General features: G+C 64.8%; 58 protein-coding genes (2 of these 58 cut by a window edge). 41 read left to right on the forward strand and 17 right to left on the reverse strand.

The features are described from left to right. Window positions 1–600, forward strand: partial view of a D-amino-acid transaminase gene (locus GEU84_RS10335; RefSeq protein ID WP_152826126.1) — the 3' portion only. It extends 264 nt beyond the left edge of the window; the window shows 600 of its 864 coding nt (coding positions 265–864); the start codon falls outside the window, past its left edge; its stop codon occupies window positions 598–600. A 40-nt stretch (window positions 601–640) separates the two neighbouring features. Here the strand turns inward: GEU84_RS10335 and GEU84_RS10340 are convergent, their stop codons facing one another. The 5 genes from GEU84_RS10340 to GEU84_RS10360 all read right to left on the reverse strand — a co-directional run bounded on the left by GEU84_RS10340 (window position 641) and on the right by GEU84_RS10360 (window position 5,198). Further along, on the reverse strand, window positions 641–2,344 hold the full coding sequence (locus GEU84_RS10340; protein WP_152826128.1) for a calcium-binding protein: 1,704 nt from the start codon (window positions 2,342–2,344) through the stop codon (window positions 641–643). Window positions 2,345–2,378: 34 nt separating this feature from the next. Beyond that, on the reverse strand, window positions 2,379–2,978 hold the full coding sequence (locus GEU84_RS10345; protein ID WP_152826131.1) for a hypothetical protein: 600 nt from the start codon (window positions 2,976–2,978) through the stop codon (window positions 2,379–2,381). A 194-nt stretch (window positions 2,979–3,172) separates the two neighbouring features. Further along, window positions 3,173–4,063 (reverse strand): calcium-binding protein, encoded by an 891-nt coding sequence (locus GEU84_RS10350; RefSeq protein WP_152826133.1) that lies wholly within the window; start codon window positions 4,061–4,063, stop codon window positions 3,173–3,175. A gap of 86 nt (window positions 4,064–4,149) precedes the next feature. Continuing rightward, on the reverse strand, window positions 4,150–4,452 hold the full coding sequence (locus tag GEU84_RS10355) for a DUF1244 domain-containing protein (protein WP_152826135.1): 303 nt from the start codon (window positions 4,450–4,452) through the stop codon (window positions 4,150–4,152). Continuing rightward, window positions 4,452–5,198 (reverse strand): N-formylglutamate amidohydrolase, encoded by a 747-nt coding sequence (locus tag GEU84_RS10360; protein ID WP_174539760.1) that lies wholly within the window; start codon window positions 5,196–5,198, stop codon window positions 4,452–4,454. The genes GEU84_RS10355 and GEU84_RS10360 overlap by 1 nt, the downstream gene beginning before the upstream one ends. Window positions 5,199–5,338: 140 nt before the next feature. Here GEU84_RS10360 and pyk point away from each other — a divergent pair, with 140 nt between their 5' ends. The 5 genes from pyk to GEU84_RS10385 all read left to right on the forward strand — a co-directional run bounded on the left by pyk (window position 5,339) and on the right by GEU84_RS10385 (window position 8,167). Further along, window positions 5,339–6,787 (forward strand): pyruvate kinase, encoded by a 1,449-nt coding sequence (gene pyk, locus GEU84_RS10365; RefSeq protein ID WP_152826139.1) that lies wholly within the window; start codon window positions 5,339–5,341, stop codon window positions 6,785–6,787. A gap of 33 nt (window positions 6,788–6,820) precedes the next feature. Then, the gene (locus GEU84_RS10370) at window positions 6,821–7,045 is read left to right on the forward strand and encodes a hypothetical protein (RefSeq protein WP_152826141.1); all 225 of its coding nucleotides are present in this window, start codon (window positions 6,821–6,823) and stop codon (window positions 7,043–7,045) included. 135 nt (window positions 7,046–7,180) lie between these two features. Then, entirely contained in the window at window positions 7,181–7,381 is a 201-nt protein-coding gene (gene rpmI, locus GEU84_RS10375) for a 50S ribosomal protein L35 (protein WP_152826143.1), read from the forward strand. A 12-nt stretch (window positions 7,382–7,393) separates the two neighbouring features. Further along, window positions 7,394–7,774, forward strand: a complete 381-nt coding sequence (gene rplT / locus GEU84_RS10380; protein ID WP_152826144.1) for a 50S ribosomal protein L20 — start codon at window positions 7,394–7,396, stop codon at window positions 7,772–7,774. A gap of 72 nt (window positions 7,775–7,846) precedes the next feature. Further along, the gene (locus GEU84_RS10385; RefSeq protein WP_174539761.1) at window positions 7,847–8,167 is read left to right on the forward strand and encodes a phosphotyrosine protein phosphatase; all 321 of its coding nucleotides are present in this window, start codon (window positions 7,847–7,849) and stop codon (window positions 8,165–8,167) included. Here the strand turns inward: GEU84_RS10385 and GEU84_RS10390 are convergent. After that, window positions 8,164–8,754, reverse strand: a complete 591-nt coding sequence (locus GEU84_RS10390; protein WP_152826146.1) for a TetR/AcrR family transcriptional regulator — start codon at window positions 8,752–8,754, stop codon at window positions 8,164–8,166. The two genes, GEU84_RS10385 and GEU84_RS10390, sit on opposite strands and share 4 nt — an antisense overlap. Window positions 8,755–8,815: 61 nt before the next feature. Between GEU84_RS10390 and GEU84_RS10395 the strand changes: the two genes are divergently transcribed. The 4 genes from GEU84_RS10395 (at window position 8,816) to GEU84_RS10410 (ending at window position 12,527) form a co-directional block, all read left to right on the forward strand. Continuing rightward, on the forward strand, window positions 8,816–9,241 hold the full coding sequence (locus GEU84_RS10395; protein ID WP_152826148.1) for a VOC family protein: 426 nt from the start codon (window positions 8,816–8,818) through the stop codon (window positions 9,239–9,241). 209 nt (window positions 9,242–9,450) lie between these two features. After that, window positions 9,451–10,872, forward strand: coding sequence for an amino acid carrier protein (locus GEU84_RS10400; RefSeq protein ID WP_174539762.1), 1,422 nt, complete (start codon window positions 9,451–9,453; stop codon window positions 10,870–10,872). 102 nt (window positions 10,873–10,974) lie between these two features. Continuing rightward, window positions 10,975–12,057 carry a phenylalanine--tRNA ligase subunit alpha gene (gene pheS, locus GEU84_RS10405; protein WP_152826456.1) on the forward strand — a complete coding sequence of 361 codons (1,083 nt, stop codon included), beginning with the start codon at window positions 10,975–10,977 and terminating at the stop codon, window positions 12,055–12,057. Further along, complete coding sequence (locus GEU84_RS10410) at window positions 12,057–12,527, forward strand: hypothetical protein (protein WP_152826150.1); 471 nt, start codon at window positions 12,057–12,059, stop codon at window positions 12,525–12,527. Before pheS ends, GEU84_RS10410 begins: the two co-directional genes overlap by 1 nt. An 84-nt stretch (window positions 12,528–12,611) precedes the next feature. Here GEU84_RS10410 and GEU84_RS10415 read toward each other — a convergent pair whose 3' ends face one another. After that, window positions 12,612–13,499, reverse strand: a complete 888-nt coding sequence (locus GEU84_RS10415; RefSeq protein ID WP_152826152.1) for a LysR family transcriptional regulator — start codon at window positions 13,497–13,499, stop codon at window positions 12,612–12,614. Between the two features lie 268 nt (window positions 13,500–13,767). Between GEU84_RS10415 and ffh the strand changes: the two genes are divergently transcribed. From ffh to rpmE, 11 genes are all read left to right on the forward strand, one after another. Further along, on the forward strand, window positions 13,768–15,273 hold the full coding sequence (ffh, locus tag GEU84_RS10420) for a signal recognition particle protein (RefSeq protein WP_152826154.1): 1,506 nt from the start codon (window positions 13,768–13,770) through the stop codon (window positions 15,271–15,273). Continuing rightward, window positions 15,270–15,788, forward strand: coding sequence for a GNAT family N-acetyltransferase (locus GEU84_RS10425; protein WP_152826155.1), 519 nt, complete (start codon window positions 15,270–15,272; stop codon window positions 15,786–15,788). Before ffh ends, GEU84_RS10425 begins: the two co-directional genes overlap by 4 nt. After that, window positions 15,785–16,318, forward strand: a complete 534-nt coding sequence (locus GEU84_RS10430; RefSeq protein WP_152826157.1) for a GNAT family N-acetyltransferase — start codon at window positions 15,785–15,787, stop codon at window positions 16,316–16,318. Before GEU84_RS10425 ends, GEU84_RS10430 begins: the two co-directional genes overlap by 4 nt. Before the next feature lie 79 nt (window positions 16,319–16,397). Continuing rightward, window positions 16,398–16,694 (forward strand): chorismate mutase, encoded by a 297-nt coding sequence (locus tag GEU84_RS10435; RefSeq protein ID WP_152826159.1) that lies wholly within the window; start codon window positions 16,398–16,400, stop codon window positions 16,692–16,694. Between the two features lie 40 nt (window positions 16,695–16,734). Then, window positions 16,735–17,091 (forward strand): 30S ribosomal protein S16, encoded by a 357-nt coding sequence (gene rpsP / locus GEU84_RS10440; protein ID WP_152826161.1) that lies wholly within the window; start codon window positions 16,735–16,737, stop codon window positions 17,089–17,091. A 59-nt stretch (window positions 17,092–17,150) separates the two neighbouring features. Beyond that, on the forward strand, window positions 17,151–17,735 hold the full coding sequence (gene bluB / locus GEU84_RS10445; protein WP_241427653.1) for a 5,6-dimethylbenzimidazole synthase: 585 nt from the start codon (window positions 17,151–17,153) through the stop codon (window positions 17,733–17,735). Further along, complete coding sequence (gene rimM, locus GEU84_RS10450) at window positions 17,735–18,247, forward strand: ribosome maturation factor RimM (protein ID WP_152826165.1); 513 nt, start codon at window positions 17,735–17,737, stop codon at window positions 18,245–18,247. Before bluB ends, rimM begins: the two co-directional genes overlap by 1 nt. A gap of 60 nt (window positions 18,248–18,307) precedes the next feature. Continuing rightward, window positions 18,308–19,243 (forward strand): hypothetical protein, encoded by a 936-nt coding sequence (locus GEU84_RS10455; RefSeq protein ID WP_152826167.1) that lies wholly within the window; start codon window positions 18,308–18,310, stop codon window positions 19,241–19,243. 153 nt (window positions 19,244–19,396) lie between these two features. After that, window positions 19,397–20,233, forward strand: coding sequence for a tRNA (guanosine(37)-N1)-methyltransferase TrmD (gene trmD, locus GEU84_RS10460; protein ID WP_152826169.1), 837 nt, complete (start codon window positions 19,397–19,399; stop codon window positions 20,231–20,233). 48 nt (window positions 20,234–20,281) lie between these two features. Further along, window positions 20,282–20,671, forward strand: a complete 390-nt coding sequence (gene rplS, locus GEU84_RS10465) for a 50S ribosomal protein L19 (protein WP_152826171.1) — start codon at window positions 20,282–20,284, stop codon at window positions 20,669–20,671. A gap of 11 nt (window positions 20,672–20,682) precedes the next feature. After that, the gene (gene rpmE / locus GEU84_RS10470; protein WP_152826173.1) at window positions 20,683–20,904 is read left to right on the forward strand and encodes a 50S ribosomal protein L31; all 222 of its coding nucleotides are present in this window, start codon (window positions 20,683–20,685) and stop codon (window positions 20,902–20,904) included. A gap of 46 nt (window positions 20,905–20,950) precedes the next feature. On the opposite strand, the gene GEU84_RS10475 is transcribed toward rpmE, so the two are convergent. Continuing rightward, a complete protein-coding gene (locus GEU84_RS10475) occupies window positions 20,951–21,547 on the reverse strand; it encodes a rhomboid family intramembrane serine protease (RefSeq protein WP_174539763.1) in 597 nt (198 codons plus the stop codon). A gap of 136 nt (window positions 21,548–21,683) precedes the next feature. Between GEU84_RS10475 and GEU84_RS10480 the strand changes: the two genes are divergently transcribed. Together GEU84_RS10480 and GEU84_RS10485 are read left to right on the forward strand one after the other, a co-directional pair. Next, window positions 21,684–22,493, forward strand: coding sequence for a division plane positioning ATPase MipZ (locus tag GEU84_RS10480; RefSeq protein ID WP_152826177.1), 810 nt, complete (start codon window positions 21,684–21,686; stop codon window positions 22,491–22,493). A 67-nt stretch (window positions 22,494–22,560) separates the two neighbouring features. Beyond that, a complete protein-coding gene (locus GEU84_RS10485) occupies window positions 22,561–24,069 on the forward strand; it encodes a malonate--CoA ligase (protein ID WP_152826179.1) in 1,509 nt (502 codons plus the stop codon). Between the two features lie 76 nt (window positions 24,070–24,145). On the opposite strand, the gene GEU84_RS10490 is transcribed toward GEU84_RS10485, so the two are convergent. Further along, window positions 24,146–24,490 carry an ArsR/SmtB family transcription factor gene (locus tag GEU84_RS10490; RefSeq protein ID WP_152826181.1) on the reverse strand — a complete coding sequence of 115 codons (345 nt, stop codon included), beginning with the start codon at window positions 24,488–24,490 and terminating at the stop codon, window positions 24,146–24,148. A 216-nt stretch (window positions 24,491–24,706) separates the two neighbouring features. Here GEU84_RS10490 and GEU84_RS10495 point away from each other — a divergent pair, with 216 nt between their 5' ends. The 5 genes from GEU84_RS10495 to GEU84_RS10515 all read left to right on the forward strand — a co-directional run bounded on the left by GEU84_RS10495 (window position 24,707) and on the right by GEU84_RS10515 (window position 27,250). Further along, window positions 24,707–25,042, forward strand: a complete 336-nt coding sequence (locus GEU84_RS10495; RefSeq protein WP_152826183.1) for an AtpZ/AtpI family protein — start codon at window positions 24,707–24,709, stop codon at window positions 25,040–25,042. Between the two features lie 3 nt (window positions 25,043–25,045). Beyond that, a complete protein-coding gene (locus GEU84_RS10500) occupies window positions 25,046–25,798 on the forward strand; it encodes a F0F1 ATP synthase subunit A (RefSeq protein WP_174539764.1) in 753 nt (250 codons plus the stop codon). 47 nt (window positions 25,799–25,845) lie between these two features. Next, the gene (locus GEU84_RS10505; protein ID WP_152826185.1) at window positions 25,846–26,082 is read left to right on the forward strand and encodes a F0F1 ATP synthase subunit C; all 237 of its coding nucleotides are present in this window, start codon (window positions 25,846–25,848) and stop codon (window positions 26,080–26,082) included. Window positions 26,083–26,160: 78 nt separating this feature from the next. Then, the gene (locus GEU84_RS10510; protein ID WP_152826187.1) at window positions 26,161–26,691 is read left to right on the forward strand and encodes a F0F1 ATP synthase subunit B'; all 531 of its coding nucleotides are present in this window, start codon (window positions 26,161–26,163) and stop codon (window positions 26,689–26,691) included. Between the two features lie 4 nt (window positions 26,692–26,695). Then, window positions 26,696–27,250 carry a F0F1 ATP synthase subunit B gene (locus GEU84_RS10515; protein WP_152826189.1) on the forward strand — a complete coding sequence of 185 codons (555 nt, stop codon included), beginning with the start codon at window positions 26,696–26,698 and terminating at the stop codon, window positions 27,248–27,250. Between the two features lie 145 nt (window positions 27,251–27,395). Here GEU84_RS10515 and GEU84_RS10520 read toward each other — a convergent pair whose 3' ends face one another. The 3 genes from GEU84_RS10520 to GEU84_RS10530 form a co-directional block, all read right to left on the reverse strand. After that, complete coding sequence (locus GEU84_RS10520) at window positions 27,396–28,163, reverse strand: FadR/GntR family transcriptional regulator (protein ID WP_152826191.1); 768 nt, start codon at window positions 28,161–28,163, stop codon at window positions 27,396–27,398. A gap of 100 nt (window positions 28,164–28,263) precedes the next feature. Further along, a complete protein-coding gene (locus GEU84_RS10525; RefSeq protein WP_152826194.1) occupies window positions 28,264–28,917 on the reverse strand; it encodes a YiaD family glycine zipper/OmpA-like lipoprotein in 654 nt (217 codons plus the stop codon). A 122-nt stretch (window positions 28,918–29,039) separates the two neighbouring features. Beyond that, entirely contained in the window at window positions 29,040–29,906 is an 867-nt protein-coding gene (locus GEU84_RS10530; protein ID WP_152826195.1) for a methylated-DNA--[protein]-cysteine S-methyltransferase, read from the reverse strand. A gap of 105 nt (window positions 29,907–30,011) precedes the next feature. Between GEU84_RS10530 and nth the strand changes: the two genes are divergently transcribed. The 12 genes from nth (at window position 30,012) to GEU84_RS10590 (ending at window position 50,003) form a co-directional block, all read left to right on the forward strand. Then, the gene (gene nth, locus GEU84_RS10535) at window positions 30,012–30,656 is read left to right on the forward strand and encodes an endonuclease III (RefSeq protein WP_152826197.1); all 645 of its coding nucleotides are present in this window, start codon (window positions 30,012–30,014) and stop codon (window positions 30,654–30,656) included. Further along, window positions 30,653–31,645: an adenosine kinase gene (locus GEU84_RS10540; protein ID WP_152826199.1), complete on the forward strand. Its 993-nt coding sequence runs from the start codon at window positions 30,653–30,655 to the stop codon at window positions 31,643–31,645. Before nth ends, GEU84_RS10540 begins: the two co-directional genes overlap by 4 nt. A 304-nt stretch (window positions 31,646–31,949) precedes the next feature. Beyond that, window positions 31,950–36,455 (forward strand): PAS domain-containing protein, encoded by a 4,506-nt coding sequence (locus tag GEU84_RS10545; RefSeq protein ID WP_152826201.1) that lies wholly within the window; start codon window positions 31,950–31,952, stop codon window positions 36,453–36,455. A 237-nt stretch (window positions 36,456–36,692) separates the two neighbouring features. Continuing rightward, window positions 36,693–37,109 (forward strand): response regulator, encoded by a 417-nt coding sequence (locus tag GEU84_RS10550; protein ID WP_152826203.1) that lies wholly within the window; start codon window positions 36,693–36,695, stop codon window positions 37,107–37,109. A 141-nt stretch (window positions 37,110–37,250) separates the two neighbouring features. After that, window positions 37,251–38,213, forward strand: a complete 963-nt coding sequence (locus GEU84_RS10555; protein ID WP_152826205.1) for a response regulator — start codon at window positions 37,251–37,253, stop codon at window positions 38,211–38,213. A gap of 4 nt (window positions 38,214–38,217) precedes the next feature. Further along, a complete protein-coding gene (locus tag GEU84_RS10560) occupies window positions 38,218–38,589 on the forward strand; it encodes an Hpt domain-containing protein (protein ID WP_152826207.1) in 372 nt (123 codons plus the stop codon). A 193-nt stretch (window positions 38,590–38,782) separates the two neighbouring features. Then, entirely contained in the window at window positions 38,783–40,972 is a 2,190-nt protein-coding gene (locus tag GEU84_RS10565; protein ID WP_174539765.1) for a sensor histidine kinase, read from the forward strand. A gap of 142 nt (window positions 40,973–41,114) precedes the next feature. Further along, window positions 41,115–44,444, forward strand: a complete 3,330-nt coding sequence (locus GEU84_RS10570; protein ID WP_152826211.1) for a transglutaminase family protein — start codon at window positions 41,115–41,117, stop codon at window positions 44,442–44,444. 3 nt (window positions 44,445–44,447) lie between these two features. Further along, window positions 44,448–46,838, forward strand: a complete 2,391-nt coding sequence (locus GEU84_RS10575; protein ID WP_152826213.1) for a circularly permuted type 2 ATP-grasp protein — start codon at window positions 44,448–44,450, stop codon at window positions 46,836–46,838. Then, window positions 46,838–47,713: a transglutaminase family protein gene (locus tag GEU84_RS10580; protein WP_152826215.1), complete on the forward strand. Its 876-nt coding sequence runs from the start codon at window positions 46,838–46,840 to the stop codon at window positions 47,711–47,713. The genes GEU84_RS10575 and GEU84_RS10580 overlap by 1 nt, the downstream gene beginning before the upstream one ends. Before the next feature lie 83 nt (window positions 47,714–47,796). After that, the gene (gene accD / locus GEU84_RS10585) at window positions 47,797–48,735 is read left to right on the forward strand and encodes an acetyl-CoA carboxylase, carboxyltransferase subunit beta (RefSeq protein WP_152826216.1); all 939 of its coding nucleotides are present in this window, start codon (window positions 47,797–47,799) and stop codon (window positions 48,733–48,735) included. Continuing rightward, a complete protein-coding gene (locus tag GEU84_RS10590) occupies window positions 48,732–50,003 on the forward strand; it encodes a glutamate ligase domain-containing protein (RefSeq protein WP_174539766.1) in 1,272 nt (423 codons plus the stop codon). The genes accD and GEU84_RS10590 overlap by 4 nt, the downstream gene beginning before the upstream one ends. Before the next feature lie 126 nt (window positions 50,004–50,129). Here the strand turns inward: GEU84_RS10590 and GEU84_RS10595 are convergent, their stop codons facing one another. From GEU84_RS10595 to GEU84_RS10615, 5 genes are all read right to left on the reverse strand, one after another. After that, window positions 50,130–50,618, reverse strand: coding sequence for an RNA pyrophosphohydrolase (locus GEU84_RS10595; protein WP_152826218.1), 489 nt, complete (start codon window positions 50,616–50,618; stop codon window positions 50,130–50,132). A 70-nt stretch (window positions 50,619–50,688) separates the two neighbouring features. Next, entirely contained in the window at window positions 50,689–52,068 is a 1,380-nt protein-coding gene (locus GEU84_RS10600; RefSeq protein WP_152826220.1) for a S41 family peptidase, read from the reverse strand. 8 nt (window positions 52,069–52,076) lie between these two features. Continuing rightward, on the reverse strand, window positions 52,077–53,225 hold the full coding sequence (locus GEU84_RS10605; protein ID WP_152826222.1) for a murein hydrolase activator EnvC family protein: 1,149 nt from the start codon (window positions 53,223–53,225) through the stop codon (window positions 52,077–52,079). Further along, window positions 53,222–54,742: a 2,3-bisphosphoglycerate-independent phosphoglycerate mutase gene (gene gpmI, locus GEU84_RS10610; RefSeq protein ID WP_152826224.1), complete on the reverse strand. Its 1,521-nt coding sequence runs from the start codon at window positions 54,740–54,742 to the stop codon at window positions 53,222–53,224. The genes GEU84_RS10605 and gpmI overlap by 4 nt, the downstream gene beginning before the upstream one ends. A 95-nt stretch (window positions 54,743–54,837) precedes the next feature. Then, on the reverse strand, window positions 54,838–55,761 hold the full coding sequence (locus GEU84_RS10615; RefSeq protein ID WP_174539767.1) for a heparin lyase I family protein: 924 nt from the start codon (window positions 55,759–55,761) through the stop codon (window positions 54,838–54,840). A gap of 378 nt (window positions 55,762–56,139) precedes the next feature. Between GEU84_RS10615 and GEU84_RS10620 the strand changes: the two genes are divergently transcribed. Continuing rightward, window positions 56,140–56,296: the beginning of a nucleotide sugar dehydrogenase gene (locus GEU84_RS10620; protein ID WP_152826228.1), read on the forward strand. Its footprint extends 1,163 nt past the window's final position; the window shows 157 of its 1,320 coding nt (coding positions 1–157); it begins with the start codon at window positions 56,140–56,142; its stop codon lies off the right edge, out of view.

The raw sequence follows: 56,296 nt of genomic DNA on the forward strand, positions 1-56,296 counted from the left end.
ATTTATCTGCAAATCACCCGGGGCAACCCCGGCGACCGTGACTTTGCCTTTCCCGACCCCGCCAGCACACCGTCAACCATCGTGGCCTTCACCCAGTCGAAACCGGGTCTGGCCGACAGCCCGGTGGCGAAATCCGGCATCAAGGTGATTTCCATCGACGATATCCGCTGGGGGCGGCGCGATATCAAGACAGTGCAGCTTCTGTATCCGTCCATGGGCAAGATGATGGCGAAAAAGGCCGGGGCCGATGATGCCTGGATGGTGCAGGACGGGTTCGTGACCGAAGGCACCTCGAACAACGCCTATATCGTGAAGGGTGGCCGCATCATTACCCGTCATCTGGGGCATGAGATTCTGCACGGCATCACCCGCGCCGCCGTGCTGCGTTTCGCCGCCGAGGCGCAGATGGTGGTCGAGGAGCGCGCCTTCACGCTGGCAGAGGCGTCGCAGGCGGATGAGGCTTTCATCACCTCCGCCTCGGCGTTTGTCATGCCGGTGGTGGCCATTGACGGCGCGACAGTGGGCAGCGGCACCCCCGGCCCCGTCGCCACCCGCCTGCGCGAAATCTATCTGGAGGAAAGCCGCAAGACGGCGCTGTAAGCCAAGCCGGGCGCGGGCCGCACCGGCCCCGCCCCCCGCATCAGGCGATGCGCACCTCGCCCACCGGATTGGTCAGGCTGCCCTCCAGCACAAAGTCAGCAAGATCCAGGTCGGCCACGCGCAACCCTTCCAGCAACAACACTTCCCCGGCGTCGGTGGTCGCAACATCGGCCGACAGCGTGCCCAGCACGCCTTCAGGCGTGTCGGACAGCGTCAGCACATAGCGCCCGCCCTCGGTCGTGTTCATCGGCATCAGCCGGATGGTTTCCTGCCCCGGCACGAAATCGGTGATCCGCACCAGCGATGCGCCGCCTGCTGCATCATCTTCGCCGCTGAGATAGGCAAAGAATGCGTCATCCCCGCTGCCGCCGCTCACCGTGTCCTGCGGACCGGCCCACAGCGCGTCCCGGCCCGCGCCGCCATCCACCAGATCGGCCCCGCCGAACTGGGTCTGGATGTCATCCCGCCCGGCACCGCCATAGGCCATGATGTCGCCGCCGGGTTCTGCCAGATCGCCACGGGCAATGGCATCGTTGCCGCCGCCGCCGAACACAGTGTCATTGCCGCCGCCTGTCGCTAGATGGTCGTCGCCGTTGCCGCCATAATGCAGATCAGCCCCCGCGCCACCAAAAGACCAGTCACCACCAAAACCGCCATTCAGCGTATCGGCACCGGCCCCGCCCAGCATCGAGTCAGAGCCCAGACCACCGAACAGCGCATCGGCATCAGCAAGCCCAGCCAAAGTATCATCCCCCGCGCCACCGGCCAGCGTATCGGCCTCGGCAAACCCGGTCAGCGCATCTTCGCCCGCGCCACCTGCCTGCACCGGCACCACAGCGCGCCCGCCATTGACCGCGATCAGCGCCGGGTCCATTGCCGTGGCATCAACCCCGGCCAGCACAGCCATCACCTGACCCTGCACCAACACCTGCGTGTCTTCCCCCACCAGCACCAGCTCGGCAGGCAGGTTGAAGGCATCATCCGCCAGCGTAATCTCCAGCCGGTCGGCAGCCATGTCGAAATCGGTGATTACCGGGGCCAGGAACGCCGGGTTGTCCACAGGCGGCGCAGCGACGATCGCGAACAGGTCATTGCCTTCGCCGCCCGTCACCACATCGCGGGAATCGGAATAGATCGTGTCATTGCCCGCGCCGCCATAAATCTGGTCAGACTGTCCGGGGCCCTGCGAGCGGCTTTCCTGAAACAGCCGTTCGATCAGGTCGGGGTTCACCGCGCCGAAACGTTCCGCGACAAGGGTTTCGATCGACGTCCCCAGCAGGATTTGGGCATCGCTGCCGTCATCCTGGCCATAGATGATGTCATCACCGTCACCGCCTACCAGAGTGTCATACCCTGCCCCGCCGATCAGCTGGTCATCGCCCGCATTTCCAGCCAGCAGGTCATGCCCGTCGCCACCCAGCACTATGTCGTCGCCCGCGCCGCCGCCGATCTCGTCCCGCGCGGCCCCGCCGAACAACAGGTCATCGCCCCGGTTGCCCGCCAGTGTGTCAAATCCCCTGCCGCCGGCCACCACATCATCGCCGCCACCCATGGCAAGATCATCGGGGCCACGGTTGCCAAAGATCAGATCCGCATTGTCGCCGCCTGTCAGAGTGTCACCCGCGCGGGTGCCCTCGACAATCTGGCCTTCGGTTTCGTCGTCGGGCTCGTCATCCGCCCCGGCCGAGTCGATCACCAGACCGGCCAGCAGACCGAAAGACAGCAGACCAATCAGCGCCAGCATGAAACCTGCACCCCCAAGCCAACCACGTGATCCATTATGACAGCCGGTTCACCGATACACGACTCAAGTCCACATCCGCCGCATTGACGCCCTGCAACACCACCACAGGCACACCGCCCATGGTGATGGCGGTGTCGGCCCCGTCCTCGCTGGCCTCGGCTGCCAGAGGCCCGCTGGAAATGCCCTGATCCAGCACGATCTCGATCAGCTCTGACCCGGCGTCGAAATCGGCGATCATCGCAGGTGCCGTGGACACGCCCTCATACACCACGTTGAAATTGTCGGGAAAGGCGGTGTCGGCCTGCAACTCGCCCTCAAGCGTCGCCATGGCTTCGGCGTCAACCAGATCTGCATCGTGGGGTTCTGGCGGAAAGGCGGCCGCAAACCCGTCTTCCAGAGCCAAATCGTCGCCCTGCTGATCCCAGCTTGCGTCATCCCAGGCCGCATCCGTGTCAATATCGGTGGATTGTGCATGCGACAGGACCGATGGCATCACGCCCTGGCCGCCGCCGCCATCGGCCGTGTCCTCGCCGCCATCATCGTCAAAGTCGTCCTCGGCGGCCATGCCGCCACCGGTGAACAGACCCAGAAGAAGAAGGCCGGGCAACAGGGCCAGCAGAAATGTCATACCCACGAGACACGCCTTACACGAATGTGCCCCCACATTCCTGCGCAAATCATGCGGTCAATTCCCGCACCGAGTCAACCGCTTGCGCCCTGGCCGCACGGATTGTCGGCAAAGGCGGGCCAATCGCCTGCAAACACCTGACACTGTGTCGCAACCCGCCCTTGTGACGCTGCCCGGGCCGCCCGCCCCCCGACTCGGTGTCAGGCCGCCTGAGTGACGGGCGTGTAGCTGGTGGTATTGGCCAGCACCGCCACCAACTGCCCTTCCAGCAGCAGGCGCACCTCATTCGCATCGGTGTCGATTTCGGCAAAAAGGTTGAACGCCGGAACCTCCACCTCGTCGAGATAGACGATCAGCGTATCGCGCGACTCGTCATAGTCGGTGATCACGACCGGCGCATTTTCCTCGTTGTCATCGGCGATGGTGTAGATGCCGAACACATCGGCGCCCGCCCCCCCGGTCATCGTGCTGCCATAGCCCGCTTCCAGCGTGTCGCTGCCGATCCCGCCGAACAGCTCATCGGCACCCGCCACGCCTTCGGACCTCGCCACCAGCAGGTCATTGCCGGCGTTGCCATAAAGCGTGTCGCTGCCCAGACTGTCGCGGATGATATCATTCCCGCCACCGCCAAGGATCACGTCATTGCCGGCATCCAGCGCCGCCACATCGGCAATCTCTGGCGACGACAGGTCATCCCCCTCGCCCAGATAGACCGTGTCATCGCCCGTGCCACCCAGCAGCGAATCTTCCCCCGCGCCGCCGTAAAGCGTGTCGCTGCCTGCGCCACCGCTGCCCAGGTCATTGCCTGCGCCAAAGGTGATCAGATCGTCGCCGCCAAAGCCGTTCACGAAATCATCGCCCGCCAACGCATCAATCCGGTCAGGCTCGTCGCTGCCGTAAAGTTCGTCATCGCCGTTGGTGGCCTCATTCACGGGCACCGCGACATCATCGTCGTCATCCGAACCGGCAAAGGCACCGAACAGAACCAGCGGAAACAACGCAAACAGCAGCAGAGCACCCATGAAATCCTCCATGACCGGGTTTGATCCGCCCGAGATTGCGCGCCAGATCGCCCAAGTCAAATGCTGCAAGCAAATCCCGCCACATTGTCGCCGCAATCGCGCCAATCACTGACCCGATGCAGGATTGCAGCAACAAGTGCCGCACGACCAATGGCTTACCCCTCATGCGCCTTGATGGCCTGTGCGAATCCCTCGGCCTGCGCGGGCGTCGCTTCGATCTGGTGCAGGGCTTTCCACTGGTCATAGGGCATGCCGTAGAACAGCGTGCGCGCCTCTTCCTTGCCCAGCGGCACTCCGCGCTCTTGGGCCGCCTCGAAATACCAGCGGCCCAGACAGTTGCGGCAGAACCCGGCCAGGTTCATCATGTCGATGTTCTGCACATCGGTCCGGGTCATCAGATGATCGCGCAACCGCCGGAACGCGGCGGCTTCAAGCTCGATCCGGGTCTGGTCGTCCATCAGGCCTCCTTTGCGGGCAGCGCCGCCAGCACTTCGGTCAGGATCGGGGCCAGCCGGTCGGCCCAGGCGGCCTGCGCCGCCGCATCCGCGATCAGGTCATTGCGCAGCTCGATCAGCGTGTTGTGCCGCCCGGGCTGCAAGGCATGCCGGTCAATGGCATCACCCGGAAGATGCCCGCTATAGGGCTCGTTGTCACCGATGCACAGGTCGGGCTCGGCCATCAGCCGCGCAATCAGCGGCAGGCTGAACCGCCCGTCCAGGTGCGAGTGCAGCACACCCACATGCCAGGGCCGGGGCGGGCGGCCCATCAGGCTGGGGGTAAAGGAATGGATCGCCACGATCACCGTATCATCGCGCCGCGCCGCCAGCCGCGCCAGGGCCGCGTGATAGGGCCGGTGCAAGGCGTTCAGCCGCCGCTCCACCTCGGCCGCATCCACATGCCGGTTGGCGGGGATGATCGTGCCGTCATAAAGCCTCATCAACAGCGTCGGGTCCTCCTCGCCCCGGTTGGGATCGATCACCAGACGGCTGAAATCCGACAGTATCGCCGTCGCCCCCAGCCGGTCAGCCAAGGCACGGGTCAGCCCCGCCGCGCCCACGTCATAGGCGATGTGCCGGGCCATGTCGGCCGCCCCGATGCCCAGATCACCGCCACCCACATCGGCAGGCACGCGGTTCGTCGCATGGTCGCAGGTGATCAGCCAGCGCGATGCCCGTTCCTCACCGATGATATGATAGGCAGTCACCCAAGGCCCCCTGTCGCCTGATTGTGTCATTCCCGGTTTATGCCGCAGCGCAGGAAAGCGCCAGTTGCCCCGCAGGGGGAATTGGGCCATAAAACGCACGGCCCACCACACGATAACCGAAGCACAAGGAACGAGGCAGCATGAGACGCCTTCGCAACGTAAAGATCGTGGCCACACTGGGCCCGGCCTCCAGCGACTACAAGATGATCCGCGCCTTGTTCGAGGCAGGGGCCGACGTGTTCCGCCTGAACATGAGCCATGGCACCCATGACGACATCCGCGCGCGCCATGTCATCATCCGCCAGATCGAGGCTGACACAGGCCGCCCGATCTGCATCCTGGCTGACCTTCAGGGGCCGAAACTGCGCGTGGGCACATTCGCCAGCCCCACCGGCGAGGAACTGGTCGAAGGCGCCGCCTTCCGCATGGATCTGGATGCCACCCCGGGCACGATCGACCGCGTGAACCTGCCCCACCCCGAGATTTTCGCCGCACTGGAACCCGGTGCGTCCCTGCTGGTGAACGACGGCAAAATCCGCCTGTCCGTCAATGAATGCGGCCCTGATTTCGCCAATTGCACCGTGATGGTCGGCGGCACGATTTCCAACCGCAAGGGCGTGAACGTGCCCGATGTGGTGCTGCCCGTCGCCGCCCTGTCGGCCAAAGACCGGGTGGATCTGGAATTTGCCTGCGAACTGGGGGTCGATTGGCTGGCCCTGTCCTTCGTGCAGCGCCCCGAAGACGTGCTGGAGGCCCGCGAACTGGCCCGCGACCGCGCCGCTATCCTGTCAAAGATCGAGAAACCGGCAGCGGTCAAGGCCTATGACGCCATTCTGGCCGTGTCTGACGGCATCATGGTGGCGCGCGGCGACCTGGGCGTGGAACTGCCCGTCCATGCCGTGCCGCCGATCCAGAAACGTCTGGTGCGCGGTGCCCGTGCTGCCGCCAAGCCGGTGATCGTGGCCACGCAAATGCTGGAATCGATGATCGAATCGCCGGTGCCCACCCGCGCCGAAGTGTCCGACGTGGCGACCGCCATCTATGAGGGCGCCGATGCCGTCATGCTGTCGGCGGAATCGGCGGCAGGCCAATACCCGATCGAGGCCGTCACCACGATGAACAACGTGGCGATCTCGGTCGAAAGCGACCCGGTCTACCGCGACATCATCGAGGCGTCGCGCAGCGCGAAACGTGAAACCGTGGCCGATGCCATCGTGTCGGCAGCGCGTGAGATTGCCGAGACGACCGACATCAAGGCGATCTGCTGCTTCAGCCAGACCGGCACCACTGTCAGCCTTGTGGCGCGCGAACGGCCGCGCGTGCCGATCTTGGCGCTGACCCCGCTGATCGGCACCGCGCGGCGCATGGCGCTGACCTGGGGCACGCATTGCTCGATCACCGAACCGCAGGACCGGTTCAAGGGTGCGGTGATCGTGGCCATCCGCGCCGCGCTGAAATACGGCTTTGCCCAGCCTGCCGAACAGGTGGTCGTGACCGCCGGTGTGCCCTTCAACGTGACGGGCACCACCAACATCCTGCGTGTGGCCCCCTGCGACGAGCGGGCCATCCACAGGAACGACCCGGAATAACCGCATCCGGGCCGCGCCCGGCGAAAGGCACCGATGGACACTGATCTTGCGCTTGTCATCGGTCTTTTGCTGGGCGCGCTTGCCATCCCCTCGATTCTCGCGGCGCTGTCGGATGGCCGTGCGCCGCGCCTTGGGGCCGCGTTCATCGCCATTTCTGCCGGCATGATCGGCTATGCGCTGTTGCGCAGGCCCGGCGGTTACGCCCCCGGTGACGTGCCAATGGCGTTTTTCAACGTGCTGGGCCGCCTGCTGAACTGATTTTCGCGGCTTTTCGCGGGATTTTCCCTTGCAGCCCATCCCGCCCCCGCCTATACGGCGCGCTTCTGACCCCGCAGGACCGGCCGACGTGGCATGCCGAGTTCTGCGCATAACCACTCGCAAGAGGAGATGGAAATGCCCAAGATGAAGACCAAATCGGCGGCCAAGAAGCGTTTCAGCTTCACCGCCACCGGCCGCGTCAAGGCCGGCCCTGCCGGCAAACGGCATGGCATGATCAAACGCTCGACGAAATTCATCCGCGACGTGACAGGCTCGATGATCCTGAGCCCGTCCGATGCGAAGATCGTCAAGAAATACATGCCCTACGACCGGTAAGGAGAGCACCAGATGTCCCGCGTCAAATCCGGTGTGGTCACACACGCCCGTCACCGCAAGGTGATCAAGGCTGCCAAAGGCTATTACGCCGCGCGCAGCACCAACTTCCGCACCGCTACCCAGGCCGTCGACAAGGCCAACCAGTATGCGACACGCGACCGCAAGAGCCGCAAGCGCAACTTCCGCGCGCTGTGGATTCAGCGGATCAACGCCGCCGTCCGTCTGTTCGATGCCGAATTCACCTATTCGCGCTTCATCAACGGCCTGCTGAAAGCCGGGATCGAGGTGGACCGCAAGGTTCTGGCCGATCTTGCCGTGCATGAGCCCGAAGCGTTCAACGCCATCGCCGCGCAGGCCAAAGCCGCCTTCGACGCCGAGCCGGTTGCAGCCTGATTTCAGGCCACCCGATCGAAAACCCCGTCTGCGGCAGCGCAGGCGGGGTTTTCCGTTGCGCGTGAGGCAGCCGTGAAGGCCCTGTTCATCTGCGGCAAAGCCCGGATACGCAGCCCCGCCGCCGCAGAGATCGCCACCCGGTTGGGTGCCAAGGCGGATTTCGCGGGCCTTAGCAAAGATGCGGACGAGCGGCTGTCGGCCGAACAGCTTGAATGGGCTGACGTGATCTGCGTGATGGAGGCGCGGCAGGCGCAACGCCTGAAAACTCTGTTCGGCCCGCATCTGCGCGGCAAAAGGGTGGTCGTGCTGAACATCCCAGACCGCTACACCTGTATGCAGGACAGTCTCGTTGCCCTGCTCGAACCGAAGATCCGCAAGGCTTTGCAGGTCTAGGCTGCCTGCAACCCGCCGATCACCTGCCGCAGCGCCGCCCGCCATTCCCCCGCATCGCCCCCCAGCGAAATGCCCAGCGCAGCGCGGTCATAGGCGGCTGACAGCAGGTCGGCCATTACTCCCACCGGCAACGCCCGCATCTCGCCCGCAGCCACCGCCGCCGCCAGCCCTTCGCGCAGCGTTTGGCCGCCCTGCTCCGCGTCCATGGCTGCCAGTACCGCAGGCCCGAGCACCGCAGGCGCATCCACCAGCAACAGCGCCACCCGCCCCGGTTCGGCCATCGCCGCCAGATACGCCTCGCCCCCCGTCACCAGCGCCTCCAGCGCAGTGGCGCAACCCTCGGTCCCGGCCCTGATCACCGCCGCTACCGCCGCCATCTCGGCCCCCACTACGGCGGCAAACAGCGCCTCCTTGTCCGTGAAATGGTGATACAGCGCCCCGCGCGACACGCCCGCCGCCGCCACGATTTCGGGCGTGCCCACACCCGCGAAACCCCGCGCTGCAAACAACCCTCGCGCCGCCGCCACCAGCGCCGCGCGCGTGCCGTCTGATCTGTCCTTGTTGCTGCGCCGCGAATCGTCTTGCATACATACAGCCTGTTTGTTATTTACATACATACTGCATGTATCTTAGCAAGGGAGCGTTGCGTTGAAAAGCACCAGCTACTACCCCGTCATCCTGACCGATGACGTTGCAGGCACTGCCGCCTTCTACATCCGCCACTTCCGCTTTCAGCCACTGTTCACCGCCGACTGGTATGTGCATCTGCAATCGGCCGAAGACGCTTCGGTCAACCTTGCCATTCTGGATGGCCAGCATGAAACCATCCCCCCCGCAGGGCGCGGCAAGACCAGTGGCCTGATCCTGAATTTCGAGGTGGAAGATGTGGATGCCGAACACGCCCGTGCTGTCGATGCCGGTCTGCCGATCCTCCTCACTCTGCGGGACGAGGCCTTCGGCCAGCGCCATTTCATCACCGCCGACCCCAATGGCGTGCTGATCGACATCATCCGCCCGATACCGCCCTCGGCAGAGTTCGCAGCACAATTCGCGGCCGAGGCGCTGCCACGCTGATTGCCCACGCGAACATTTTCAGTCACTTGCGCTGCCCCGCCTGCAAGCCCCGCCCGCAAGATATGCGGGATTGTTTGGCAAAACCCGCCCCGGTTGTGCGTTTGCGGGCTTGAAGCGTCGCAATCGGGGTTGTCACGGCCCCGGTGCCAGTTCAGCCTTGCCCCATCCCGCCCGGAGAACCGGGCCACAGCAAAAGGGGCAAGGGACCAGTGAACACGATCATTGATTTTCTGAACACGGTGTTCTGGGGCTATGTGCTGATCTATGGCCTGCTGGCCGTGGGCGTCTATTTCACCGTCCGCCTGCGCTTCCAGCAGATCCTGCAATTCCGCGAGATGTTCCGCGTTGTTGTCGCCGCCCCTTCGACCGACACGCAGGGCATCTCGCCGTTTCAGGCGCTCTGCACCAGCCTTGCCAGCCGTGTGGGCACCGGCAACATCGCGGGCGTCGCCGTGGCGCTGTCACTCGGGGGCCCGGGCGCGATTTTCTGGATGTGGGTCGTGGCGCTGGTCGGCATGGCCACGGCCTATGCCGAATCCACCCTCGCCCAGCTTTACAAGGTGCAGGACAGCAGCGGCGAAAGCACGGTCTACCGTGGCGGCCCGGCCTTCTACATCTCCAGGGGGTTGGGTCTGCCTTGGCTGGGCGGCATCTTTTCGGTCTGCCTGATCATCTCTTTCGGGCTGGTGTTCAATGCCGTGCAGGCCAATTCCATCGCCGATGCGATGGTCGGCGCCTTTGGCATCCCGAAACTCGCCACCGGGCTGTTCCTGGCCGCACTGACCGCCGTGGTGATCTTTGGCGGCATCCGCAAGATTGCCAGCGTCGCCGAACTTGTGGTGCCCTTCATGGCGGGCATCTATCTGCTGGTCGCCTTGTTGGTGGTGGTGCTGAACATCACCGAGGTGCCGGGCATGCTGTGGACGATCATCGCCAATGCCTTCGGCTTTGCCGAGGCTGCGGGCGGTGTGGCGGGTGGCATGGCCGCTGCCATGCTGAACGGGGTGAAACGCGGGCTGTTCTCGAACGAGGCCGGCATGGGCTCGGCCCCCAACATCGCCGCAGCCGCCACCCCGGCACCGCATCACCCCTCCAGCCAGGGGCTGGTGCAGGCGCTTGGCGTGTTCATCGACACGATCCTGATCTGCACCTGCACCGCGATGATGATCCTTCTGTCAGACTCCTATGTTCCGGGGGGCGAGCTGACCGGCACGCAACTGACCCAGACGGCACTGGCCGACCATATCGGCAGCATCGGGCCGTATTTCATCGCCATTGCCATCTTCTTCTTCGCCTTTACCTCGATCATCGGCAACTATGCCTATTCCGAAATGGCGATGTCCTTCCTCGGGGTCGGCAACCGCACCGGGCTGATGGCGCTGCGCGTGATCGTGCTGGGCATGGTGATCTGGGGCGCGTTGCAGGCGGTGGCCACGGTGTTCAACCTTGCCGATGCCTCGATGGGGATGATGGCCACTATCAACCTGATCGCGATTGTCGCCCTGTCGGGCACGGTGGTGGTGCTGACGCGCAACTATTTCGACCAGCGCAAGGCGGGGGTGGAGCCGAAGTTCCACATCGCCGAACACCCCGGCATCGCCAAGGGCGTGGATGCCGGCATCTGGCGCTGACCCTTCGCGCCCGGCGGTTCACCCCGCCGGGCGCGGCATCCGCACATTTGCATCCGGCCCCCGTTGTGCTACCGACACATCGCACCTTGCCGGAGACGCATGATGGACGGTTTCGAAACCCTGAAGGGCAAATACCTTGGCGCGGTGGCTTCGGCCGCCTCGGAATCCGCGCTGGAAGAGGTGCGCCTTGCCGCCCTTGGCAAGAAGGGTGAGATCAGCGCACTGATGTCCACCCTGGGCAAGATGGACCCGGATCAGCGCAAGGCCACCGGCGCCGCGCTGAACATCCTGCGTGACGAGATTGACGCCGCCCTGCGCGCCAAGAAATCCGCCCTGGGTGATGCGGCCCTTGACGAACGCCTGCGCTCGGAATGGCTGGATGTCACCCTGCCCGGCCGCCCGCGCCGCATGGGCACCATCCATCCGGTTTCTCAGGTGATGGAAGAGCTGACCGCCATCTTCGCCGACATGGGTTTCGCCGTGGCCGAAGGCCCGCAGGTGGAATCCGACTGGTATAATTTCGATGCGCTGAACATCCCGCCCGAACACCCCGCGCGGCAGGAACATGACACGTTCTTCATGCACCGCGCGCCCGGCGACAACCGCCCGCCGCATGTGCTGCGCACCCATACCTCGCCGGTGCAGATCCGCGCGATGACCGAACAGGGAGCGCCGATCCGGGTGATCGCGCCGGGCCGCGTCTACCGCATGGACATGGACCAGACCCATACCCCGATGTTCCACCAGGTCGAGGGGCTGGCGATCGACCGCAATATCTCCATGGCCAACCTGAAATGGGTGCTGGAGGAATTCTGCCGCGCTTTCTTCGAGGTGCCTTCCGTCGAACTGCGCTTCCGCGCGTCACATTTCCCCTTCACCGAACCCTCGGCCGAAGTCGACATCCGCTGCTCCTGGACCGGCGGGCAGTTGAAGATCGGCGAGGGGGATTCATGGCTGGAGATTCTGGGTTCCGGCATGGTCCACCCAAAGGTGCTGACCGCGGCAGGGGTAGACCCGGCGCAATGGCAGGGCTTCGCCTTCGGCATGGGCATCGACCGGATTGCGATGCTGAAGTATGGTATTCCTGATCTGCGCGCATTTTTCGAATCGGATTTGAGGTGGCTGCGCCACTATGGTTTCGCAGCTTTAGACATGCCGGATTTGGCAGGGGGGTTGAGTGGGTAATGGATTGGGGGTCTGTGATCTTAGGTGTCATTACGCCGTTAGGAACCATAATCGCGGCAGTTCTGACCTACGCTTGGCAGAAAAAACAGGATCATAATCTCAAGATCGCGGATGAGAAGCGCAGGGTTTACGAAGAATGCTTGCGGGCATTTCCTGATCCGGTTGTTCTTTTGATGTCGGATCGACCAAATGCAATGAAACTGCAAGACATGTTAGGGGAGGCAAGCACCAAAGTTAGAAGTGTCCTCCAACTGTACGCAAACGTGAATGTCCTTAGCGCTGCAGCAAAATACTTGGTTTATTTTGGGTCAGATAGGCTTATTGAAGAAATGACTGAGGAAGACATTTCCGCGTTGGTGGATAAAATAGGGCAAGCTCAAAACGACTTGATCTTGGAAATGCGAAAAGATGTGATGCGTTCATCTTCATTGCTTGCAGCGTCTTTGGACAACCTTTCAGCAAGAGCATAAATACATTCTCAGACGACACAGTTATACGATCATATTGACCTTGAAATGTGCGCCCCCCCGCGCAGGTTCACGCACCACCCACCCTCAAATCCCCGCCCACCCTTTCGCCGCCTCTTTCAGATGGCCCAGGAAACTCTGCACCTTCAGCGTCCGATGCAAATCCACATGCGTCACGATCCACAGCGGCGCGTCCCATTCCGGGCGGGGGGGCATCACCTCGACCAGTTCGGGGTGATGCGCCGCCTGATAAGCCGAAACGAACCCGATCCCCGCCCCCGCCGTCACGCCATGAAACAGCGCCTGCGGTTCAGATGCGCGGAAGGTGACGCTGTCCGCCGGCACATTGTCACGCAGCCAGCGGTGGAACGGCGCACGGCTTTGCTCGTTGTCGGCCCCGACAAAGCGGTGGCCCGCGAAATCGCCCGGCCCTGCAGGCAGGCCATGCGCGGCCACATAGCCGCGTGACGCATAAAGCCCCGTGCGCATGCGGGCCAGGGGCTGCACCACATTGTCTGGCTCCTCCGGTGCCGCCCCGGCGCGGATCGCCACATGCGCCTCGCCATAATCCAGCCGGAACACCCGCAGATCGGTCAGAAACCGCACGATGATGCCCGGATGCGCCTCTTGAAACCCGGTCAGCATCGGGGTCAGCAGATCGGCCATGCCCGACACCGCCGTTACCACCAGTTCCCCCGCCACGGTTTCCCCCTGCCCCTTGATGCGGCTGGAGAGTTGGCTGAACTGCTCTTCGGTGGTCTGCGCCACTGTCAGCAGATCGCGCCCCGCCTCGGTCGGGGTATAGCCCCGCGCATGGCGCTGGAACAGCCGCGCACCCAGCCGTTTTTCCAGCGAATCAATATGCCGGATCACCGTGGCATGATGCACCCCCAGCACATCGGCAGCCCCCGATACCGTGCCCAGCCGGGCCACCTGAAAGGCGGTGCGAATCTCGTCCCAGGTCTCGATCGGCATCACTGGCCCCCTGCGCGCAAACATCTGTGCATTTTTGAACAACCTACCCGCAGCCCCGCCGAACTCAACCGCAAAATCCCGTGAGGCTTGACTCCCGCCAGCCACAGGCGTATCCGCAGCCCAATTCCCCCGGAGGCCCACGCTTCCGGTCCCGTCGCATTTGCGGGGATCGCCATCCGTCAGCGCGTTGCGCCCACGGGTGCCGTTGTCGTTTAGGTTGGCCCTTTCTATCTCGGGGGTCTGGTGCAGCAAGGCCGAAGGAGCAGGCATGTTCGAGAATCTGTCAGAGCGCCTTGGCGGCGTGTTCGACCGGCTGACGAAGCAGGGCGCGCTGACCGATGCCGACGTGGCCACCGCGCTGCGCGAAGTGCGCACCGCATTGCTGGAGGCTGACGTATCCCTGCCTGTGGCCCGCGACTTCGTGGCGCGGGTGCAGGCCAAGGCGGCGGGCCAGTCCGTCACCAAATCCATCACCCCCGGCCAGCAGGTCGTGAAAATCGTGCATGACGAGCTGATTGCCGTGCTGCGCGGTGACGGCCCGGCCGATGCGCTGAAGATCGACAACCCGCCCGCCACCCTGCTGATGGTCGGCCTGCAAGGCTCGGGGAAAACCACCACCACCGCCAAACTGGCGAAACGCCTGCACGAAAAGCAGGGCAAGCGCGTGCTGCTGGCCAGCCTCGATACCAACCGCCCGGCGGCGATGGAACAGCTGGCCATCCTGGGCTTGCAGATCGGCGTCGACTCACTCCCCATCGTCAAGGGTGAGACGGCGGTGCAGATCGCCCGCCGCGCCAAGACGCAGGCCGCCATGGGCGGCTATGACGTGCTGATGCTGGATACCGCCGGCCGCCTGCACATCGACGAAGTGCTGATGGCCGAGGTTCAGGCCGTGCGCGACATCGCACAGCCGCGCGAAACCCTGCTTGTCGTCGATGGCCTGACCGGGCAGGACGCGGTGAATGTGGCGACCGAGTTTGACGGCAAGGTCGGCATCACCGGCGTTGTCCTTACCCGGATGGACGGCGACGGTCGCGGCGGTGCTGCACTTTCCATGCGCGCCGTCACCGGCAAGCCGATCCGCTTTGTCGGCCTTGGCGAGAAGATGGACGCGCTGGAAACCTTCGAGCCGGAACGCGTCGCGGGCCGCATCCTCGGCATGGGCGACATTGTTGCCCTCGTCGAACGCGCGCAGGAAACCTTCGAGGCCGAACAGGCCGAACGCATGATGAAGCGGTTCCAGAAGGGGCTGTTCAACATGAACGACCTCAAGGGCCAGCTGGAACAGATGCTGAAAATGGGCGGCATGCAAAGCCTGATGGGCATGATGCCGGGCATGGGCAAGATGTCGAAAGCCGCCGAAGAGGCCGGGTTTGACGACAAGATGTTCCGCCACCAGATCGCGCTGATCAATTCCATGACCAAAAAGGAACGCGCAAACCCCGACCTGCTGGCCGCGAGCCGCAAGAAGCGCATCGCCAAGGGCGCGGGGCTGGATGTGGCCGATCTGAACAAGCTGATCAAACAGCACCGCCAGATGGCCGACATGATGAAGAAGATGGGCAAGGGCGGCATGATGAAGCAGGCCCTGAAACAGATGATGGGCGGAAAAGGTGGGGGCATGCCCGACCCCGGCCAGATGGACCCGGCCGCCATGGCCGCCGCCGCCGAGGCGATGAAGGGCAAGCTGCCCCCCGGTCTGGGTGGCATGGGCGGCCTGCCCAAGGGCCTGACCCTGCCCGCAGGCCTGTCGGGGCTGATGAAAAAGAAATGACAGCCCCCACCCTGCATACCGCGCGCCTGACGCTGCGCCCGCTTTGCATGGCCGATTATCCGGCCTTTGCCGCCTTCATGGCGTCGCCCCGGTCGGCGCATATGGGCGGCCCCTATGACACGTTCGGCACCTGGGCGCTGTTCTGCCACGATGCCGGGCAATGGGCGCTGTTCGGCCATGGTGGTCTGATGATCGACCTGACCGCCACGGGCGAAACCGTGGGCAGTGTCTGCCTCAGCCACGGGCCGCTGTTTCCCGAACCTGAACTGGGCTGGTTCCTTTACGATGGCCACGAGGGCAAGGGCTATGCCACCGAGGCGGCTACCGCCCTGCGCGACTGGGCCTTTGCCACATTGGGGCTGACCACCATGGTCAGCTATGTCGATCCGCCCAACCGCGCCTCGGCTGCCGTGGCCAAACGGCTGGGCGCCTCGCTTGACCCCGACGCCCCGCGCCAGCCGGGGGACGAGGGTGATCTGGTCTTCCGCCACCCCCGCCCGCAGGCCACCGCATGATCGCCCTTGCACCCACCCCGGTGCTGCACAGCGCGCGCCTGACCCTGCGCGCGCCGGTGGCCGCCGACTGGCCGCACTGGCGCGACTTTGCCGCATCCGACCGGGCGCGTTTCGTGGGCGGCCCGCTCCACGAGGATAAATCCTGGCGCGCCTTCTGCCATGTCATCGGCATGTGGGTGCTGCGCGGCTACGGCACCTTCGTGTTCCACGAAACAGGCTCTGACACGCCGCTGGGCATGTGCGGCCCCTGGCATCCGGTGGACTGGCCCGAGACTGAACTGGGCTGGACCCTCTGGCACCCCGAGGCCGAGGGCAAGGGCCTTGCCTTTGAGGCGGCCACCGCCACCCGTGACCACGCCTTCCGCGATCTGGGCTGGACCACCGCCGTCAGCTATATCGACCCGGCGAATGCCCGGTCCATCGCACTGGCCGAACGGCTGGGCGCACGCCTTGACCCGGCGGCGCTGCAGCCCGATCCGGGCAAGCCTTGCCTTGTCTACCGCCACCCGGCACCCGGAGGGCAGGCATGAAAGCCGCTTTCCCTCTGCATGCGATGTGCATCCCCCGTGCATCGGTTGTGCATCCCCCGAAACCGCCCCGGAGCCCCGCATGACCGACGCCGCCACCCGCGCCGCAGCCCTGCTGAAAGACCACCGTGACAGCATCGACCGGCTGGACGCGATCCTTGTCTACACCCTTGCCGAACGCTTCAAGCAGACGCAGGCGGTGGGGCGGCTGAAGGCCGAGCATGACCTGCCGCCCTCCGACCCCGACCGCGAGGCCCGCCAGATCGAACGGCTGGAATGGCTGTCGCAAGAGGCTGACCTCGACCCCGAGTTCGCCAAGAAATTCCTGACCTTCATCATCTCCGAAGTCATCAGGCATCACGAAATCCTGCAAAAATAACAGGGCCTTGCCCTATCCATACCCTAAAGGAGACTACCCCATGTCAATGAAAATCCGTCTGGCCCGCGGCGGCTCGAACAAGCGTCCGCACTATGCCATCGTGGCAACCGACAGCCGCATGCCGCGCGACGGCCGCTTTCTGGAAAAGCTGGGCACCTATAACCCGCTGCTGGCCAAAGACAGTGAAGACCGCGTGAAAATGGATGTGGAGCGTGTGCAATACTGGCTGGGCCAGGGCGCGCAACCCACTGATCGCGTTGCACGTTTTCTGGAATCCGCCGGTCTGAAGGCCAAAGTGGTTCGCAACAACCCCAAGGCCGCCGTCCCCGGCAAGCGCATGACCGAACTGGCCAAGAAAAAGGCCGCCCGCGCCGCAGCCCCCGCCGACGCGGAATAAGGCGCGGCGCTTTGGATGGCCGCTACTCCGCAGCCTTCCGGGCCGAGCTGACCGACCTGATGCGCTGGCGGCGCGACGTGCGCCGCTTTCGCACCGACCCCGTAGAGGCAGCGGTTCTGGACCGCTGCCTTTGCGCATTCGGGCTGGCCCCCTCGGTCGGCCTGTCCGAACCCTGGCGGGTGATCCGGGTCGAATCCCCCGCCGCCCGCGCCGCCGTTCTGGCAAATTTCGAGACGGCGAATGCCTCCGCACTTGCCAGATATGCCGATGAAAAGGCATCGCTTTACGCCAGCCTGAAACTCGCGGGCCTGCGTGAGGCCCCGGTGCAACTGGCCGTGTTCTGTGATGAGGCCACGCCCAAGGGCGCGGGGCTGGGTGCAGCCAGCATGCCCGAAACCCGGGCCTATTCGGTGGTGGGGGCCATCACCCTGCTCTGGCTGGCCGCGCGGGCCGAAGGGCTGGGGCTGGGCTGGGTGTCGATCCTCGATGCACCGCAACTGGCCCAAGACCTGAAAGCACCTGACGACTGGCGGCTGATCGGCTATCTGTGCCTTGGCTGGCCCGAAGCCTGCCACGACACCCCCGAACTGGAACGCGCCGGCTGGGAAAGCCGCGCCCCCGCCCTGTGGATGGAGACCCGCTGATGCCAACGGAAGCTGACCGCCTGTGTGTCGGGGCCATTGCCGGTTCCTGGGGGGTAAAGGGCGAGGTGCGGCTGAAATCCTTCTGCGCCGAGCCCGAGGCCATCGGCGACTACGGCCCGCTGACGACCGAGGATGGTGCGACCAGCTACAAGGTCACGCTGACCCGCCCGGTGGCGGGCGGCCTTGGCGCACGGCTGTCGGGCGTCACCACCAAGGAACAGGCCGATGCGCTGAAGGGTGTAAGCCTTTATGTCAGCAGGGAAAAGCTTCCGTCCCTGGGTGATGACGAATTCTACCACGCCGATCTGATCGGGCTTGAGGTGCGTGATACCGGCGGGGCCATGATCGGCAAGGTGCTGGCCGTGCACAACCACGGTGCCACAGACCTGCTGGAGATCATGGGCCCGGGCATGAAGGATTCGCTGCTGCTGCCCTTCACCCGCGCCATCGTGCCGACGGTCGATCTGGCGGCGGGCCGCATCGTGGCCGACCTGCCCGAAGGGCTGGACTGACCCCTTGCGCCGCCGTTGCACGGGCGGCACCATGGCCGGGCAGGTGAAACGGGGCGACGGATGAAAAGCAAACTCAGGCTGCTGATGGGCGCGACGGCCCTGCTGTATCTGGGGCCGCTGCTGGCGGGCCTTGGCGGCTTTGGCTGGGCCGTGGTGCCGGTGTTCACGCTGATCTTCGTGCTGTGGCTGATCGTGTTGCGCCCGCATCAATGGCCGCGCCGCCCGGCGGACTGGACAGTGCAGGTGGCGGTGGTCGCCGTCACGCAGGCGCTGGTGCAGGTGTTGCTGGTGGCAGTGTGTTTCGGCATCGGGCGCGGCATCGGCGGGGTTCTGGGGTTTTTGCCACCCTTTCCGATGATGCTGCCCATTGCCGTGTCCTTCCTGTCGATCCCGCTCTCGCGGCTGGTCTGGGATCCGTGGAAGGCGGCGGAGCTGGATCAGTTTCTGGATGATGCCATCCGCCAGATCAGCAACCCCGCCGACCGCCCCCGCAACCCCGAATGGCTGGACGCCGCCACCGCCCGCATCCTGGCCCTGCCCCCCGACACCAGCGACGCCGAGGCCGAGGCTGCCATCAACGCCCTGAAAGAGATGGACTATCCGGTGATGGACGCGCTGATCGCGGCGCTGGACAATGGCGGCCCCGCTGCCCATGCGGGGCGGCGCGGGCTGATCCTGTGGTCCACCGATCCGGCACGGGTGTTGGCGCAAAGGGGCCGCGAACTGCCCGAGGATGCGTTCAGCGTCACCTGGCTTGACCCCGCGCTGACCTGGCTGTTCCTGCGCCGCGCGCATCCGCTGATCGTGGCGCATCCCGAATTGTGGGCGGATTTCCCCGATTACAAGGAACTTCACTTTGCAATGGATGACAAGAACGACCCCGCGCTGAACGCGGCCCTGCGCGCCATGGCGGACGCCATCGTGCAGGCAACGCCCGAGCATCTGCGCGACGACGATTCCAACAGCATGACAGTCGGCGGCCACACCGGGGCATAGGTCCGTCCGGGTGCCGCCTTGAAAAACCCGCCGCTCATCTTTTCCCCGGGTCAGCCATCGCCTTGCCGTCAGCGAAAACCGCCCGCAAGGAAGGGATGAGCGTGCCCGCTGCCCCCTTCTCCCCGCCCGCAAATCCCGCTACACCCCCGCCCCATGAGTGATGAACCCGCAATATCCAAATCCCATGGCCGGCTGAGCATTTCAGCCTCGGTGAAACCGCGTGACCTGATGGCGGATGTGCGGGTGAAAGACGCTTGGCGGGCCAAGGTCATCACGCTGTTTCCCGATGCTTTTCCGGGCACGCTGGGCCTTTCGTTGACCGGCAAGGCGCTGGAGATGGGGCTTTGGGAGCTGGAGCCTATCGACCTGCGGCCCTTCGGCGAAGGGCGGCACCGCAATGTGGATGACAACCCAGCGGGCGGCGGTGCGGGCATGGTGCTGCGCGCCGATGTGGTGGCCCGCGCCTTGGACCACGCGGCAGAGGGCACACCGGATGACCGCGCGCAATGGCCGGTGGTCTACCTGTCGCCGCGGGGCGCGCCCTTCACTCAGGCCAAGGCGCAACAATGGGCGCAGGCCAAGGGCCTGACCCTGCTTTGTGGTCGGTTTGAAGGCGTGGACCAGCGGGTGATCGACCATTACGGCATTGAGGAAGTGTCGTTGGGCGATTTTGTCCTGACCGGGGGCGAGATTGCCGCACAGGCCTTGATTGACGCCACGGTCAGGCTTATACCCCGCGTGCTTGGGAATCATGTGTCCACCGAGGAGGAATCCTTCTCGGATGGGCTATTGGAGTTTCCGCAGTTTACGAAACCCGCAGTCTGGCAGGGACGCGCGATACCCGAAGTGCTTCAGTCGGGCCATCACGCGCATATCGCCTCCTGGCGGCGGGCCATGGCCGAAAGGCTGACAAAAGAACGCAGGCCTGACCTCTGGCGGACGTATTGTGCCACGCACGATAGGGATCCGAATGAAGACCGAGAGCTCTGAGGCGGCATCATTTCGGGGGCAAACCCTGAGCATAGCAAAGGACATGCGATGAACCTGATCGCACAGATCGAAGCCGAGCAGATTGCCGCGCTTGGCAAGACCATCCCGGATTTCAAGGCCGGCGATACCGTGAAAGTCGGCTACAAAGTGACCGAAGGCACCCGTTCGCGCGTGCAGGCCTATGAAGGCGTCTGCATCAGCCGCAAGGGCGGGGCGACCATTTCCGCCTCGTTCACCGTGCGCAAAATCTCGTTCGGCGAGGGTGTGGAGCGGGTTTTCCCGTTGTATTCCACCAACATCGACAGCATCGAGGTTGTGCGCCGTGGCCGCGTGCGCCGCGCGAAACTGTATTACCTGCGCACCCGTCGCGGCAAATCCGCCCGGATCGCCGAAGACACGACCTACAAGGCCAAAACCACTTCTGGCGCCAGCGCGTAAGGACCGGACCGATGAGAAAAGACATCCACCCCGATTATCACATGATCGACGTGAAAATGACCGACGGCACCGTGTTCCAGACCCGGACCACCTGGGGCAAGGCCGGCGACCAGATGGCGCTGGACATCGACCCCAGCGTGCACCCGGCCTGGACCGGCGGCACCGCCAAACTGATGGACACCGGCGGCCGTGTGTCGAAGTTCAAGAACAAATACGCCGGTCTGGGTTTCTGATCCCGACTGCCGCGCTTGCAAAACGCCGCCCCACCGGGCGGCGTTTTCATGTCCGGCGCAGCAGCGGGGCCATGGCCAGGCCCACCACCACACCGGCCAGATGCAGCTCCCACGCGAACTTGCCCGCCGTCAGCCACCAGAACAGCGCATTGGTTGCCAGCATCACCGCCAGCCACAGCAGCGGGGCCGCAATCGCCCGCGTGTCCTGCCACAGCCAGACCAGTGCCGCACCGCCCAGCACATAGATACCGCCCGACGCCCCCAGCATCGTGGCATAGGGGTCATCCACCAGCAGCGCATAGCCCAGTGCGGCCAGCGGCATGCCCGCCAGATACAGGGCCAAGAACCGCCACGGCCCGACCGACCGGATAGCATAGGCACCCAGCGGCACCAGAAACAGCAGGTTCACCCACAGATGCGCCCGGCTGACATGCACAAAGCCATGCGTCCAGAACATCAGGACGCGCTGCATCGGATAAATCTCCTCGCCTTCGGCCAGCAGCACGACCCAGAACTTGCCACCGCCCGCGATGGTCCAGGCCAGTTTGCGCCATTCGCGCGACCAGCCTTCCATCGCCGACAGGCCTTCATGCAGGCCGATGCAGGCCAGAACAATCACCGCCAATGGCACGTAGCGCAGCATCGGCACCCTCCTTCGGTTCAAGGCAACAGCACCCGCGCAGAATTCCGCTGTCAAGCCCTTCCCAAATCCCTGCGACCTTGCCATGAACCGGACTGACAGGCCGGGGATGGCCACCGGATTTTGCGGAAAGGGTGCCATGGCGCATATCATCATCGTGGGCAACGAAAAGGGCGGGTCGGGGAAATCGACCACCTGCATGCATGTGGGCACGGCGCTGGCGCGGCTGGGGTTTCGCGTGGGCGCGCTGGATCTGGACCTGCGGCAGAAAAGCTTCGGGCGGTATATCGAAAACCGCCGCGCCTATCTGGAGCGTTCGGGCCTGACCCTGCCCACCCCCGACTACCGCGACCTGCCCGAGGTGGAACCCGGCGCGCTGGCCGCGGGCGAGAATGCCTTTGACCACCGCCTGTCCTTGGCCGTGGCGGCGCTGGAGCCTGTGTCGGATTTCATCGTGATCGACTGCCCCGGGTCGCACACCCGGCTGTCACAGGTGGCGCACAGTCTGGCCGACACGCTGATCACCCCGCTGAACGACAGTTTCATCGACTTTGACCTGCTGGCGCGGGTGGACCCCGAGACGAACAAGGTCAAGGGCCCCTCGATCTATTCCGAAATGGTCTGGAACGCGCGGCAGTTGCGGGCGCAGGCGGGGCTGAAGCCGATCGACTGGATCGTGCTGCGCAACCGGCTGGGTGCCCAGCAGATGCACAACAAGAAAAAGGTTGGCGCGGCGCTGGAAGATTTGTCGAAACGCATTGGTTTCCGCGTTGCCCCCGGCTTTTCCGAACGGGTGATCTTCCGCGAATTGTTCCCGCGCGGGCTGACGCTGCTGGATCTGAAGGATACCGGGGTCGAGGGGTTGAACCTTTCAAACATCGCCGCGCGGCAAGAGGTGCGCGATCTGATGACCGAGCTGAAACTGCCGGGTGTCGTGCCGAATTTCTGAGCGCCGCAGCGGGGCTTGAGCCTGCCCCTTTCCCCGTGCCATCACTGGGCCAATGGGAGGGGATGCCATGCCTAACACTTTGTTCGACGCCCTGTTCGCGCCCTTGCAGGGCCGCCAGACCAGTCTGCTGACCCTGCCCGATGGGCAGCGGATCAGCGGCGATGCGTTTTACTGCATGCTGGCGCGGCAGGCCCATGCGCTGCGCGCTTCGGGGCTGGGGGCAGGCGACCGCATCGCGGTGCAGGTGGCCAAATCACCCGCTGCCCTTGCGACCTATGGCGCGGCACTGGCGCTGGGGGCGGTGTTCCTGCCGCTGAACACCGCCTATACCGCTGAAGAGGTGGATTATTTCATCGGCGATGCCACGCCGCGGCTGTTCCTGTGCGACCCGGCCCGGGCGCGCGCGCTTCAACCGGTCTGCGACCGCCACGGCGCGCACCTGCTGACCATGGATGCGGGCGGATCGGGGGATCTGGCCGATTTGGCGGCAGCGATGCCCGATCACATCACGGCGGCGGATCGCGGCCCGGATGATCTTGCGGCACTGCTTTACACCTCGGGGACCACGGGCCGGTCAAAGGGCGCGATGCTGAGCCATGGCAACCTGTTGTCGAATGCCGGGGTTCTGGCCGAACTGTGGCGTTTCACCGCCGGTGATGTGCTGCTGCACGCGCTGCCGGTGTTTCACACCCACGGGTTGTTCGTGGCCAGCAACACCGTGCTGCTGACCGGCGGGGCGATGATCTTTTTGCCCGGTTTCGATCTGGAGTCCGTGCTGAACCTGCTGCCGCAGGCCACGGCGATGATGGGGGTGCCCACATTCTACACCCGCCTGCTGGAGGATGCCCGGTTCGACCGGGCGCTTGTGGCGCATATGCGGCTGTTCGTGTCAGGCTCTGCGCCACTCTTGGCCGAAACGCATGCGGCGTTCGCTGCCCGCACCGGCCACCGGATTCTGGAACGCTATGGCATGACGGAAACCAACATGAACACCTCCAACCCCTATGACGGTGATCGTCGGGCCGGGACCGTGGGTTTTCCGCTGCCGGGGGTGGAATTGCGGATCATGGCGGACGGGGCCGAGGTGGTGCCGGGCGACGTGGGAATGATCGAGGTGCGCGGACCGAACGTGTTTCAAGGCTATTGGCAGATGCCGGAAAAGACGGCGGAAGAGCTGCGCCCCGATGGCTGGTTCATCACCGGCGATCTGGGCCGGGTGGACGGCGAAGGCTATGTGCAGATCGTCGGGCGGCAGAAGGATCTGGTGATCTCGGGCGGGTTCAACATCTATCCCAAAGAGGTGGAGCTGCTGCTGGATGCCGTGCCGGGCGTGGTGGAAAGCGCCGTGATCGGCCTGCCGCACCCGGATTTCGGCGAGGCGGTGTTTGCCGTGCTGGTGGCGCAGAAGGGTGCGGCGCTGGACGCCGGGGCTGCGCTGGACACGATCCGCGACCGGCTGGCCCGGTTCAAGCAGCCCAAGGCGGCGGTGGTGGTGGATGACCTGCCGCGCAACGCCATGGGCAAGGTGCAAAAGAATGTGCTGCGCGCGCAGTATAGCGGCTGGTTCGCCGGTTGAACGCGCCGGGGGTTTCACACCCCCGGACCCCCGTGGGATATTTTGATCTGGAAAGAGCGGGCCGAAAGGGCAGAATCTAGGGGGCGGGCGGCACGCTGTCGTCGGCCAGTTCCGCCGCAAGGAACCGCTCGAACGCCTCCAGATGCACCGGCTCGAACTGGCCGAAGCCCTGCATCCAGACCGAAGCGGCGCGCAGGGCGTCAGGCTCCAGCTTGCACCAGTTCACCCGGCCGCGCTTTTCCTGGGTGATCAGGCCAGCCTCGGCCAAGACCTGGAGGTGCTTGGAAATACCCGCCAGCGACATGGCGAATGGTGCCGCGACATCGGTCACGGCCATATCATCCTCCAGCAGCATCGCCAGTATGGCGCGGCGCGTGGGGTCGGCAAGGGCGGCGAATGTGGTGTCGAGCGGGTCTGTCATGTGGTCCGTTGTGCCGGGATGCACCGTGATCGTCAACCGCGGGGTTGAATATGCGGCGGTGACGGGCAGAGCGCGCGCCGCTGATGCTGGCGGGCAAGGCTAAACAATGTATCATGTTTTCAATGGCTTGAGAGCCATACTTGCGGCCACATCCTTGCTTGACTCCGCGCCCGCTGCTGCGTAGGTATCCCACGACTGTTGAAGGGACCAATCCTGATGTCGGATGACCCCGATCCTGAACGGCTTCGCGCGCTGGGTGCGCGGATTTCGCGGGTGAAGGGCACGGCAAAGGTGCGGACCGAGACGGGCAAGGGATTTTCGCAGGGCGAAGTTGGCTGGCGGATGGTGATCGAACTGGTGACCGGCATGTTGCTGGGCCTGTCGATCGGATACGGGTTGGACTGGGTGTTCGGCACGTTGCCCATCTTTCTGGTGATTTTCGCCATGCTGGGCTTCGGCGCCGGGGTAAAGACCATGCTGGGCACCGCCCGGCAGATGGCGGCGGAACAGGACAAGACAGCGGGCAAGCCCGCAGCGGGTGAAGGGGACTGAGGCGTGGCAACGGAAGCGGAAACCGGCGGATTTGCGATTCATCCGATGGATCAGTTCATCGTCAAGCCGTTGTTCGGCGACGGTCCCGTGCAGTGGTATACCGTCACCAACGTGACGCTGTGGCTGGCGCTGACGGTTCTGGCGATTGCCGCACTTCTTGTGCTGGGCACCAGCCGCCGGGCCATCGTGCCCTCGCGCAGCCAGTCGGTGGCCGAACTGCTTTACGGCTTTGTCTACAACATGGTGGAGGAAGTCACTGGCCATGACGGGGTGAAATATTTTCCCTATGTCATGACGCTGTTCCTGTTCATCCTGTTCGCCAACCTCTTGGGCCTGCTGCCGATGTCCTTCACCACCACCAGCCATGTTGCCGTGACGGTGACGCTGGCGCTGCTGGTGTTCGTGGGCGTGACCGTGCTGGGGTTCATCAAGAACGGCGTGGGCTTTCTGGGCATGTTCTGGGTCACATCGGCACCGCTGGCGCTGCGGCCCGTGCTTGCGGTGATCGAGGTGATTTCCTACTTTGTCCGCCCGGTCAGCCATTCCATCCGTCTTGCGGGCAACCTGATGGCCGGCCATGCCGTGATCAAGGTGTTCGCGGGCTTTGCCTCGATGGCGATCCTGTCGCCCGTGGCTATCGGTGCTGTCACCGCGATCTACGGGCTGGAACTGCTCGTGGCCGTGGTTCAGGCCTATGTTTTCACCATTCTGACCTGTGTGTATCTGCGTGACGCCGTGGGCGGCGCACATCACTGACGGTCGGTCTATCCCTCTCAGCCATTCCAACCAATAGGAGCACGACAATGGAAGGCGATATCGCAGAAATGGGCAAATACATCGGTGCAGGTCTGGCCGCTTTCGGTCTGGGCGGCGCTGGTATCGGTGTGGGCAACATCGCGGCAAACTTCCTTGCCGGTGCTCTGCGCAACCCGTCGGCTGCCCCCGGCCAGACTGCCAACCTGTTCGTCGGCATCGCTTTTGCCGAAGCACTGGGCATCTTCTCGTTCCTGATCGCCCTTCTGCTGATGTTCGCCGTCTGATCCTGACGGTGGATGAGCTTTCGGCCGGAGGGGTTTTTGCCCGTCCGGCCAAGTCTTTGAGGCCCGCAGGAGAGCGATATGGCGACCGAAACGCAAGAAGTGGCGGGCGGGGCTGAATCCGCAGGCATGCCGCAACTGGACATCACGACCTTCCCGAACCAGATCTTCTGGCTTCTGGTCACGCTGGTCGTCATCTATCTGATCCTGACCCGGGTGGCCTTGCCGCGCATCGGGGCGGTGCTGGCCGAACGCAAGGGAACGATCACCAATGATCTGGCCGCTGCGGAAGAGCTGAAGCAAAAGGCCGTGCAGGCCGAAAAGGCCTATAACGACGCGCTGGCACGGGCCCGCGCCGAGGCGGCCAAGATCGTGGCCGAGGCCAAGGCAGCCATTCAGGCAAATCTTGACGTGGAAATTGCCAAGGCCGATGCCGAGATCGGCGCGAAGGCGGCGGAATCGGAGCGGCTGATCGGTGAAATCCGCGCAACCGCGCTGGAGAACGTGACGCTAGTGGCGAACGAGGCGGCGGCGGATATCGTGGCGGCTTTCGGCGGTCATGCCGACACGGCAACCGTGACCGATGCTGTTTCCGCACGGCTGAAAGGGTAAGGCAATGAAAAAGCTGACCATTCTGGCGATGCTTGCGGCCTCGCCCGCGCTTGCGGCCGAGGGGCCGTTTGTCTCGCTGGCCAACACGAACTTCATCGTGCTGATCGCCTTTCTGATCTTTGTCGGCATCCTGCTTTATGCCGGCGTTCCGGGCAAGATCACCGGCCTGCTGGACGCGCGCGCGCGCCAGATCCGTGCCGATCTGGACGAGGCTCGTGCGCTGCGGGAAGAGGCCAAGACCATTCTGGCCTCTTACGAGCGCAAGCAGAAAGACGTGCAGGAACAGTCTGACCGTATCGTTGCCAATGCGCGTGACGAGGCGATGGCGGCTGCGGAACAGGCGAAAGCCGATCTGAAACTGTCGATCGCGCGGCGCATGGCGGCGGCGGAGGATCAGATCGCATCGGCCCAGGCATCGGCAGTGCGCGCGGTGCGCGAACAGGCCGTGGCCGTGGCTGTGGCTGCGGCGGGTGATGTGTTGAAGCGGCAGATGACGGCAGAGGCGGCGGCAGCGTCGATTGATGCGGCCATCGGTCAGGTGGATGCCAAGCTGCACTGAAGTTTGACTGAATGTGGATGAAACCCGGCCTTGCGCCGGGTTTTTTCTTTTTGGCGAGAGCTTTTGCAGCGCCACATCCAAAAATCCTCCTTAGGATTTTTCTCAAATTTCTTCCAAGAAATTTGGTGCCGACTGTGCTTGCATGTCAGCGGTTTTGTTCATGCTCCAGCCGCTGTTGTGCGATGGCCTCGTTGCGTGCGGCGCGCAGGCTTTCGGTCAGGGCCTGTTCCACATAGGTCATATGAGCCTCCACCGCCGCCCTTGCCGCACCGGGATCGCGGGCTTGCAGGGCGCTGTTGATGTTGCGGTGCTGGTCCAGCAGCAATTCGCGGGTGGTGCGCTGGCGGAACATCATCTGCCGGTTGTAGAACACCCCTTCGCGCAGCAGGTCATACATGGACCGCATCATGTGCAGCATGACGACGTTGTGGCTGGCCTCGATGATCGCCATGTGAAATGCGGCGTCCAGTGCGGCCTCGTCCGACGGGTCACGCTTGCCATGCGCCAGTTCCATCTTGCGGAATATCGCATCGACCACCTTCAGATCGGTATCCGACCCCATCCGCGCCGCGCGTTCCGCCGCCAGCCCCTCCATGTCGCGGCGAAAGGCGATATAGTCGAACACCGCCTCGTCATGGCTTGCGAACAACTGGATCAGCGCGGGGGCAAAGGCCGACCCCAGCACCTCGGCCACATAGACGCCCGCACCCGGGCGGCTGGCCAGCAGGCCCTGATCCTGCAACGCGGCTACGGCATCGCGCAGGCTGGGGCGCGACACGCCCAGCCGGTCGGCCAGATCACGTTCGGCGGGCAGGCGTTCGCCGGGGCGCAGGATGCCGCGCAGGATCAGCAATTCTATCTGCCGCGTCACGGTCTGCGACAGCTTTTCTGTCTGCACTTTCTGGAATGGCATCGCGTTCCCCCGATTGGTCAGATTCTATGACCACGGCACCGGATGCTCAACAGAAAAGGGCAGGCCCGGGGCCTGCCCTTTCACAACCGTCTTGGCGGTATCAGTTCGTCGGGCGGATGATTATATCCACGCGGCGGTTCTGCGCGCGGCCTTCGGGCGTCAGGTTCGATGCGATGGGCTGGTTTTCACCCGAGCCGAAGGCCTGCACCCGGCCAGCAGGCACGCCGCTGCTGCGCAGGGCGGCGGCGACGGCCAGTGCGCGGCGTTCCGACAGATCCTGGTTATAGGCGGCCTCACCCGTATTGTCGGTATGGCCGACGATCTGGATCGTGCTGTTCGGGTAATCCAGCAGGTTGCGGGAAACGGCCTGGATGTCGCGGGCCAGATCGGGGCGCAGGGCCGCGCTGTCAACGGCAAACAGGATGTCCTGCGGCATGCGCACGACCAGTTCCGACCCGGTGTTGGTCACAGTGACCTGATCGTTGCCGATGCTGCTGCGCAGGTCGGCGGCCTGTTTGTCCAGCGTGGCGCCGATGGCCCCGCCGATGGCCGCGCCGATCCCGGCACCCACCACGGCCTTGACCAGTTTGTCATCGCCCGAGGATGCGCCCAGAAGGCCGCCCAGCACCGCACCCGCCACAGCGCCGTTCTGCGCGCGCGGGCGGTCGCCTGCGGTGGGGGATTGCGGATCGACGCAACCGGCCAGTGCCAGCGCGCCCAAGAGGGAAAGGGTCAGGGGAGTCTTGAATGTCATGGTGCCGCCTCGTGATGTCGTTGGCGCCCGAATGGTGCGCAGCTTCTTATACCAACGCCGCGCGTGGCCCGAAAGTTCCGCGTTGCGATGCGCAGGTTCCCGCCCATCACGGCGCTGTGAGGTTACATCGGTGCCGAGGCGTCGCCGCGCGCCGCTTCCCATGCCAGCATGGCGCGCTTGACCGGCAGGCCCCAGTGATAGCCGCCAAGGCCGCCCGATTTGCGCAGGGCGCGGTGGCAGGGGATCAGCCAGCTGACCGGGTTGCGCCCCACCGCCGTGCCCACGGCACGCACGGCCTTGCTGTGGCCGATGCTGCCCGCGATTTCGGAATAGGTGGTGACATGGCCCGAGGGCACGCGCAGCAGCGCCTCCCACACCTTGATCTGGAATGGTGCGCCGATCATGTGCAGGCGTGTCTCGCCCTGCCCGCCAAAGGCGGCTGCAACCAGCGGTTCGACAGCCGCAGCATCCTGAAGGTAGGTCGCGGCCGGCCAGCGGCCCCGCATGTCGGCCATGGCCGCGTCAAACCCGGTTTCGCCGGTAAAGGCCATGCCGCAGATGCCCCGGTCGGTGGCCATCACCAGCGCCTCGCCGAAGGGCGAGGGGAACAGCCCCCAGCGGATCACCAGCCCCGCCCCGCCCTGCGCATAGTCACCCGGGCTCATCGCCTCCCACCGCAGGAACAGGTCATGCAGCCGCCCGCCGCCAGACAGGCCGGTGTTCAGCGCCGTGTCCAGCACGGTAAAGCGTTCGGCCAACAGGCGGCGGGCGTGATCCAGCGTCAGATATTGCTGATAGCGTTTCGGGCTGACCCCCACCCATTGCGAGAACACCCGCTGGAAATGCGCCGCGCTCATCCCCATCTGGCCCGCCAGCGCATCCAGCGTCAGGCCGGGGCCGCCCTTGTCGATCAGATCCAGCGCGCGGGCGATCACCGCGTAATGATAGGCTGGGCGGGCTTCGGTCAGGCTTTGGGCATCGTCGGGCATGTTGCGGCTCCTTTGGCAGCAAGATAGCCGCTGCGGCCCGGTGCCGCGACCCGAAAGCTGCGGCTTTGCTTGCGGCAGGGCGCGGGCTTTGCCATAGCTGCACCCATGGCCACACAGCTTTCCTATCACATGATCCACCAGATTTTCAGCCGCTTTCACGCGTTGGAGGCTACGCCGAAGGGCGAGCTGGACCATGTGAATGCCTATACGCTGCTGGTGGCGGTGGCGTTGTCGGCGCAGGCCACCGATGTGGGGGTGAACCGTGCCACCCGCGCGCTGTTTGCGCAGGTGCAGACCCCGCAACAGATGCTGGATCTGGGCGAGGAAGGGCTGATCGCGCATATCCGCACCATCGGCCTGTTCCGCAACAAGGCGAAAAACGTCATCCGCCTTTCCCGCATTCTGGTGGACGATTACGCGGGCGAAGTGCCCTCGTCCCGCGCGGCGCTGCAATCCTTGCCCGGCGTGGGGCGCAAGACGGCGAATGTTGTGCTCCAGATGTGGTTCGGCCTGCCCGCCCATGCTGTCGATACCCATGTGTTCCGGGTGGGCAACCGCACCGGCATCGCACCCGGCAAGGATGTAGAGGTGGTCGAACGCGCGCTGGAAGATCACATCCCCGCCCCGTTCCAGCAGCACGCGCATCACTGGCTAATTCTGCACGGGCGGTATATCTGCACCGCGCGAAACCCCAAATGCGGCATCTGCCCGATCCGCGATCTGTGCCCCTTCGAGGAAAAAACTGCATGAAGAAATTTCAGGTCGTCGGCATCGGCAATGCCATGGTGGATGTGCTGGCCACGGCAGACGAGGCGTTTCTGGCCGCAAATGGCATCGGCAAGGGCATCATGCAGTTGATCGACATGCCGCGCGCCGTTGACCTTTATTCGCGCATCGGCCCGGCCAAGGAAATTTCCGGCGGGTCGGCAGCCAATACCATCGCGGGGATTGCCCAGTTGGGCGGGCGCACCGCCTATGTGGGCAAGGTGAAGGATGACCAGCTGGGCGCGATCTTTGCCCATGACCTGCGGGCGCAGGGGGCGGTGTATGAAACGCCGCTGGCACCCAAGAACGCCGACCACGAAACAGGGCGCTGCATCATCCTGGTGACGGAGGATGGAGAGCGGTCGATGAACACCTATCTGGGGTGGTCGGAATTCCTGACACCGCAGGACATCTTTGAAGACCAGATGGCGGCGGCGGAGTGGATCTATCTGGAAGGCTACCGTTTCGACGGCCCGGCCAGCCACGAGGCTTTTGCCAAGGCCATCAGTGCCTGCAAGGGCGCGGGCGGGCAGGTGTCTGTCACCCTGTCGGACCCGTTCTGCGTGGAACGCCACCGCGACGCCTTTCGCCGGATGATCCGCGATGACGTTGACCTGCTGTTCGCCAACCGGGCGGAACTGTGCTCGATGTATCAGACCGATGACTTTGCCGCAGCGATGCAGGCCGCCAGCGCCGAGGTGGGCATTGTGGCCTGCACCGAGGGCGAACATGGCGCGCATATCCTGTCGGGCGGGCAGCGCTGGCATGTGCCGTCGGTGGCGACCAGAATCGTCGATGCCACCGGCGCGGGCGATCTGTTTGCGGGCGCGGTGTTGTGGGGCATCACCCATGGGCATGATCTGGAAACGGCGGGGCGCATGGGCTGCATCGCCGCGTCGGAAGTGATCAGCCATGTTGGCGCGCGCCCCGAGGCTGATCTGCGCCGCCTGTTTGCCCAGCACGGCGTTTTTTGACGGCCCTTGCGGCAGGAAACTTCGTGTTAACCCGCCGCAGGTCATAAGGGGCTGGCGAGGTTGTGCAATCAACCGCAGGGCCAACGCGCGGGGCAGAAGGCCCGTCCGGGAAATTGACTGTTTCCTGAATGAAACCGGCGTTTTCCCGCCGAGGGCTGCGTGCTGCTTGCGTTGTGGAAAAACATCCCGCAATCTCGCCAAGGTTGCGTAGCCATTTGCCGTCGGTCATGTGGCGCGCCGTATGGGGTGGTGCGACAGAAACGTTCCGCGGACCGGGTGCTAGCTAGGATTGTGGAACACCGCGATGGGTCACGAAGACGTTCTCATCACCGCGCAAAGCCTTGTGGTCGAGATCCTCAACCGGCTGTTGCGCGCGCCGAGCCACAAGGCAGATGCGGCCATCGCGCATGCGCTGGCGCGGCTGGGCGCCTTTGCCGATGCCGACCGGGTGCATGTGTTCCATGTGCAGCCTGACGGCACGCTGGTGATACGCCATGAATGGGTGGCGCCGGATGTGGCGCCGCTGCAACCGGTGCTGGCGCCGTTGCCCGCCACGCATTTCACGCATTGGATGCCTGATTTCAACGCCGACCGCCCGGTGCATTACCCTGATGTGGCCAGCCTGCCCGCCAGCCTGCGTGACAGGGAACCTCTGCTGGAACAGGGGGTGCTGGCCATGCTGGCGGTGCCCATGATGGCCGAGGGGCGGTTTTTGGGTTTCGTCGGTTTTGACGTGACGCGCGCGCCACGGGTGTTTCCCGACCACCACATCCGCCTGTTGAAATCAGCGGCCGATGTCATCGCCACGGTGATCCTGCGCGCGGAATCCGAGGCGCTGATTGCCGCGACGCAGGCCGAACTGCGCGCCACCAGCGAAAGGCTGGATGCCACGCTGAAGGCGATGCCCGATCTGGTGCTGGAGATCGACGCCGATGGCCGCTACACCGGATATCACGCCAGCACGCCGGAAAACTGGCCTCAGGCCACCGCAGCCCTGCTGGGCCAGCGGTTCGAAGACGTGATGCCGGGCGAATTTGCTGCCGACCGCCGCCGGATCATGGCCGAGGTGGACGCGGCGGGGCGGTCCGAGGGCAACGAGATTCTGATGCCCTACTGCGAGGGGTCGCGCTGGATCGAGATCAACGCTTCACGCCGCGCCGCACTGGGGGATGACCCGCGCCCCGGCTATGTGTTCGTGCTGCGCGACATCAGCGCGCGCAAGGCGGCGCAGGCGGCCCGCGCGGCGCGCGAGGCCGAGCTTGAGGCCAGCAATGCGCGGCTGGAGCAGGCATTGGCCGAACAACACCGGGCAGAGGGCCGCCTGACCGCGATTGCCGAGATCAGCGACCTGTGGTTCTGGGAGCAGGACGCCGATCTGCGGTTCACCTATGTGTCGGCTTCGCGCGCGCCTCTGGTGCCCGCCGCCGACCAGATCGGCCAACGGCGCGAGGAGCTGGCGGCGGCACGCGGCATTCCGACCGACGCGCCCGGCTGGGCAGAACTGCGCGCCAAGCAGGCCGCCCGCGAGCCGTTCGAGAATCTGGTTCAGGCGCTGAACCGGCCGGGCGAGCCTGCGGTCTGGGTCAGCCTGAGCGGCAGCCCGGTGTTCGATGCGCAGGGTGACTTTGCCGGCTATCGCGGCATCGGGTCTGTCGTCACCGATCTGGTGCAGCGCGAGGTCACAGCGCGGGCAACGGCCCATCGGTTCGAGGCGACGCTGAACGCGCTGCCTGATCTGTTGGTCGAATTCGACGCCGAGGGCCGTTACACCGGCTATTACGCCCGCAGCGCGCTGGATGGCGGGGCCGACCCGGCGAACTACCTGGGCCGCCTTCTGGATGAGGTCTTGCCGGCCGAAGAGATCGCCGCCTACCGCGCCGCGATGCGCGACGTGGATGCCGGGCTGCGCCCCCAGCCGCGCCGCCTGAGCCGGGGCGAAGGCGATGCAACCTCTTGGTGGGAGATTTCGGCTGCGCCCAACGCAGGTGCGGGCGAGCAGCCCGGCTATCTGTTCCTGATCCGCGACGTAACGGCCGACCAGCGGCAGAAGGAACGCGTGCTGCTGCTGGGCAAGATCGTGGAACTGATGACCAATCTGGTCGCGGTGGTGGACAATCATCAGCGTGTGGTCTGGGTGAACCCGGCGTTCGAGACGCATACTGGGCACCGGCTTGATGACATACGCGGTAAATTGCTGGCCGGGCTTACCCGCAACGACGATACCGACCTTGCCACCATGGCGCGGCTGGGCGCGGCCATCGAACGCGGCGAGCCCTGCCGGGCCGAAATCCTGAACGCCGACAAATACGGCATGCCCTATTGGGTTGACCTGAACATCCACCCGCTGCGTGACGAGGCGGGCGAGGTGATGGGCTATGTGTCGGTTGAAACCGTCATCACGGACCAAAAGCGCGATCAGGTGGCGCGCGAACGGCTGGCCCGCGCCGCCGACGCCGCCCGCGCCCGGCTGACCAATGCGCTGGAGGCGCTGCCGGATGGCGTGGTGATCTATGATGATGCCGACCGGCTGGTCACTGCCAATTCCGTATTCCGCGCCAGCCGCCCGCAACTGGCCGATGTGCTGGTCGAAGGCGCGCGGCTGGAGGATTTGCTGCGCCTGGGGCTGGAACGCGGGGTCTACCCCGATGCCGTGGGGCAGGAAAAGGCCTGGCTGGCCGACCGGCTGGAACGCTATCGCCGCCCGCGCAACATCGACGAGGTGCTGCTGCCCGATGGCCGCTGGGTGCGCAGGCTGGACATGCGCACATCCGATGGCGGGCGCATCAGCGTCGAGATCGACACGACGGCCCGGCGCAACCAACTGGTCGCACTGGATGCCGCCAACGCCGAACTGACCCGGGCGCTGGACCAACGCCATACCGCAGAACAGCGCCTGGGCAGCATCATGGAAGGCGCCGAGGTCGGCACATGGGAATGGGACGTGGCCTCGGGCCTCTTCACCATCAATGGCCGCTGGAGCGAGATGCTGGGCTATACCCGCGAAGAGCTGGAACCGATGAGCATGGCCGCGCTGCTGGACATGCTGCACCCCGATGACTATCCGGTGGTTCTGGGGCTGCGTGCCAAGGCATTTTCCACCGAACCGAATGTGATTTCGGCAGAGTTCCGTCTGCGCCACAAGAATGGCAATTGGGTTTGGGTGCTGTCACGCGGCAGGGTGACACGTTGGTCTGGAACCGGCCGCACCGAAATCGTCGCGGGCGTGCATCTGGACATCAATGACCGCAAAGATCTGGAGCATCAGATCATCACGGCGCGCAATTTCCTGAACAACGTGATGGAGAACAGCATTTCCGCCATCGCCGTGATCGACAGGCAGGGCGAGCTGATTTTTGCCAACCCCGAGGCCGAGGACATACTTGGCCTGACGCGATCGGAAATCCTGGGGCTGCGGTTCGATGCACCCAGCTGGCATCTGGCCGATCTTGACGGCAATCCGCTGCCCGACAAGGACATCCCCTTCCGTCAGGCGGTGGACAAGGGTGGGCCGGTACGCAACGTCCGCCATGCGATCCAGTGGCCCGACGGCCAGCGCCGCGTCCTTTCGGTGAACGCAGTGCCCTATGGCATGGACGGCCCCGACGGGCAGGTGATCTGCTCGTTTTCCGACATCACCGAACAGCTGGAAATCCAGAACCGGCTGGAACAGGCACTGGCCAGGGCCGAAGAGGCCAGCCATTCAAAATCGCTTTTTCTGGCCAATATGAGCCACGAAATCCGCACACCACTCAATGGGGTGCTGGGCATGGCCGAACTTCTGGATGCGACGCTTTCCGAGCCGCGCCAGAAACTCATGATCCGCACCATCCGCAACTCGGGCGAGGTTCTCTTGAGCATTCTCAACAACATACTCGACATGTCCAAGATCGAGTCCGGCAAGTTCGACCTTGAAAAGGTGCCCTTCAACCCCGCCGAACTGGCCCGGCAGGTCGAGGCTGTCTATGCCCTGAAGGCCGAGGAAAAGGGGTTGGAATTCGAGGTGCTGACCAGTCTTGGCTGCGAAATGGGCCGGCTGGGCGACCCGCACCGCATCTTGCAGATCCTGCACAACCTGCTCAGCAATGCGGTGAAATTCACCGACAAGGGCGGCGTCACGCTGAAGCTGACCTGTCGGTCAGGCAAGCCCCTGACAATCGAGGTGACGGATACCGGCATCGGCATGACGCCCGAACAGACCGCGCGTGTGTTCGAGGAATTCGAACAGGCCGACGGATCTGTCACCCGCCGGTTTGGCGGCACGGGTCTGGGCATGTCGATCGTGCGGCAACTGGTCAAGCTGATGGGCGGCGAGATAAGCCTTGAATCGGTGCCCGACCGGGGCACTGTGGCGCGCGTGTCGTTGCCCCTGCCCGATGCCGAACTGCCGTTGGCCGTCGAGGCGGCGCTTCCCGTGATGAATGCCGAGGTGCGGTTTGACGGGTGCCGCCTGCTGATTGCCGATGACAGCGCGACCAACCGGCTGGTGTTGCAGGAAATGCTGGCCGATACGGGCGCAAGGATCACCACGGTCGAGGATGGCCAGCAGGCGCTGGAGGCCTGGCGCAGCGGGGCGTTCGACCTGCTGCTGCTTGATATCTCGATGCCGGTGATGGACGGGTTGACCGCACTGAAAAACATCCGCGCCGAGGAAAGCCAGAGTGGCCGCCCCCCCGTGCCCGCCATCGCCGTGACCGCAAACGCCATGGCGCATCAGGTGGCCGACTACATCATCGGCGGATTTGATTCACATCTGAGCAAGCCTTTCCGGCGGCAGGAACTGCTGCATGCCATCGTCACACTGACGCAATAGCGACATTCGGCGCACGGCGCGGGGCGATGTCTGGAAAAAGACTCAGTCTTGCCCGGTTGATGCAGCAATTTCTCGCTAAAAGTTTTGGAACCCGTTGCAGAAAACGGTAAACTACTGTCGGGGCAGATTGCCTGCGCTCCGCCGTGCGGGGGACGTGTTTGTGTGTAACGAGGGTCGCTGGACAGCGGACGACAGGGCAGATGCGGCCCGCGCTGCCCGGCCCGTGAGGGAGTCAGAATGAAATTCGATACCGATCTGCGCGAATCCGGGGTGACTCGCAAAGTGAAACTGCTGTTGGCAGAAGACGATGAGATCAATCAGGAAATCGTCCGCAGCCTGATTGCGATGCGGGGCGATGCCGATCTTGTCGTTGTGGGCGACGGCCGCGCCGCGCTGGAACAGGCGATGGTGCAGAAATTCGACCTGATGATTTTCGACCGGCAGATGCCGCATCTGACGGGCGACCGGGTGATCCGTTACCTGCGCGCGGCCCAGACGGTGAATTCTGGCACACCCATGATATTGTTCACCGCGTCGGTGGAACACAGCACGGTTGGCGACGGGCTGCATGGTCTGGCCGACATGATATTGCCCAAACCGATCCGCGCCGACGAGTTCTTTGCAGCACTTGACCGGCTGGTATTCAGCCTCTGACACACGCCGGCCCCGGGGCGCCAAACGCCCCCCAATCCCCGGCTTTCGGACAAATTCTTGCCACTTTTTCGCGGTCTATCTAGCCCATAAGTTGAAACTGCGCCCCTCACAAAAACACTCAAACGCGAATCAGAGGTCGAGATGGCATCCTTCAGAATATTGGCGGTCGATGATGACCCCATCTTCTTGCTTCTGCTGGAGCACGTGCTGCGCCGCATCGGCTATACCGACCTGCGCTGTGTGTCATCGGGCGACGAGGCATTGAAGATCATCCGCAGTGGTGAACAGGTGTTTGACTGTTTCCTGCTGGATATTGAAATGCCGGGCATGGACGGAATCGAGTTGTGCCGCCGCATCCGGGCGGTGCCCAGCCACCGCCGCACACCCATCGTGATGATTACCGCGATGAATTCTCAGCATTTCATCGAGGCGGCCTTTGCCTCGGGTGCCACCGACTACATCACCAAGCCCATTGACGACATCGAACTGAAAGCCCGCATCGGCATGGTGGCGCGGCTGGTTGACGAACGCCGCCGCGGCAATGCGCTGGAGGACCAGTTGCATGCGCAATCCGGCCTGCCATTGGCGCAGATCAGCTTTGACGACCCGATTCCTGTGGCCGATGTCGGCGGCGTGGTGGAATATCTGGGCTTGGAAAACTATGTGCTGACGCTGGGGCGGCTGAAACTGTTCGGCCATGCCGCGATTGCATTCAAGATCGTGAACGCATCAGAAATCTTTCTGGCCGCCGATGCGGTGTCTTACCTTGATACGCTGGCCAATGTGGCATCGGTCATTGTGGGCACGCTGAAGACGCAGCAATTCATGATGGCCTATGCCGGGCGGGGTGAGTTTGTCTGCATGACCGCCCGCGCGTCGGTGGTGGACCCGGACGATCTGAAACTGGAAATTGCCGTGCGTCTGGGCGAATACCGCAAGCTGTATGAAGAGTTGGGCGTGCCACTGCCTGTCGTGCGGGTGGGCGAGCCGCAGGCGCCCGGGTTCTTTACCCGCGTCACGCCGCTGGCCTTGCTGGACCGTGCCCGCGCCTCGGTGCGCGACGTGGTCGCGCGGCGTGAACTGATGACCGCACTTGAGCATTGATGCGATGAAAACCGGCCTGCCCCAAAACGCGCCCGCCCCCGGGGCCAACCCCGCCTATCTGGCGGCGCTGGAGCCGGTGCGCCGCCGGTTCATCGAAACCACCGAAGCCCGCATTCTGGAGATCGAAGCTTTGCGGCTGGATGTCGAGGCCGGGCGCGACGCCGAGGCTGCGGCCCGCCAGATCGCCCGCATCGCCCACAAGATTTCGGGCGTGGCGGCAACGCTGGGCTTCGCGCAGGTGGGTGCCCTTGCGGCCCAGGTCGAACGCCTGCTGGATGCGGGACATTCCGGCGGCACGGCAAAGGATCGCTGGGCGCGCGCCAAGCCGCAGGTGGAAAGCCTGCTGGACGCGCTGGAAGCCGTGCTGGACGCCTGAAGAAACCGCCACAGCGCCCAATTATCCCGTTCCGCCGGACGGCCTGCATTGGATTTCCATCGGAACCCCACTAAACTGTCGTCAACGCTGTGGAATATCCGGGCCAATCGCAAGGTGACACGCGGCGGAAATTGCGGTGCGCCGCCATCGGCCGATGGAACGCCACCCTGGGGTTGAGCGTGGAGCGCATCTGATGGCCACCTGTTTTCAACTGGCCCCCCCGGATGATGCGTCTTTCGTGGCGATCATTGTGCTGCTTGGGGTGGCCATGGTCACGCTTTGGGTGCGGCGGCAGAACCACTTCTTTGGCAAGGACCACTTTCTGCTGGCCCATGCCGCCATGATCATGTGGCTGGGTGCAGCACTGCTGGAACTCATGTCGCTGTCGGGCGATTGCAAGGTGTTCTGGGCCAAGATGGCCTGGCCGGGCATCGTGCTGACACCGACGGCCTGGGCGCTCTTCCTGCTGGACTATTCCTATGGCCGCGCCCCGCAGCCAAGCCGCTGGAAAACCGCGCTTCTGATCGGCGGGCCGCTGATAGTGGCGGTCATGGTGTTCACGAATCCCTGGCACCAGGCGTTCTATGGGCCCGGCACGCGGCTGGTCGCCACCGGGTTGCGCATGTCGGTGGTCTATGAACATGGGCCGCTGTTCTATGTGGCCGCCGCCTATGTCTATCTGTTCCTGATGGCGGGAATCGTGATTTCGGCCATTGGCGCGATCCGGGCACACCGGCGCTACCGCATGTTCTTTCTGGGCCTTCTGGCCATCACCACGGTGCCGATGCTGGGCAATCTGGCCTACATCGCCTTTGGCGTCACCATTTTCGGGTTTGATCCCACGCCATTCCTGTTTTCGTTCATCCTGTTCATGTTCACCTGGATGATCTTCAACAACCGGCTGATGGACATCAGCGCCATCGCCAAGGATCTGCTGTTTTACAACACCACCGATGCGATCCTGATCTTTGACGCGACAGGCCGGGTGGCCGGCGCCAACCCCGAGGCGAAACAGCTGTTCAGGGCAACCCTGCCCACCCTGGGCGGCGACATACGGCGGGTCGAACATGTGGGCGCGGTCGCCGCCGAGGTGCTGAACTGGCAGGGCAATGTGGCGGCGCAAACGCTGGCCATCGGTGCGCGGCATTTCGACCTGCGCATCACGCCCATCGAAAAGCCGCTGGACCGCAACCATGCGATCATGGGGTGGGTGCTCTCGCTGATCGACGTGACCGAGCGGCGCTTTCTGGCCGGCGCGCTGCTGGCCGAACGGGATTACCTGTCAAAGCTTATGGATACCTCGATGTCTGGCATCTTTGCGCTGGATGCCAACGGCCTTTTCGTTTTCGCCAATTCCGAGGCCGAGCGGATTCTGGGCATCACCCTGTCCCAGGTGCAGGGCCTGCGTTTCGACGATCCCCGCTGGCAGATCGCCCCGGTGGGCGACGACACGCAAGAGCATATCGACGCCACACTGAAAGTGTTCCTGACCAATGACGAACCGGCGCGGGACTGGCGGTTTTCGTTTCTCCGTGCCGATGGGGTGCGGCGCATCCTGTCGATCAACACCGCGCCGATCACCCTGCCCGACAGCCCGGCACGGCTGGTCTGCGCGATAGCCGACATCACCGAACAGGAACGCGCGGCGGCAGCCCTGCGGCTGGCGGTTGAACGCGCCCAGGCGGCCAGTCGGGCGAAATCGCAGTTTCTGGCCAATATGAGCCACGAGATCCGCACGCCCTTGAACGGCGTGCTGGGCATGGCCGAGGTGCTGGACCGCGTGGTGCAGGATGCCGAACACAAGCGCATGGTGACAACGATCCGCCGCTCGGGCGAATTGCTGCTGGCGATCCTGAACGATGTGCTGGATATGTCAAAGATCGAGGCGGGCAAGCTGGATCTGGAACAAGTGCCTTTCCGCCCCGACACGATGGCCGCCCGGATCGAGGAGCTGCATGCCCAGCGGGCCGAGGAAAAGAACATCGTGCTGGAAGTGTTTACCAGTGGCGCGCCCGAGGTGCCGCGTCTGGGTGATCCGCACCGCGTGATGCAGATCCTGCAAAATCTGGTCAGCAATGCCATCAAGTTCACCAATACGGGCGAGGTGACGGTCAAATTCATCTGCCCGCGTGGCCGCCCGCTGGTGATCGAGGTGAAGGATACCGGCATCGGCATGACCCCCGATCAGGCCGCCCGGGTGTTCGAGGAATTTGAACAGGCCGACGGATCTGTCACCCGGCGCTTTGGCGGCACAGGGCTGGGCATGTCGATCGTGCGCAAGCTGACGCAGATGATGGGCGGCGAGGTGGTGCTGGATACGGTGCTTGGGCAGGGCACGACAGTGCGCGTGACCCTGCCGCTGCCCGAGGCGGGAACGGCCTGAGGTGGCCCAGTGGCGGCGCACAGGAATTGGGCATTTGCCCCCTGTCGTGCTGTTGCCGTGCCATGGGCTGCGAATGGCGGTAGCATGGGGCAAGGATTTGTGAAACCGTGGACCCAAGCCGCAGTTTGAGACGAAAAAACACATGTCGATCAAGGCCAGCATCCACCACCTGACGCATTACCGCTATGACCGCCCGGTTGTTCTGGGGCCGCAGATCATCCGCCTGCGCCCGGCGCCGCATTCACGCACCCGCGTGATTTCGCATTCGCTGAAGGTCAGCCCCGGCGGCCATTTCGTGAACCACCAGCAGGATCCCTATGGCAACTGGCTGGCGCGCTTCGTGTTTCCCGAGCCGGTGATGGAATTCAAGATCGAGGTCGATCTTGTGGCCGACATGACGGTGTATAACCCGTTCGATTTCTTTGTAGAGGATTCGGCGGAATTCTGGCCGTTCGAATACCCCGAAGACATCAAGCCCGATCTGGTGATCTATTCGCAGCCCGAACCCATTGGCCCGCTGCTGCAAAAATTCATCGACAGCATCCCGCGCGGCCGCACCCGCACGGTCGATTTCATCGTGGGCCTGAACGCGCGCATCGCCAATGAAATCGGCTATGTCATCCGCATGGAGCCGGGGGTCTGGACGCCCGAGGAAACGCTGGGCAATGCCAAGGGGTCGTGCCGTGATTCAAGCTGGCTGCTGGTGCAGACCCTGCGGCATCTGGGCTTTGCCGCGCGGTTTGTGTCGGGCTATCTGATCCAGTTGAAACCCGACCTCAAGGCGCTGGACGGCCCTTCGGGCACCGAGGTGGATTTCACCGATCTGCATGCCTGGACCGAGGTATATCTGCCCGGCGCGGGCTGGATCGGGTTCGATGCCACATCGGGGCTGTTGACCGGCGAAAGCCACATCCCGCTGGCCGCCACCCCGCATTACCGCAATGCAGCACCCATTTCCGGCCTCGCCAGCTTTGCCGAGGTGGATTTCGGGTTCGACATGAAGGTCAGCCGCGTTGCCGAACATCCGCGCATCACAAAACCCTTTGCGGATGATGCCTGGCAGGAGCTGAACGCGCTGGGGCACAAGGTTGATGCCGCGCTGAAGGCGGGCGACGTGCGTCTGACCATGGGCGGCGAGCCGACCTTTGTTTCCATCGACGATTTCGAGGCGGCGGAATGGAACACCGCCGCTGTCGGCCCCACCAAACGCATTCTGGCCGACCAGTTGATCCGCCGGTTGCGCGACCGTTTCGCGCCGGGGGGGTTCCTGCACTATGGGCAGGGCAAGTGGTATCCGGGCGAGACCCTGCCGCGCTGGACCTTCAGCCTTTACTGGCGCAATGACGGCCAGCCGGTCTGGAACGATGCGGCGCTGGTGGCCGAAGAGGGCGCGCAGACCGGCGTTGGCCCCTTGCAGGCGCAGGAACTGCTGCGCGAGATCGCGGCGGAGCTGGAGGTGGAGGATGATTGCATCCTGCCCGCCTATGAAGACCCCGCCGAATGGCTGGTGCGCGAGGCGAACCTGCCGGTCAACGTCACCCCCGCGAATTCCGAGTTGAAAGACCCTGAGGCGCGGCATCGGCTGGCCACGGTGTTCAACCGGGGGCTGACCGTGCCTTCGGGGTTCGTGCTGCCGGTGCAAAGCCAGCAGGCGCGGGCCTCGGGACGCCGCTGGCGCACCGAACGCTGGCGTCTGCGGCGCGGCCACATGTTCCTGGTGCCGGGCGACAGCCCGGTGGGCTACCGGCTGCCGCTGGATTCGCTGCCCTGGCTGTCAGCGGCGCAATACCCCTATATCAACCCGGTCGATCCTACGGTGGAGCGTGGCCCCCTGCCGGTCTTTGCGGCGCCTGAGGGCGGCGAGCGGCGCTCGCAGCCCATGGCCAGCTTCGTGGCCACGCCCTCCAGCGCGCAGGTCAGCCAGGGCAGCCCGGTGGCCGAGGTGGATGGCTTCATCCGCACCGCCCTTTCGGTCGAACCGCGCGACGGGCGGCTTTGCGTGTTCATGCCGCCGGTGGTGTCGATCGAGGATTATCTTGATCTGCTGAACGCCGCCGAGGCTGCGGCCAAACGCCTTGGCCTGCCCGTGCATATCGAGGGTTACGCGCCGCCGCATGACCCGCGGCTGAACGTGATCCGCGTGGCCCCCGACCCGGGCGTGATCGAGGTGAACATCCACCCCGCGCATTCGTGGGATGACTGTGTGGCCATCACCAATGCCGTCTATGAAGAGGCCCGCCAGACCCGTCTGGGCGCAGACAAGTTCATGATCGACGGCAAGCATTGCGGCACCGGCGGCGGCAACCATGTGGTTGTGGGCGGCTCCACCCCCAATGACAGCCCCTTCCTGCGTCGCCCCGACCTGCTGAAAAGCCTGATCCTGCACTGGAACCGGCACCCGGCGATGTCCTATCTGTTCTCGGGGCTGTTCATCGGCCCCACCAGCCAGGCCCCCCGCATCGACGAGGCGCGCCACGACAGCCTTTATGAGCTGGAAATCGCACTGAACCAGATCCCCGCGCCCGGGCAGGGGCCGGCCCCGATGCCATGGCTGACCGACCGGCTGTTGCGCAACATCCTGACCGATGTGACCGGCAACACCCACCGGGCGGAAATCTGCATCGACAAGATGTTTTCCCCCGATGGCCCCACAGGCCGCCTGGGTCTGGTGGAATTCCGCGGGTTCGAGATGCCGCCGGACCCGCGCATGAGCCTTGCCCAGCAGCTCTTGATCCGCGCGCTGATCGCCCGCATGTGGGCCAACCCGCTGCAAGGCGATCTGACCCGCTGGGGCACCGTGCTGCATGACCGTTTCATGCTGCCGCATTTCGTGTGGGAGGATTTTACCGATGTGCTGGCCGACCTTGGCCGCCACGGCTTTCCCTTGCGCGCCGAATGGTTCGAGGCGCAGGCCGAGTTCCGCTTCCCGTTCTGCGGCGAGGTGGAATATGAAGGCGTGCATCTGGAAATCCGGCAGGCGCTGGAGCCTTGGCATGTGCTGGGTGAAACCGGGGCCATCGGCGGCACGGTGCGCTACACCGACAGTTCCACCGAACGCTTGCAGGTGAAACTGACCGCGACGGATTCTGCCCGCTATACCGTGGTCAGCAACCGCCGCCGCGTGCCGCTGACGGCCACGGGCACCAGCGGCGTGGCCGTGGCGGGGGTGCGCTACAAGGCGTGGCAGCCTGCTGCCGCCCTGCATCCGGTGGTGCCGGTGAATGCGCCGCTGACATTCGACATCTATGACACCTGGTCGGGGCGCAGTCTGGGGGGCTGTGTCTACCATGTCGCCCATCCCGGCGGGCGCAGCTATGACACGTTCCCGGTGAACAACAACGAGGCCGAGGCGCGGCGCCTGGCGCGCTTTGCCCCGCATGGCCACAGCCCCGGGGCCTTCTGGCTGCCGCAGGACCAGCCGCACCGCGAATTTCCGCTGACACTCGATCTGCGCCGCCCGGCAGGTCTGTGACGCATGGAAAAGAAAGCCCCCGGCCCCGATGCCCTGCCGCCGGTTCTGGCGGGCTATCAACCCTTGCCGGGGATTTCCGATGAACTGCTGGATCCGCAGGGCCAGATACGCCCGGTCTGGCGCGGTTTCGTGCGGCATTTCGCCGGGCTGACGCCGGAAGACATCGGCAGGCGTTTCGCGCGGGGCGACCAGTATCTGCGCGATGCGGGGGTGTTTTTCCGCCAGTATGGCGTGGGCGGCGGGTCAACCGAACGGGCCTGGCCGCTCAGCCATATTCCCGTGCTGATCGAAGAGGCGGAGTGGGACAAGATCGCGCAGGGCCTGATGCAGCGCGCTGACCTCTTGGAACAGGTGATGGCCGATCTTTACGGCCCCAACCGGCTGGTGGCCGACGGGCATCTGCCCGCAGCACTGGTGGCGGGCAACCCCGAATGGCTGCGCCCGATGGTGGGGGTGGAACCGCGCGGCGGGCATTACCTGCATTTTCTGGCGTTCGAGATTGGGCGCGGCCCGGATGGCACATGGTGGGTGCTGGGCGACCGGGCGCAGGCCCCCTCGGGTGCCGGGTTCGCGCTGGAAAACCGCGTGGCGGTGGGGCGGGTGTTTTCCGACCTTTACGCCGACGCGCATGTGCACCGGCTGGCCGGGTTTTTCCGGCTGTTCCGCGATGCGTTGCAGGGGCTGCGCGCCGACAGTGACAGTCGCGTGGGCATCCTGACCCCCGGCCCGCTGAATGAAACCTATTTCGAACATGCCTATATCGCGCGCTATCTGGGGTTCATGCTGCTTCAGGGCGAGGATCTGACGGTGGCCGACGGGCAGCTGATGGTGCGCACTGTGGCGGGCCTCAAACCCATTTCGGTGCTGTGGCGCAGGCTTGACGGGGCCTACGCCGACCCGCTGGAACTGGAGGCGCAATCGCGCCTTGGCACCCCGGGCATGGTATCGGCACTGCGCAAGGGTTCGGCCACGATGGTGAACGCCATCGGTTCGGGCGTGCTGGAAACCCGGGCGCTGCTGGCCTTCATGCCGCGCATCGCGCGTGCGCTGCGGGATGAGCCGCTGATCCTGCCCAATATCGCAACCTGGTGGTGCGGCCAGGCCAAGGAGCGTGCCCATGTGCAGGCCAACCCCGAACGCATGGTCATCAGCCCCGCCCTTTCCACCCGCCAGCCGTTTGATGACGATGCGGCGGCGGTGCAGGGCAACCGGGTAAAACCGGATGAGCTGGCCCGCTGGCTGGCCAAGGATGGTGCCAATCTGGTGGGGCAAGAGGCTGTTACCCTGTCCACCACGCCCGCCTATGTCGATGGCGCGCTGACCCCCCGCCCGATGAGCCTGCGTGTTTTCGTGGCCCGCACGCCCTCGGGCTGGCAGGTGATGCCCGGCGGCTTTGCCCGCATCGGCAGCACCCCCGACCCCAAGGCCATTGCCATGCAGCGCGGCGGCACGGCGGCGGATGTGTGGATCGTCAGCCCAAAGCCGGTGGAAACCGCCAGCATGCTGCCGGCCGAAGGGCCCTATGTGCGCACGCAGCTTTCAGTGCTGCCATCACGCGCGGCGGACAACCTGTATTGGCTGGGCCGCTATGTGGAACGCACCGAAGGCATCATGCGGCTGGCGCGGTCGCATCACATCAGGCTGGTCGAAACCGGCGATGCCACAGCCCCCCTGCTGACCGCCATAGCGCCGCTGTTCAAGGGGCAGGGCATCGACCCCGCCGAAGGTATCCCCAAGGGGCTGATCGCCACGCTGGGCTCGGCCATCGGCAGCGCGGCACAGGTGCGCGACCGCTTTTCGCCTGATGGCTGGTCGGCGCTGACCGATCTGGACAAGACCGCCCGGCGCATGGCCGAAACCGTCACGGCAGGCGATGACGCCGCCCGCGCCATTTCGGCCCTGCTGCGCAAGCTGACCGGTTTTTCGGGGCTGGTGCATGAAAACATGTATCGTTTCACCGGCTGGCGGTTTCTGGAACTGGGCCGCTATATCGAACGGGCTGCGGGGATGGCCGGCGTGCTGGCCACACTGGCCGACGCCGAGGCGCCCGATGGCGCGCTGGATCTGGCGGTCGAGGTGGGCGATTCTGTGATGTCGCACCGCCGCCGCTTTGCCGTATCGTCCACGCGGGAAACGGTGATCGACCTGCTGGCGCTGGATGGCAGCAACCCGCGCGCGGTGATGTTCCAGCTGGATGGCATCCGCGCGCAGGTGGCTTTGCTGCCGGGGGCGACGCAGGCGGGGCAATTGTCTGATCTGTCGCGGGCCGTTTTGCGTGCCCATACCGCGCTGGCCACCGAGCGCCCCGAAACGCTGGACAGTGCCGCGATCTGGGAATTGCGCAGCACCGTCTGGGGCCTGTCTGACCTTCTGACCGAAACGTATCTGCGCTGATGCTGTATCACATCCGCCTGTCCATCACTTACGACTATGACAGCCCGGCGATGGGCGGGCGGCATCTGCTGCGCCTGTTGCCGCTGGACATTCCGGGCGAACAAGAGGTGACGGCCCCGCTGCTGGCCATCAGCCCGCGCCCCACGGAACGCGGCAGTTTCACCGATTTCTTCGGCAACCCGACCGAGGAAATGGCCTTGATGAGCGACCACAGCAAGATTGTCTTTACCGCTACGGCACGGGTGAACCGCAGCTTTGCCGGGCCGGGTGATGATGTATCGGGCCCGCTGGCCACCCTGCCCGCGGCGCTTGCCGCATGGCGGGAACTTGACGGCACGTCGCCGCATCATTTCCTGCATGCCTCACCGCGCATCCACCCCGCCGCCCCGATGACCGACTATGCCCGCGCCGCCATCAAAGGGGCGCGCAGCGTGCGTGGCGCGGTCGAGGCTTTGGGCATGGCGCTGCACCGCGACATGACATTCGATTCCCGCACCACCACGGTCGATACCCCGCCGGACGAGGCGTTCGAGCGCCGCACCGGCGTGTGCCAGGATTTCGCGCAGGTGATGATCGCGGCGCTGCGCGGCATCGGCATCCCGGCGGGCTATGTATCAGGCTTTCTGCGCACAGTGCCGCCACCCGGCAAGCCCCGGCTGGAGGGTGCGGATGCGATGCATGCCTGGGTGCGCGCCTGGTGTGGCCCCGAGGCGGGATGGGTGGAGTTTGACCCCACCAACGCCTGCCTTGTCGGGGCCGATCACATCGTTGTCGCCTATGGCCGCGATTACGGCGATGTGGCCCCGGTGGCCGGGGTGCTGCGCATTTCCGGCAAGCAGAAAAGCAAACAGGCGGTGGATGTGATCGCGCTGTAGAACCGCCCGCAGCCCGCGATTGCATTTCCCGCCCCTGCGGCTTATCTCGGGGCAACCTGACGCGACCGAAAGGCCAGCCGCCGATGAACTGGATCTCGAACTACGTCCGCCCCAAGATCAACTCGCTGTTCTCGCGCCGCGAGGTGCCCGAGAACCTGTGGACCAAATGCCCCGAATGCGGGACCATGCTGTTTCACCGCGAACTGGCCGACAATCTGAACGTCTGCACAAGTTGCGATCATCACATGGCAATCACTCCGCGCGAACGGTTCACCGCGCTGTTCGACGGTGGCGTGTTCGTCGAGGTGAAGGTGCCCGAACCGCTGACCGACCCGCTGCAATTCCGCGATCAGAAGAAATACCCCGAGCGGCTGAAGGCGGCACAGAAAGCGTCGGGCGAAAAGGATGCCATGCTGGTGGCCGAGGGCGACATGGGCCGCACGCCCATCGTGGCAGTGGCGCAGGATTTCAGCTTCATGGCGGGTTCCATGGGCATGTATGTGGGCAATGCGATCATCGCGGCGGCGCAGCGGGCGATTGCGCTGAAACGCCCGATGGTGCTGTTTGCCGCCGCCGGTGGCGCGCGCATGCAGGAAGGCATCCTCAGCCTGATGCAGATGCCGCGCACCACGGTGGCCGTGCAGATGCTGCGCGAGGCGGGGCTGCCCTATGTCGTGGTGCTGACGCATCCGACGACGGGCGGCGTGACCGCCAGCTACGCCATGCTGGGCGATGTGCAGATTGCCGAACCCAATGCGCTGATCTGCTTTGCCGGGCCGCGCGTCATCGAACAGACGATCCGCGAAAAGCTGCCCGAAGGGTTCCAGCGCGCCGAATACCTGCTGGACCACGGCATGCTGGACCGCGTGACCCATCGCAAGGCGATGAAGGATGAACTGGTCACGATCCTGCGCATGCTGACGGGCCAGCCCCCGGCGATCAAGGGCGATCTGCCCCCGCCAGACCCCTCGCCCGAGGTGGCTCCGCAGCCTTCCGAACCCGCCAAGGCCCCCCAGGCGTGAGCGCGCCCTCCGACATCATCCTGCAACGGATGATGGCGCTGCACCCCAAGGTCATCGACCTGACCCTGGACCGTGTGCACCGCCTGCTGGCCGCACTTGGCCACCCCGAACGCAGTTTGCCCCCGGTGATCCATATCGCCGGGACCAATGGCAAGGGTTCGACCCAGGCGATGATCCGTGCGGGGCTGGAGGCGGCAGGGCAAAGCGTTCATGCCTATACCTCGCCGCATCTGGCGCGGTTTCACGAACGCATCCGGCTGGCGGGGGAACTGATTTCCGAACCCGCGCTGGCGGCGCTGCTGGATGAATGCGTGCAGGCCAACGGGCCGGATTCCATCACCTTTTTTGAAATCACCACCTGCGCGGCCTTGCTGGCCTTTGCCCGCAATCCGGCAGATGCCGTGCTGCTGGAGGTGGGTCTAGGCGGGCGGCTGGATGCCACCAATGTGGTGGATCGCCCGGCGCTGACCATCATCACCCCGGTCAGCATCGACCATCAGCAGTATCTGGGTGACACCCTGCCCGAGATCGCGGGCGAAAAGGCCGGGATACTCAAGCGCGGCGTGCCCTGTGTGGTCGGGCCCCAAAGCCCCGAGGGGCTGGCGGTGATCGAGGCGCGGGCGGCACGGCTGGGTGCAGCGCTGCTGGCGCATGGCCAACACTGGCATGCCTTTGCCGAGCGTGGCCGGATGGTGTTTCAGGACGAAAACGGCCTCTTGGACCTGCCCTTGCCCAACCTGCCGGGGCCGCATCAGATCGACAATGCCGGGGCCGCCGTCGCCGCCCTGCGCCATCTGGGGCACGGGGCGGCGGCGTGCGAGGCGGCGGTCAGCCGCGCTTTCTGGCCCGCCCGCATGCAGCGCCTGCGCCACGGCCCGCTGGTGGATGTTGCGCCAATGGTGGAGCTGTGGCTGGACGGTGGCCACAACCCCGCCGGGGGGCAGGCGGTGGCGGCAACGCTGGCCGCGATGCCCGCGCGGGACACGCATCTGATCTGCGGCATGCTGAACACCAAGGACATTGGCGGCTATCTGCGCCCGCTGGCCCCGCATGTGACCCGCCTCCATGCGGTGTCGATCCCCGGCGAGGGGGCTACCCTGCCCGCCGAGGCCACCCGCGACGCGGCGCTGGCGGCGGGCATGGCGGCAGAGGTGGCACCGTCGGTCGGCGCGGCGCTGGCGGCGATTGCCGCTGACGCGCCGCAGGCCCGCGTGCTGATCTGCGGATCACTCTATCTGGCCGGGGCCGTGCTGCGCGAGAACGGCTGATCGGGTAAAAATCTTGGAAGCTCTCTCGCCCGCCCGATGTTGCGCCGGTCGAACCGCGCCGGGGGTTTCACACCTCCGGACCCCCGTGGGATATTTTCAGACAGAAAATGAAGGGCTACCGGCAGTTCACGCCAAGTGCGGCCTGAAGGCGGCGACCACCTGTTCATAGACCGCGCGCTTGAAGGGCACGATGCTGGCGACCATTTCATCGGCGCCGATCCAGCGCCATTCTGAAAACTCGGGGTGTTCGGTGGCGATGGCAATCTGGTCATCGCGGCCAAGGTAGCGGAACAGGAACCACTTCTGTTTCTGGCCGCGGTATTTGCCGCCCCAGACCTTGCCCAGCAATTCCGGTGGCAGGTCATATGTCACCCAGCCGTCGGTCTTGGCGACGAATTCCACCAGATCGGCGGTGACGCCGGTTTCTTCCCACAATTCGCGCAGGGCGGCGGCGCGGGGTTTTTCGCCGTCATCAATGCCGCCCTGTGGCATCTGCCAGGCGGGTGTGGGGTTGTCCAGCCGCTGACCGGCAAAGATCAGGCCCTGCGGGTTGATCAGCACGACGCCGACACAGGGGCGGTAAGGCAGGCTGCTGGGGTCAATCGCATCGGGCATGGGGATGGTCCGCTGAAACAAAGGGGCGCGCCGCGGGTGGCGCGCCCTGTGATCTGTGCGGCGCGGCCGGTCAGGGCTGCGCGGCAGTCTCGGCGGCCAAAGGATCGGCAGCGGGGGCGATGGCCGACAGGCCCTTCAGGATATCCACCGCATAGGCCAGTTGGTAATCCTCATCCCGCAGCTTGGCGGCCTCTTCGGCGCGGGCGCGTTCCTCTTCCAGCAACTGCCGCTCATCCTCGGACATCGAGTCATTGGAAAGGGTGCCGCGCAGATCGGCCTCGGACCGGCCTGCGTTGGCGGCGGCCTCTGCCTCGGCCTCTTCGGTGGTCAGTGCGGGTTTCGGCGGCGGCTGGTTCACGATGATGTCGGGGGCCACGCCAAGCGCCTGGATCGACCGTCCCGAGGGCGTGTAATAGCGTGCCGTGGTCAGCCGCATGGCCCCGTCACCGCGCAGCGGGATCACGGTCTGCACCGAACCTTTGCCAAAGCTTTTTGTGCCCACAACAATGGCGCGGCGGTGATCCTGCAAGGCGCCCGCCACAATCTCGGACGCCGAGGCAGAGCCGCCGTTGATCAGAACCACCAGCGGCTTGCCATCGGTCAGATCGCCAGCCGTCGCGTTGAACCGCTCGCCATCGCTGGCTTCGCGCCCACGGGTCGAGACGATCTCACCCTTGTCGAGGAAACCGTCGGACACCTTGATCGCCTGAGTCAGCAGCCCGCCCGGGTTATTGCGCAGGTCGAGGACAAAGCCGTTCACCTTGTCCATCCCGCCCAGTTCCTCGACCGAGGTCCTGATGCCCTCTTCCAGCCCCGGATAGGTCTGGTCATTGAAAGTGGTCAGGCGGACCACAACCGTATCACCCACCACGCGGCTGCGCGCCGCCGTCAGCTTGATCGTGTCGCGGATGATCGACACGTCAAAGGGTTCTGCCGTGCCTTCACGCACCACGGTGATGATGATCTCTGACCCCACCGGCCCGCGCATCAGTTCGACCGCCGCATCCAGCGTCAGGCCCAGCACGGATTCGCTGTTCACATGGGTGATGAAATCGCCGGCCTGAATGCCCGCCGCTGCCGCCGGCGTATCGTCGATGGGAGAGACGACTTTGACGAAACCCTCTTCCTGCGTCACCTCGATGCCCAGACCGCCGAACTCGCCGCGGGTCTGCACCTGCATGTCGTCGAAATCCTTGGGCGCAAGATAGCTGGAATGCGGGTCAAGGCTGGTCAGCATGCCGTTGATCGCCGCCTCGATCAGCTTGTCTGTTTCCACCTCTTCGACATATTGGCCGCGAATGCGTTCGAAGATATCGCCGAACAGGTCAAGCTGTTCATAGACCGAGGCGTTTCTTTCCGCCTCCTGCGCGATCAGGGGGCCTGCGACCTGCGTTGTCAGCAAAGCGCCCGCCACAGTGCCGCCCACGGCGGCCATCACGAATTTCCTCATCACCCGTCCTATTCCCCGATTGCTGCGAACCATTCCGCCGGATCGACCGGCGCGGCCCCTTGCCTGAGTTCCATATAAAGCGTTTCCGACTCACGCGCGCCACCGCCATCTTGCGCCGATCCCAGAAACTCGGTCACACCCGGCTCTCCCCCGCCCATCAGGCCAAGGGGGGCGCCTGCGGCAATGACCTCGCCCACATCACCATAGACCGTCTCAAGCCCGGCCAGTATCAGCAGATAGCCCCCGCCGGGCTCAAGGATCATCACATTTCCGTAGTCAAGCAGCGGGCCACGGTAACGTATGGTCGAGGCCCAGGGCGCCGTGACCAGCGAACGGGGCCGCGCGCCCAGCACCACGCCGGGGCGGCGCACCCCGGCGGCATCGGATTCGTTCGCGCGGCGCAGCACGGTGCCCAGAACCGGCAGCGGCAACGTGCCGCGCGCGGCGCTGAAATCACGGATCGTGCCGGTTTCGCTGTCGTCCAGCGTCAGGCCCCCGGCAAACGCCTCCAGCGTGTCGGCGCTTTCCAGGAGGCCGCGCAGCACGTCGGGGTCTTCGGTGAAACGCTTGGGCAGGGTCGTGCGGTCGGATATGGCCTGGCTCAGCGCGGTGCGGGCGGCTTGTGCCACCTGCAACCCGTTGGTCAGCGTGTCTGCCGCCCCCGCCTGCAAGGCACGCAGGTCGCGCATTTCCTGCAATTCGCGGCGCAGTGTTTCCGCCTCGGCCTGCAGGGCGGGGGTCACTTCGGTCAGGATCATGCCCGAACGCGCGGTGCCCAGGGGGCCCGAGGGGTGCAGCAGCAGCAGCGGCCCGGGGTCAGCCTCCATCCGGCTGAGAACGCCGACAATCTGGGCCACGCGTTCGCGCTTTGCCTCGAATTGCAGGGCCAGCGCCGCCTCGCGGATGCTTGCCTGCCGCAAGCCTTCGCGCAGGGCGGCCAGACCCTGTTCATAGGCGCCGATGGTGCGGGTCAGCGCCGCCACGCGGTCACGCGCGCCGGTGGCCTCATCCAGCGCGGCGACGGCGGTTTGCAGGTCGGCGGCGGCGGCTGTGGCCTGTTCGGCGGCTGTGAGCGCAGGCCCGTCTTGTGCCGCCACCGCGCCGGGGGCCAGAAGCAGCGCAAGGGCCAAGGCCGGGGCTGACAGCGCGCGCATCATGCGATGATCAGGCTTTCGCCGGTCATCTCGGGCGGCTGCGGCAGGCCCATCAACGCCAGCAGCGTGGGGGCCAGATCGGCCAGCCGCCCGTGGCGCAACTGCGCGCCCGCAGGCCCGCCGGTCAGGATCACGGGCACGGGGTTGGTGGTATGCGCGGTATGCGGCCCGCCCGTCACCGGATCGACCATCATTTCGCAATTGCCATGGTCGGCGGTCACGATCATCGCGCCGCCTGCACGTTCCAGCGCCGCCAGCGCGCGGCCAAGACCCGCATCCACCGCCTCGCAGGCCGCAATCGCCGCCGCCAGATCGCCGGTATGGCCCACCATGTCGGGGTTGGCATAGTTCACCACGATCAGATCATAGCCGTGGTCGATGGCCTGCACGAAATGGTCTGTCACCTCGGGGGCCGACATTTCGGGTTGCAGGTCATAGGTGGCGACCTTCGGCGATTTGGCCATGTAGCGGTCTTCGCCGGTTTCCACCACTTCCTTGCCGCCGTTCAGAAAGAAGGTGACATGGGGGTATTTCTCGGTCTCGGCCAGCCGGAACTGGCTGCGGCCATGGCTGGCCACCCATTCGCCCAGCGTGTTGGTCAGCACCTGTTTGGGGTAGGCGGTGGTCATATAGGCATCATGCGCCTTTGAGTAATCCACCATGCCAAGGAAAGCCGCCCATGCGGGCCGCGGGCCGGTGTCATAGGCGCTGAACCTCGGGTCGGCCAGCGCCGACAGGATCTCGCGCGCGCGGTCGGCGCGGAAGTTCAGGCAGAAGAAACCGTCGCCATCGCTTGCGCCTGCATAACCTCCGATCACGGTGGGCGAGATGAATTCATCGGTTTCGCCCCGGATCGCGGCCGCTGATACCGCGCCTGCGGCATCGGTGGCGGCCTCGCCCTGCGCGTGCAGGATTGCCGCCGTGGCGCGGCCCACGCGCTCCCACCGATTGTCGCGATCCATCGCCCAATAGCGGCCGATCACCGTGCCGATGCGCGCGCTGGAAGGCAGGCCAACCAGAAGTTGCGCCAAATAGGTCAATGCAGATGACGGCGCCACGTCGCGCCCGTCAGTTATGGCATGAATGACCACCGGAACACCCGCCCCGGCCACGGCGCTGGCCGCCGCCATCAGGTGCTGGATGTGGCCATGCACCCCGCCATCCGACACCACGCCCATCAGATGCGCCGTGCCGCCCGAGGCCTGCAAGGCCGCGACAAAGCCCCGCAAGGCTGCATTCGCAGCAAATTCGCCCGTTTCGATTGCCAGATCAATCGCGCCCAGATCCATCGCCACCACACGGCCCGCGCCGATATTGGTGTGCCCCACCTCGGAATTGCCCATCTGGCCGCTGGGCAAACCCACATCAGGGCCGTGGGTGATCAGCGTGGCATGCGGGCAGGTGGCCATCAGCCGGTCAAAATGCGGCGTGGCGGCCAGCAGCGGCGCATTGGCCGTTGGATCATCGCTCAGCCCCCAGCCGTCGAGAATGCACAGGACAACAGGTTTGGGTGCGCGCATGAAGGGGCCTTTCGCTGTGTTTCACGGGTTTTACGCCTGCAACGGCCACAGGGCAACGCCGCGCGCGCCCGGCCGGTGATTTTACGCCCGTGCGGTCAGTCCTTGGGCCGCTGGCCCGCCGCCTCACGCAGCCGCGTATCGACATCCTCGCGCGACCGGCCCACCAGAAACTCGTCATAATGCACGATCATCGTGGGTTTCGGCGCGGTGCCACGGCTTTGCGCCCAGCGTTCGGTGTAGCTGGCGAAGATACCCCGGCGGTTGCCGGGACGCGTCGCTCCGTCAGCAAGGCTTTGCAGTGACACCAGTGGCCCCGCATAGTTGCACTTCAGATCGCCGTTCACCCAGACCCGCAGATAACCATCTGGCCCAGCAGAGAAATTCGTGTTGACGACCAGATCAACCCAGCGGCCACGGTTCTGTTCCATGCTGAACAGCTTGCAGATATTGCCGAAATTCTGCGCCGCGCCCCAGCCCCGGCTCACGCGCATGTCCTCCAGTTCCACCACCACATCGGCGGGCTCTGCGGAACGCGCGCAGATCGCCGGGTCGCAACTGGCCCAGTCGCCGCTGCCCGCGGGGATATGCACGATGCGAAAGGCGGGGGGCTGCGCGCCCTCCAGCTTCCACTGGCCAAAGACGGTGCCAAGGGATGTGTCGCGCGTCACAGCCCCGATGTTGTCGTTGTAAAAGCTCCAGCCATACCAGATGTCGCGGCCCACGCGCGCCTTGATGCTGCGGTCAAGTTCGCGGATCTCGGCGCGGTAACGCGCGGTGCCACAATCCGACCCGCCGCAATCGCCGTCGCGCAATTCAAACCGCTCGCTGACGGCACCACGGCGCACAGGCTCGCCCGGCTGGGAAAAACGGAAAGCGTGGGGGGCGGGGCTGAACAGACGCTCATGCCCGCGCGGCGCTTCGGCACGCGAAGCCACGCCCGCCCCACCCCCGGGCAGGGTGACGGTAATCTGCTGGCCACAGGCGGCAAGGCCAAGTGTTGCGCAAAGGGAAACTATCAAGAACCGGAACATCGCATCTCCTGGGGCAAATCGCTGCGCTGCGGAATGTCAGATCGGGGCCAAAAAACCGGATGCACGCGATGTTCTTGACGGGTCGGTTTCCCGGGGTCAAGGCCATAGGTGGGCAACATTGTGGCAGAAAAAAGGCAATGCAACCAGGGCGCGAATCACCAAAAATCCTGTCTCGTCTTTCGCTGCCAGATGTTGCTGAACTGCGAACAGTCCGCACAAGATATGCGCTTTATCCCGCGACTGTAGCACAATTGGCACGACAGGGGCGAAAGCCCTGACGCCACAATGATTTCACTTTAAAGAAACAGTCCAACCATATATTTTCATTACAAAATAATTGGGACAAAAAACCAAGCGAGGCAGCAAATGGCAAGAATTAGCGTGTTCGGTATCGGGTATGTTGGCGTGGTTTCGGCGGCATGTCTGGCGAAGGACGGACACACCGTCATCGCCGTGGACGTCGATCCGGGCAAGATCAAGTCGATCAATGACGGCCTGTCGCCCATCGTGGAAAACGGGCTGG

Source organism: Fertoeibacter niger, from assembly GCF_009380135.2.
Lineage (GTDB): Bacteria > Pseudomonadota > Alphaproteobacteria > Rhodobacterales > Rhodobacteraceae > Fertoeibacter > Fertoeibacter niger.

Coding starts and splice junctions, on each gene's coding strand:
- GEU84_RS10340 (WP_152826128.1), bottom strand. CDS start 2,344: ATGCTGGCGCTGATTGGTCTGCTGTCTTTCGGTCTGCTGGCCGGTCTG.
- GEU84_RS10355 (WP_152826135.1), bottom strand. CDS start 4,452: ATGGACGACCAGACCCGGATCGAGCTTGAAGCCGCCGCGTTCCGGCGG.
- pyk (WP_152826139.1), top strand. CDS start 5,339: ATGAGACGCCTTCGCAACGTAAAGATCGTGGCCACACTGGGCCCGGCC.
- GEU84_RS10370 (WP_152826141.1), top strand. CDS start 6,821: ATGGACACTGATCTTGCGCTTGTCATCGGTCTTTTGCTGGGCGCGCTT.
- rpmI (WP_152826143.1), top strand. CDS start 7,181: ATGCCCAAGATGAAGACCAAATCGGCGGCCAAGAAGCGTTTCAGCTTC.
- rplT (WP_152826144.1), top strand. CDS start 7,394: ATGTCCCGCGTCAAATCCGGTGTGGTCACACACGCCCGTCACCGCAAG.
- GEU84_RS10390 (WP_152826146.1), bottom strand. CDS start 8,754: ATGCAAGACGATTCGCGGCGCAGCAACAAGGACAGATCAGACGGCACG.
- pheS (WP_152826456.1), top strand. CDS start 10,975: ATGGACGGTTTCGAAACCCTGAAGGGCAAATACCTTGGCGCGGTGGCT.
- GEU84_RS10410 (WP_152826150.1), top strand. CDS start 12,057: ATGGATTGGGGGTCTGTGATCTTAGGTGTCATTACGCCGTTAGGAACC.
- GEU84_RS10415 (WP_152826152.1), bottom strand. CDS start 13,499: ATGCCGATCGAGACCTGGGACGAGATTCGCACCGCCTTTCAGGTGGCC.
- ffh (WP_152826154.1), top strand. CDS start 13,768: ATGTTCGAGAATCTGTCAGAGCGCCTTGGCGGCGTGTTCGACCGGCTG.
- GEU84_RS10425 (WP_152826155.1), top strand. CDS start 15,270: ATGACAGCCCCCACCCTGCATACCGCGCGCCTGACGCTGCGCCCGCTT.
- GEU84_RS10430 (WP_152826157.1), top strand. CDS start 15,785: ATGATCGCCCTTGCACCCACCCCGGTGCTGCACAGCGCGCGCCTGACC.
- GEU84_RS10435 (WP_152826159.1), top strand. CDS start 16,398: ATGACCGACGCCGCCACCCGCGCCGCAGCCCTGCTGAAAGACCACCGT.
- rpsP (WP_152826161.1), top strand. CDS start 16,735: ATGTCAATGAAAATCCGTCTGGCCCGCGGCGGCTCGAACAAGCGTCCG.
- bluB (WP_241427653.1), top strand. CDS start 17,151: ATGCGCTGGCGGCGCGACGTGCGCCGCTTTCGCACCGACCCCGTAGAG.
- rimM (WP_152826165.1), top strand. CDS start 17,735: ATGCCAACGGAAGCTGACCGCCTGTGTGTCGGGGCCATTGCCGGTTCC.
- GEU84_RS10455 (WP_152826167.1), top strand. CDS start 18,308: ATGAAAAGCAAACTCAGGCTGCTGATGGGCGCGACGGCCCTGCTGTAT.
- trmD (WP_152826169.1), top strand. CDS start 19,397: ATGAGTGATGAACCCGCAATATCCAAATCCCATGGCCGGCTGAGCATT.
- rplS (WP_152826171.1), top strand. CDS start 20,282: ATGAACCTGATCGCACAGATCGAAGCCGAGCAGATTGCCGCGCTTGGC.
- rpmE (WP_152826173.1), top strand. CDS start 20,683: ATGAGAAAAGACATCCACCCCGATTATCACATGATCGACGTGAAAATG.
- GEU84_RS10475 (WP_174539763.1), bottom strand. CDS start 21,547: ATGCTGCGCTACGTGCCATTGGCGGTGATTGTTCTGGCCTGCATCGGC.
- GEU84_RS10480 (WP_152826177.1), top strand. CDS start 21,684: ATGGCGCATATCATCATCGTGGGCAACGAAAAGGGCGGGTCGGGGAAA.
- GEU84_RS10485 (WP_152826179.1), top strand. CDS start 22,561: ATGCCTAACACTTTGTTCGACGCCCTGTTCGCGCCCTTGCAGGGCCGC.
- GEU84_RS10490 (WP_152826181.1), bottom strand. CDS start 24,490: ATGACAGACCCGCTCGACACCACATTCGCCGCCCTTGCCGACCCCACG.
- GEU84_RS10495 (WP_152826183.1), top strand. CDS start 24,707: ATGTCGGATGACCCCGATCCTGAACGGCTTCGCGCGCTGGGTGCGCGG.
- GEU84_RS10505 (WP_152826185.1), top strand. CDS start 25,846: ATGGAAGGCGATATCGCAGAAATGGGCAAATACATCGGTGCAGGTCTG.
- GEU84_RS10510 (WP_152826187.1), top strand. CDS start 26,161: ATGGCGACCGAAACGCAAGAAGTGGCGGGCGGGGCTGAATCCGCAGGC.
- GEU84_RS10515 (WP_152826189.1), top strand. CDS start 26,696: ATGAAAAAGCTGACCATTCTGGCGATGCTTGCGGCCTCGCCCGCGCTT.
- GEU84_RS10520 (WP_152826191.1), bottom strand. CDS start 28,163: ATGCCATTCCAGAAAGTGCAGACAGAAAAGCTGTCGCAGACCGTGACG.
- GEU84_RS10525 (WP_152826194.1), bottom strand. CDS start 28,917: ATGACATTCAAGACTCCCCTGACCCTTTCCCTCTTGGGCGCGCTGGCA.
- GEU84_RS10530 (WP_152826195.1), bottom strand. CDS start 29,906: ATGCCCGACGATGCCCAAAGCCTGACCGAAGCCCGCCCAGCCTATCAT.
- nth (WP_152826197.1), top strand. CDS start 30,012: ATGGCCACACAGCTTTCCTATCACATGATCCACCAGATTTTCAGCCGC.
- GEU84_RS10540 (WP_152826199.1), top strand. CDS start 30,653: ATGAAGAAATTTCAGGTCGTCGGCATCGGCAATGCCATGGTGGATGTG.
- GEU84_RS10545 (WP_152826201.1), top strand. CDS start 31,950: ATGGGTCACGAAGACGTTCTCATCACCGCGCAAAGCCTTGTGGTCGAG.
- GEU84_RS10550 (WP_152826203.1), top strand. CDS start 36,693: ATGAAATTCGATACCGATCTGCGCGAATCCGGGGTGACTCGCAAAGTG.
- GEU84_RS10555 (WP_152826205.1), top strand. CDS start 37,251: ATGGCATCCTTCAGAATATTGGCGGTCGATGATGACCCCATCTTCTTG.
- GEU84_RS10560 (WP_152826207.1), top strand. CDS start 38,218: ATGAAAACCGGCCTGCCCCAAAACGCGCCCGCCCCCGGGGCCAACCCC.
- GEU84_RS10565 (WP_174539765.1), top strand. CDS start 38,783: ATGGCCACCTGTTTTCAACTGGCCCCCCCGGATGATGCGTCTTTCGTG.
- GEU84_RS10570 (WP_152826211.1), top strand. CDS start 41,115: ATGTCGATCAAGGCCAGCATCCACCACCTGACGCATTACCGCTATGAC.
- GEU84_RS10575 (WP_152826213.1), top strand. CDS start 44,448: ATGGAAAAGAAAGCCCCCGGCCCCGATGCCCTGCCGCCGGTTCTGGCG.
- GEU84_RS10580 (WP_152826215.1), top strand. CDS start 46,838: ATGCTGTATCACATCCGCCTGTCCATCACTTACGACTATGACAGCCCG.
- accD (WP_152826216.1), top strand. CDS start 47,797: ATGAACTGGATCTCGAACTACGTCCGCCCCAAGATCAACTCGCTGTTC.
- GEU84_RS10595 (WP_152826218.1), bottom strand. CDS start 50,618: ATGCCCGATGCGATTGACCCCAGCAGCCTGCCTTACCGCCCCTGTGTC.
- GEU84_RS10600 (WP_152826220.1), bottom strand. CDS start 52,068: ATGAGGAAATTCGTGATGGCCGCCGTGGGCGGCACTGTGGCGGGCGCT.
- GEU84_RS10605 (WP_152826222.1), bottom strand. CDS start 53,225: ATGATGCGCGCGCTGTCAGCCCCGGCCTTGGCCCTTGCGCTGCTTCTG.
- gpmI (WP_152826224.1), bottom strand. CDS start 54,742: ATGCGCGCACCCAAACCTGTTGTCCTGTGCATTCTCGACGGCTGGGGG.